Source organism: Bacillus paramobilis (assembly GCF_038096195.1).
Taxonomy (GTDB): Bacteria; Bacillota; Bacilli; order Bacillales; family Bacillaceae_G; genus Bacillus_A; species Bacillus_A mobilis.
In genome coordinates, this window is the sequence record NZ_CP151108.1 from 115,343 (window position 1) to 173,013 (window position 57,671).

Here is a 57,671-nt window from a genome sequence, read left to right on the forward strand (position 1 = left end):
TATGAGTGTGTTTATTTCAAGTCACTTGCTAAGCGAAGTACAAATGATATGCGATCGGGTTGCGATTATTCATAAAGGAAAAATGATAACAGTTGCCAAGGTTGAAGAGTTAATTAAAACAGCAAGTGATCGTGTAGAATGGATTGTTACACCAATTTCTAAGGCGAAAGATATGCTAGAAGATGCTGAGGAAGTAAGAGAAGTAAGTATAGAAGGTCATCGATTATTATGCCGCATGGATATCACATCTATAAGTAATTGGAATAAATATTTTGTAGAAAACGGGATAGATGTGCATAGTGTTAAAGAGCTTGTATTTACGCTAGAAGATTTATTTATTGAACTCACAAGGGGTGAGCAGCATGCGTGAATTTGCGAATCTAGTTTTAAATGAATCGGAGAAAATTTATCGTAAGAAACGTATTTTTGTTGTCATGCTTATTTTAGCAATTTTAATCCCGCTTTTTGTGTATGCGCAGTATCGTGAAGTAGAAACGACACAAAAAAGGCTAGGTACAACGGATTGGAAAGTTTCGCTGCAACAACAAATTGTTGATTCTCAAAACCGCTTGAACAATTCTAGACTACCAGAAGAATGGCGGGATTGGCTGAAGGTAAGAGTGGAGCAGCAACAATATTATTTAGATCATGATATTAACCCGATGGCACCGGGCGCACCAACTTTTGTAAGGGCGTTTATTGAGCAAGGAATTACATTGTTTATTCCGCTTCTTGTCATGATTGTCGCTATTGACATTGTTTCAGGAGAAAGAAGTGATGGAACGATGAAAATGTTGCTCACGCGGCCGATTCGGCGCTGGAAAATACTCCTTAGTAAGTACGTGACGATGTTATTTTTCATTTCACTCATACTGCTTCTTGTAGGTGTATTTGCTTACGGATTATCCGGGCTTGTATTTGGATACTCGGGATGGAATTTACCGGTTTTAACAGGGTTTGTTATTGATAAAGAGAACCTAAATACAAACTTCGTACATCTTATTCCGCAGTGGCAATACATCTTGATGGCGTATGGATTAGCTTGGTTTGTTGCTATCGTTGTCGGAACTATATCATTTATGGTTTCCGTTTTAATTCGCAATACGCCGGCTGGAATGGGTGTTATGTTAGCCGCGTTAATTGCAGGAGGCATTTTAAGTTCATTCGCAACATCTTGGGAAGGTGCGAAATATATTTTTAGTGTGAACTTATCGTTAACAGATTATTTATCAGGGAAATTGCCTGCATTACAAGGTTTATCGATGGGGTTTTCTTTAATGAATTTAACGGTTTGGGCGGTCGTATCTCTTATTATTTCATTTGTAGTGTTTACAAAGCAGGATATGGTGAATTAATTGGACAGGAAGTGAAGTCATGGAAAATGTTTTGAAGAATGATTGGGGACCATTATTGGCGTCAGAATTTGAGAAAGAATATTATCGTACGTTAGCTGTTTTTTTGAAAGAAGAGTACAGTACGCATGTTGTTTATCCGAAGGTAGAAGATATATTTAATGCTCTTCAGTATACAAGTTATGAAAATACAAAGGTCGTTATTTTAGGACAAGATCCATATCATGGACCGAATCAAGCGCATGGTTTAAGCTTTTCTGTACAACCTGGTATTAAAACACCACCATCATTGTTAAATATGTATAAAGAGCTTCGAGATGAATATGGATATGAAATTCCGAATAATGGTTATTTAGTAAAATGGGCAGAGCAAGGAGTGCTACTATTAAATACTGTATTAACAGTTCGACAAGGTGAAGCAAATTCTCATAAAGGAAAAGGATGGGAGCACTTCACGGATCGCGTAATTGAGCTATTAAATGAACGTGAAAAACCGGTTATTTTCATATTGTGGGGACGTCATGCACAGGCGAAGAAAAAGTTAATTACGAATACGAAGCACCACATTATCGAATCTGTACATCCAAGCCCATTGTCAGCAAGACGTGGTTTCTTTGGTAGTAAGCCATACTCTAAAGTAAATACGATTTTAGCAAATATGGGCGAGAGAGAAATTGATTGGGAAATTCCAAATTTGTAAAGTGAAACTTTAATCAGTGGGAGTTTTACTGCCCGTTAATGCGGGGTAAATAAAAAAGGTAGTTAACAGTCGTTAACTACCTTTTTACTATTGTTGTTCGTTCTTTAATTTTGCATCTAGTACAAACGTACCGAATGGGATAATTGATGAAACAAATGCCCCAAGTGCCCATAAAATTGATTTACGGTGTACGATTGTTACTTGAATTACTGCAAAGATGAATAGAATAAATAAAACGCCATGAGCCATGCCTGTGATTTTAACAGCTGTTGCAAATCCTGCGAAATATTTTAATGGCATTGCTACAAATAATAGTAGTAGGAAAGAAATCCCCTCAATGAGTCCGATTGCTCTTAATCGTCCGATTGGTGTAGATAACATGTAAAGTAGCCTCCTTTAACGTATGCTTGTTTATAGTAAATTTGTATTCTTTTTCAAAATAAAATAGTCTAGTTTGTTTCATTATATACAAAAAGAAACTTTACACTACGAGAATAGTGCAAAGTTCAAAATATAGTCACAAAAGCAGGACAATTTAAATAAAAACCTATTTGAAGTGTTTGACTTCAAATAGGTTTTATGAGTGAAAATATTAAACAAGCGCTTCTCTTTTTAATACGAACTTCTCTACAACCTTTGCAACGCCATCATTCATATTTGTATCTGTTACGTAGTTTGCAATTTCTTTAATATCATCTGGTGCATTGCCCATTGCAACACCAAGGCCAGCGAATTCGATCATCGCCTGGTCATTATAGCTATCGCCCATTGCGATAACTTCTTCACGCTTAATGCCTAGCGTTTGAATTAATTGATTTAAGCTTGTTCCTTTTGTAACACCAGCTTCAGTAAATTCTAAGAAGAATGGTTTTGAACGCATAACGCTTAATTGGCCTTCTAGTTGTTTTTGTAGTTTTGATTCTACCATTTGTAAATGTTCTGGATTTTCTACCATTAATACTTTTACAACTGGTTGTTGTACAGCTTCTTTCAGGTTATTTACTTCTATGATTGGCATACCCGTAATTTGACCTTCAATTTCTGTATAAGAGTTGTTTTTCTCGGTGATAATATCGTCACCAATGTATGTGTGAATCCATACATTTTCTTCTTTACTAATATCGTATAGACTGTGAACGATTTCAGGGGATAACGTACTACTGAATAACTCTTCATCTGTTTTACAGTTAATAATTTTTGCACCGTTAAATGAAAGAATAAAGCTACCGTACTCCTCTAAATGTAATTCTTTTGCGATTGCACGCATTGCGAATGTTGGACGTCCAGAAGCAAGTACAACCTTTACACCTTGCTCTTGTGCAGTCATTAGAGCCTCTTTTGTACGAGGTGAAATGGTATGGTCGTCACGTAATAAAGTATCATCTAAATCTAAAACAATCATTTTATAAATCATATTGAAAATTCCCTTCTTTATTTAAATAGAAATACATGTTCATGAAGATATTAAGGAATAATAGTAAGACATCGAACTTCTTCGGAAAGAAATAGATAAATTACCATGAGCGTATTGCCCATGATAATTTATCGTAACAACTCTAAAGGTAGAGTGCAATAATGGAAGTTTTCCAATTTACGATAGTTGTTTTTCTGTAGAACGAGAAAATAGTATTTCGAGCAAAATTGCCATTACAGATCCAAGAACGAGACCGTTACTTAAAAATGATGCTAGAAATGGTGGGAGCGTAGAAAATGCTCCAGCTGGAACGAACATAACTCCGACTCCTGTAAAGATGGAAAGACCCGCTACTTTAAATAATCGTTCTTTATCTTGTACTGTGTCGTATTCACGGAAAGCTAGACCAATCATACTTGCAAATACAGGATAGATAGCAGCATAACCAACTGCAACTGGGATTGCTGCAAAGAATGAAGTGATTTTTGGGAATATACTAACGGCAATAATAAAGCTCGATCCTAACATAAATGGGAGTCGCTTATAAATATTAGTCGTTGCAATAAACCCTGCTGATCCAGAAATGGCGACAGGTCCAATAGCTGAGAATAGACCACCTAGTAATTGATTGATTCCTGTTATAATGCCGGCTTGTTTGAAACGATCTGGTGCGGCACCTTCTTCATACTTAGAGACAATCTTTTGCACAACACGAATACTTGCTAACATATTTGTTAGAAGTAATAGTGTAACGAAAACTACCGTAATTGCCATGTTCCATTCAATGCGAGGCATTCCGAAAACAAATAGGGATGGAAAACGGATTACATCTGTCACAGGCGTTACTGGATTAGATAATCCGAAGCATGCAAATAATATCCAGCCGCAGACAATACTGAAAAGAACGGAATATTGTCCAATAATAGGTAGCTTCATAATGAAAAAGGATAGTAAAATAACAATGAGTGAAAGAATAAATACGTCAGCTTGTACTTCTGTATGTTGTCCGTCAAGGCCAAACATTCCCTTTAAGAAGGAACCACTAAGTTGTGCGACAAGAAGAAATAAATATGTTCCAATGACTGTCGGTGTAAAATAGCGAACTAGCTTATCGATGAGTCCGAAAACACTAAGAATAATACAAATGATACCACTTAATAGGAAGGCGTATTGAAGGACTTTAAGCGTTTCATTGCTTGATCCAAATAATACGACACCTAAACTTGCATAAAGGGAGAAAATCCCCCACCAAAGGCCTGCAGGACCTTCTTGAATAGGAAGTTTATGTCCAAAAATAGCTTGCAGTAGACCAGCGAAGCCAAGAACAAATAATGTTCTTTGTACGAATGCAATAGCTTCAGCTCCATCGAGGCCATAACTAGTTGCGACGCTAATTGGTACAATAAGGCTCCCAGCTAAAATAAATAGCGCCCATTGTAAGGCGGAAAGAAATGTTTTCATTATATCAACCTCTTTCATAGATTCCGTATCTAGTATATATGTATTTCATTTCCACTGGCAAAGATTGTAGATAGAGAAAAGAGTTGAAACACGATATGAATGCACGTAAGCAATTATGGATAGCAGTTATATGCATGACTTTTGTTGTAATTCTAGGAACATTAGGATTTATGACAATTGAAGAGATTAGTTTGTTTCAAGCATTTTGGATGACGATGATTACCGTATTAACTGTTGGATATGGAGACGCCGTTCCTGTAACACAGGCAGGGAAAGTTTTTGCGCTTCTTATCATACCTGTTGGCGTCGGTATTGTTACGTATGCAATTGGTGTAGTGGCAGCTATGATTATTGAAGGGAATTTATTTCATGCAGTACGGAGGAAGAAGATGGATAAACAAATAGCGCAGTTACAAAATCATATTATTGTATGTGGTTGTGGTAGAGTAGGGCTTCAAGTTGTACATGAATTGCAAGAAAAGAAAATTCCATTTGTCGTCGTGGATAAAGATGAAAGCATATTAGAGAAGGAAAAACTTTTGTATGTACACGGAGATGCAACGGAAGACCAAGTGTTACATCATGCTGGAATTTCGAAGGCAGCGGGTTTAGTTGCTATCGTTGCAAATGATGCTGAAAATGTATTTATTACATTAACGGCAAGAGGATTAAACGATGCAATTAAAATTGTGGCAAGAGCAGAAAAACCAGAAACTGAAGACAAACTAAAGAGGGCTGGGGCAAATAAGGTGATTAATCCATCTAGCATGGCAGGAATTCATATTGCAAAAGGTATTGCGAATCCGCTAACAGTTCATTATATTGATACAGTACTGTATGGCGTGGAGCAGTCATTTGTAATTGAAGAAATCGCAGTCGGCGAGGGTTCTATTTTAGCTAGTAAATCGTTACTAGAGAGTGATGTGAGAAATCAATTTGATGTAACAATTTTAGCGATTTTGAGAAATGGGAATGTTATACATAATCCAACGGGGCAGGAAAAACTACAAGAACATGATATGATAATAGTGTTTGGTTCAGTAGAGAAGCTGGGACAATTTGAGAAAGAACTACAAAGTACGAGGTGATAAGGAATGCAAATATCGAGCGATAAGATTTTAAATAAAATGGCGAATGAAATTGCAAAGGCAAAAAGTAGTGAAGGGCAAAAATCAAAAGATCATTTATTAGTTGTGCGCGCTTTATGTGATTTACTATTAGATGAACAGGCTGAATCTCCTACGTATAGAGAGCCGCAAATTCAATCGCAAGTAATTGGAACGCAGCCTATAACGACAGTTCAACCGGTTATGCCAGTTTCTGGAGAACCTGTGTATATAAAAGAAGAAGGTGCAAATGGTAATTCATTATTTGATTTTTAATGATTAAATCGTTTGGCTTATATGAAAAAATTGCTTATGATAAAGGTAAAAAAGGGGAATTAAGATGAAAATTTTCTTTTTACTAGGTTGTATTGCAGCGGGATTATCTGTTGCGTTAGGGGCTTTTGGAGCACACGGTTTAGAAAATAAAGTTTCTGCAAAAATGTTAGAAGTTTGGAAAACTGGTGTTACATATCAAATGTTTCATGCAGGTGGACTATTCGTAGTTGCTTTATTAATGGATAAGATTCAATCATCACTTTTAACTACTGCTGGCTGGCTTATGGTAGCTGGGATTATTATGTTTTCAGGTAGTTTGTATGCATTAAGTACGACAGGTATTAAGTTCTTTGGCCCAATTACACCTCTTGGTGGTGTAGCGTTTATCGTGGCATGGATCTTAGTCGGAACTGCAGTTGTAAAAGGGTTATAAAAAACAAAAGCTGGCATACGCCAGCTTTTTTTATGGTCTTGGAGCATAAGTTGCTTGTTGACTAGGTAAATACATAATTTCTTCTGGGAATTCTACATAATCTAAGTAAATCATTAGTAGTAAATAACGTTTTCCTGATTGTGGCTCACTAATTACGATATGATCACGACCAGCTGCTTCGATAATACCTGTATACGATTGTGTACCGAGTGAGCTACCACGCTCATAAGTCATTACAACTGTGGCTTGCTTGCCCTTGTTCAAACGAAGAATATTTTCAATATACGACTGTTCTAATGGTAACATGCCTTGAGAAACAGCATATTGAGCTTGCGCAGCTTGTTGTTGCATCGCTTGCTGTTGTTGCTGTTGCTGTGGGGTCATTTGTTGCGGTTGTACGTAAGTTCCAGATGGTTGATAGAAACCTGTTCCGTAATACGGGTTTTGTTGCTGTGCCATTCAAAAATCCCTCCTCATTATCAATCCTTAATATACGCCAGGACAATCCTCGCCAGATGGCTGGAAGAAGCAGTGCTTTTTGAAGCGACCAGAGTTTTGTTGATTATACCAAGTTGGTGGACAAGGGCCTTCAGGTCTAAAAAACCACAAGGAAAAGTTAGCAGGCCAAAAACGTTGTCCTTGAATCGTTCGCCTTGCTAATGCGATATCTTGTTCTCTTGCACGCTGATAAAAATACCCTTTTTGCGTTGCCTCAAAACCGCCAGGATTTTGATACACCATTTGACGTAAATTACGTATTTTTTTAAAATCTAAACAATTTCCGCGGACACGATTTACACCTACGTTTCCGACCATTAACATTCCTTGTTGCCCTTCTCCTTCGGCTTCAGCACGCATCAGTCTAGCTAATAACTTTACATCTTCTTCGTTATAAGCAATAACGCCCATTATGTGTCACCTCTCTTTTTGGAATACCTTTTGGAAAGAGGTTATTTCTAGATGAAGTGTGGAACAATTACTAGTTCATACGTATGAGGAAAAGGACTCAGATATGACAACCAAACGAAGTTTTACATTGAGAGAGGAAAATAAAAAAAGCTAGCATGAGCTAGCTTTTCATCATTAAAATACTTTAGACCATAAGTTTGAGAAGAAATCACCGATAGAGCGCATTGTTAATACGAACCAATTTGCTTTTTCAACATCTTCTGTCGTTTTTGCAGTAACTTTCATACTTTTACTACCGTCTAAGAAACCATATTTATCAGTTGATTCTAAAGTAATTGAGCCTACTTTGGCATCTTTCTTAATAGGAGCAACTAAATGGCCATCTTCAGCAAGTGATTTACTTGCTTCCGTCCCAATTTTGTAAGTGGGTTTGCTCCCTTTTTTCGTAATCACCGTTATTTCTTTCTCGGGTGCAACTGTTACTTGATCTTCTTTCCCCTGTACTACAGGGATTGTATTGTTTTTATCAATTTTTAATTTTTGTTTTTCAAAGTTATTAAATCCATATTCAATTAATGCACGAGATTCAGTGAAACGCTCGTCCATTGATTTTGTTTTAATAATAACTGAAATAAGGCGTAATTCACCACGTTTTGCTGTAATAGTGAATCCGTATCCAGCAGTATCAGAACTACCAGTTTTTAAACCGTCTGTTCCTTCATAAGAGAAAGCGGCACCTGGTAACATCCAGTTCCAGTTTTCCATACGAATTGGTTTCGGATGATTATCTGGGAAGTTTCTAAATCTTTGTTTTGTATCCTCTAGCATTTCTGGATACTTTGTAATCATTGCTTTTGAAAGCATACCCATATCGCGAGCTGACATGGAATTTTCTCCATTCGGATCAGTTCCTTCAGGATGTTTTCCCTTTAAGTCAGCGTTGTTTAACCCAGTAGCGTTTACAAATTTATATTTCTTTAACCCTAGTTTTTTTGCATGTTCATTTGCAAGATTTAAGAAGTTTTTCTCACTTCCTGCAAGAAGTTCTGCTAAGGCAATACTAGATCCGTTTGCAGAGAAGATAACGATAGAATGATATAATTCTCTTACAGTATATTGACGTCCCTTTTCGAATGGAACGTTAGAGAATTCATTATTACGTGAAACTTCATAAGCGTAATCAGAAATGTTTACCTTTGTATCCCAAGTGATTTTACCCTCTTTAATTGCTTCTAATACGGCATAAACAACAATTAATTTTGACATACTAGCGATAGCTAGTAATTCATCTGGATTTTGTTCATGCAGTATTTTTCCTGTATCTGCATCAAATAGAAGTGCAGCTGCTGCCTCAATATGTATTTTTTCTTCCGCATGGGATGTTGTTACTCCTAAGGAAGAAATTGACAATAAAAGCGCTAGTAAAATAGACAAGATTTTCTTCATATAGATTATCACCTTCGCATCGTTATTAGCATGTAGCTCGTCCCATTTTAGCATAAATTTGGATATGAAAAGGTTACAATTTCACACGAAATTTGAAAAGAATTTGTCGATTTTTGTTCAAAATTGCAGGGAAAAGGAGGTTTTTGGGGATAAATATAGAGAAGAATAAAAAAAGGAACGAATTTCGTTCCTTTTCACCATTTATATGTGTAAAAATTTCTCTACTTTTTCATCTGGTAAAATGTTTCCAACGAAGAATGTTCCAAATTCACCATAACGAGCACTTACTTCATCGAAGCGCATTTCATATATAAGTTTTTTAAATTGAAGAACATCGTCAGCAAATAATGTTACGCCCCATTCGAAATCGTCGAATCCAACAGATCCTGAAATGACTTGACGTACCTTACCTGCGTATTGACGACCAATTTTGCTATGACTGTACATCATTTTTTTACGCTCTTCCATAGGAAGCATGTACCAGTTGTCATCACCTTGGCGACGCTTGTCCATTGGGTAGAAGCAAATGTGATTTGCTTTTGGTAGTTCTGGATATAAGCGAGCTAAGATTTGTGGATTTTGGTATGGATCTTCATCAGCTGGAAGGTAGTTGCTTAGTTCAACAACAGATACGTAAGAGTATGCAGGAACCATATATTCAGCTAATGTTGTTTTATTCAATTCTGTCTCAATTTCATTTAACTCTTCCATTGTTGGACGTAAAATCATAAGCATAATATCAGCTTTTTGGCCAACAACTGTATACATTGCATGACTGCCTTTTTTTGCAGCAGCTACTTCGTTCCATTTTTCAACGACATTTAAAAATTCAGACACTGCCTGTCCGCGTTCGTCGCTAGATAATGTTTTCCATGCAGCCCAATCAATAGAACGTAAATCATGTAAACAATACCAGCCATCTAACGTTGTTGTTGCTTCACTCATTCTATTCACCTCAGTTAATGATAGTTTTACACGTTAACTATAGCATATATAGTTTTAAAATCATCTATATAAAACCTTGGCGCATAAAATTGTCACATTTAAATTTATGTGAAAATAGGAGAAGATAAGGATTAAAGGGGCTTTATTTCTAGGCTGAATTTTATGAAAATATAATCATTTTCATTTTATCTATTTTTTGGGAGCTATAAGTTTAAAATATAGAGGAAAAGCAGTATTCTTAAAGATAGAGTTTTTTTAACATATGTAGGAGGGTTTATTCGTGAGCAACTTATTTACAACAGTAAAAGAAAAAGTTCAAGGAAAAGGCATTTCTATCGTACTTCCTGAAGGAACTGATGAAAGAATTTTAGGCGCTGCAGGGCGTTTAGCAAAAGAAGAGTTAGTAAAACCAATCTTAGTTGGTAATAAAGAAGAAATTAGCGCAAAAGCTGCTAGCTTGAATTTAACATTAGCAGGCGTTGATATTTATGACCCAGCTACATACGAAGAAATGGATGCGATGGTAGCATCTTTCGTTGAACGCCGTAAAGGTAAAGCAACTGAAGAAGACGCTCGCAAAATCCTTAAAGACGAAAACTACTTCGGTACAATGCTTGTATACATGGGCAAAGCACACGGTTTAGTAAGTGGTGCAGCTCACTCTACAGCTGATACAGTTCGTCCAGCACTTCAAATCATTAAAACAAAACCAGGCGTTACAAAAACTTCGGGCGTATTCATTATGGTACGTGAAGAAGAGAAATATGTATTCGCTGATTGCGCAATTAACATTGCACCAAACAGCCAAGACTTAGCTGAAATTGGTATCGAGAGTGCGAAAACTGCTGAACTATTCGGTATTGATCCACGCGTTGCTATGTTAAGCTTCTCTACAAAAGGTTCTGCGAAATCTCCAGAAACAGAAAAAGTTGTAGAAGCAACTCGCATTGCAAAAGAAATGGCTCCAGAATTAACTTTAGATGGAGAATTCCAATTCGATGCTGCATTCGTACCATCTGTAGCTGAGAAAAAAGCTCCAGGTTCTACAATTAAAGGTGATGCTAACGTATTCGTATTCCCAAGCTTAGAAGCTGGTAATATTGGCTACAAAATCGCTCAACGTTTAGGTAACTTCGAAGCAGTAGGACCAATCTTACAAGGTTTAAACATGCCTGTAAATGATCTATCTCGTGGATGTAACGAAGAAGAAGTGTACAAGTTAGCTTTAATTACAGCTGCTCAAGCACTTTAATTCTATAATGAATTGAAATAAAGACCGTCGCTATAATAGCGACGGTCTTTATTTTTCTAAGCCAAGTGCTTTATTATTACGATCAATAATACGTTGTAAATTCGTCTCATATAAAGGTATTTCATCTATTGTTAATTGAGATGGTGTTAACTTTGGAGCGAATTGCTGTAATGTTTTTAAAAGGCGCATCATTAAATCTTGTACTGTAATGGTTTCGCCAAGTAATTCTGAAAGTGAAGCCATCGTACTCGGTACAATTTCAGGATACGTAAAGCGTGTTTCTTCTCCTTGAATGGCTAGATTGTAGAAATCACGAACGAGTGCGGCACGTTCAGAGCCACTCCCTGTAGCGCATAGATAAATTTGGACAGCGACGCCGCCGCGAATACGGCGCTGTGAAATACCAGCAAATTTTTGATCGCGAATACTTAAATCGTAGCTACCAGGACAGTAAGAACCAACGATTTCTTTTGCCTCGATTGTAACATCGTAATCCTTTAACATTTCCTGAATTAAATGCCACATTGTATCGTATCCAAGATCAATATCGATGCCTTTTTCCGTCTCTTGGAATAAAAGTGATACGTTTAAAACACCTTCATCCAGTACGACTGCAAGTCCGCCAGAATTACGGACGATAACATTGAAGTTGTTTTCTTTTAAAAAGGAAATGCCTTCTTCTAAGTGTGGTAGGCGTGAATCTTGAATGCCAAGAACAATTGTATTGTGATGAACCCAAGAACGCATTGTTGCAGCTGATTGACCGTTTCCAATGCTTGTGCATAATGTGTCATCCATTGCGAATGACTGCAATGCATGGAATGTTGGACCCAAACTAGACTGATCTACAATACGCCACTCTGGCTGAGATAAAATGGAACGGGAATTGCTCATATAACTAACCCCTTATCTTTAAAATGACAATCTCTATTATAGCAAAAAATAATGAAAGTAGTTTTTAAGAGGGAATCTTACTGAATTGTAAGGTTATCGTAAGGAAAGTGAATTGGTTAAACGAGCTGCGACAGTTAAACTAAGAGATGCAATGATGATTTTAGGAGGAATACAGATGAAAAAAGTTAAATTAGGACTCGTAGCGATTATGTCGGCTGCCGTATTTAGTGGCTGTTCTATTATGGATATGATTGCACCACAAGCAAAGGGCGTTGTTATGTATGGAGATGAAACAGGCGTTCAAAAAACAATGGATCAATATAAAGATAAAATTGAATCTCAAAATAAATTTGAAGCAAAACTAGGTACTGTTAATGAGAAAAAGGTTTTAATTATGAATAAAACAACAGCTGAAAAGATGGTAAAAGAAAACATGCTGAAAAAAGTAGTGAAAGAAGATGTAGAACCAATTAAAGCATTGCCGGCTATTTCTGATGAAGCTGGAATTGTATTTGCTAAAGAGGAACAAAAAGATGTAGTAATTGATGGAAAGAAAATGAAGTATGAAGGTAATGTAGTAATTGGTGATGCGCGTAAATATACAGATATGTATGCGGTTGTTAGTGATACGGAATATGCAAAAATAAGTGAACCGGTAAAAACGATTGGATTAGCAGCTTTTAAAGAAAATCCAAAGGAAAAAATTTTCCCAGATATAAAGAGAGGTTCTAACGTAGAAGAAGTGCATATGGTTGAAGTGAAATAACAAAAAAGGATGCATGCAATGCATCCTTTTTATTCTGCAATTTTTTCTAAATTACCGTTTCGATCCATTCGGAAAGATGTTTGAGAACGTTCCTCGTCATCCATAACTGCCAACTTACGAGCGCGGTTCATAATATTCATAAGTGTTTCGTAATCTTCTTGTACAGTATGAGATTGTTTTTCTAATTTTTCTAGTTTCTTTTCTAGTTCTTCATTTCGAAGGATTTGTGATTTGATTTCTTGTTTCAATCTCGTATTCTCGTTTTCAAGGGCTGTCACTTTTATATTGGAAGATCCGACTGTTTGTAAAAAATAAATAACATCTTGCATTGTCATAGAGCCCTTTGCAGCAGGAACCGTAGATTCTTGATATGGAATAGCTTCTTTATATTGTACAATTGCTTCCTCTTGTACAAATTCTTCATAATCAGTTATCGCCTCTGAAGCTGGTGGTGTATAAAGTAAACGTTTTTTCGCTTGTTCACCGCTTGCAGCACGCATTTTATCTTTACGATGTTTTTTTGCTAGTTGAAGAGCTTGTTCATAACTATAGCGAACAACAGCATTCCAACGGAAACCACAGGCAGCCGATGTACGATTTAATTGATCTCCTACTTCTTCAAATGCATTTAATTGAGTACTTCCTTCTCGAACGTGACGAAGTACAGTTTCAGCAAGTAATAAATCATCCTCATCTGTCCAAGCATCTTGTCTTACTTTCATAGATTTAACTCCCTTTCTTTTTATGAACTTCCTATTTTTATAATGGGCAAAAAAAGGAGCTTTTATACAAAGCTTTTAAAAATATGGTAGATTTCGATGAAAGGAAAAAATTTTGCCAAGAATGACGGAAGCTTCTGTAGGAGAACATATAAAAATGTAGCATTATATGAGGAAAGAGCGTCGCAAGGAAACTTGCAACGAGCTTCAAAGAGCGGTAAAATACCATTTAGTGTTTATTTTTAAATGTACTTGAGAAAAGTTTAAAATAGAGGAAGTGTTATATAATGGGAAACGAATTTCGTGTGTGTGATGATTGTCAGGCAACGAACGTTAAAACGTTAATTCCGAAGTTAAAAAAGGTAGATTCATGTGCAAAAATTGAGGTGGCATGTCAGTCTTACTGTGGTCCTGGTCGTAAAAAATCATTTGCATTTGTAAATAACCGTCCAGTTGCGGCTCCAACAGAAGACGAATTAATTGTAAAAATTGAAGCAAAGTTAAATAAGTAAGGAAAAGAAGAGTGAACAGATTACTCTTCTTTTTTTATGCCCATAAAGAGGAAGGATTTATTCTGTGAAAGCTTAATTGGTGATAATAATATTTAATGCCAGATAGATATTATCTATTTATTAAGGTCTCAACCTATATGAATTTGTATTTCAAAATAATAGTTGACAGTCTTTGGAAGCGATAGGTAGAATAGAAGGTGTCTGATTCTGAGAATCATTATCAGGAGAATAACAATTCATTTAATTTTTTTATTACTATTTGAGAATAAATTTCATTTCATTAAATTAAATATATGTTGTTGGTTAGGATGGTTGAGGGATGGAAGCGAGCGCAAGGAGTATAGAACAGCAAGATGTGGATGTTAAAGAGATTAAGAGCAGGCCGCTCGTTGCTTCTATTATTTTAGTAGCAGGTACAATTTTGTTAGCTTTAAGCATGGCATTGTCTATTTCGTTTGGTGCTGCAGATATTAGTTTAAAGACTGTATGGCAAGCTGTGTTTCAGTTTGACGGTTCTATTACGCATCATAACGTAATTCAAGAACTTCGCATGCCTAGAGCAATAGGGGGCGTAGTTGCAGGTGCCTTTTTAGCGGTATCAGGTGCAATTATGCAAGGTATGACGCGAAATCCACTTGCTTCTCCATCGTTAATGGGGATTACAGATGGGGCTGTATTTGGAATTGCGATTATGTATGCATTCTTCCCTAATTCACCGTATTTAATGTTCGTTATCGCATCTTTTATTGGTGCTGCGTTTGGAGCGAGCATTGTATATGGAATTGGATCTTCTTCACCAGGTGGATTAACACCTGTGAAATTAGCTTTAGCCGGTGCAGCAATTAGTGCTTTATTAGGGGCCATTTCATCTGGAATTGCGCTATATTTCAACCTTGCCCAAGAGGTGAGTATGTGGAATGCAGGCGGAGTTGCTGGCGTGAAATGGGAAAGTATTAATATGTTAGTACCGATTGGTCTAGTTTGTCTCTTAATTGCAATTATGATGTCGAGGTATATTACAATTTTAAGCTTCGGTGAAGAAATTGCGATTGGACTTGGTCAAAATACGACATTAATTAAATTTATCGGGACAGTACTTGTTCTTGTGCTAACAGGTTCTGCAGTTTCTATGGCAGGATCGGTTGGATTTGTTGGTCTTGTAATCCCACATATGACTCGTTTCCTTGTAGGCTCAGACTATAGATGGGTTATTCCATGTTCTGCGGTCTTAGGCGGACTGTTAATTGAATGTGCAGATATGTTATCTCGCGTTATTAATCCGCCGTTTGAAACGCCAATTGGAGCAATTACAGCGCTAATTGGTGTTCCATTCTTCCTCTACTTAGCACGTAACGAAGGGAGAGGGAAAATGTGAGGACAAGTGTCTTAACAAAAAAGAACGTTTCTATTTTAACAATTTTAGTAGGATTAATCGTTACTGTATTTTTAGTAAGTTTAAATACAGGGACATTTAAAATACCACCAATGGATGTATTAAGGTCATTGGTTGGACTTGGGGCTGAAGATCAGTCTGTTATTTTATTTGAATTCCGTATGCCACGTATGGTTATTGCTATATTAGTCGGATCTGCTTTAGCCATGTCAGGTGCGATTTTGCAAGGGTTATCACGAAATCCACTTGCTGATCCAGGTATTATCGGTATTAACGCTGGAGCGGGATTAACAGTTGTTATATTCGTTTACTTTTTCTTCGGGAAAGTTGGGACTGGTACATTTTTATCTGTATTTATCCTTCCATTCTTCGCGTTAGTTGGTGCGATATTAGCAGCAGTTATTATTTATTTACTAGCATGGAAAGACGGCGTTTCATCAACGAGATTAATACTTGTCGGTATCGCTGTTGCAGCCGGGTTTGGTGCTGTTAGTTTAATTTTTTCTATGAAGATGACATCTAACGATTTCCGTTTTGCTACGATTTGGTTAGCAGGAAGTTTGTGGGGCACAGATTGGAAGTTCGTGCTAAGTGTACTTCCATGGATGGTTATTTTCTTACCACTTGCAATTAGTAAGGCACACATATTAAATGTAATGAACCTAGGCGACTCCACAGCTGTTGGCCTTGGTTTAAATGTAGAAAAAGAAAGACGTAAATTATTATTTATTGCAGTTTGTTTAGCTGGTGCATCTGTCGCTGTTGCCGGAGGGATTGGCTTTATCGGTTTAATGGCTCCGCATTTGGCGAGGCGCCTTGTTGGTGGTAAACATCAAATTATGCTTCCTACCGCTGCACTAATAGGGACATTTTTACTTTTATTCGCAGACGTAATTTCAAGAAGCGTGTTAACAACTTCAGAAATACCGGTCGGTCTTGTTATTTCTGTAATTGGTGCACCATATTTCATATACTTACTTATGAGGACAAAATAAAGGGAGGCTTTTTGTATGGCAACTTTAGCAGTTGATGCGGTATCTGTTGGCTATAATGAAGGGTTAATTATTGATGGATTAACAGTTGAAATTCCGGAAGGGAAGATTACAACAATTATTGGACCAAATGGTTGTGGGAAGTCCACATTATTAAAAACGGCTTCTCGTATTTTGAAGGCGAAAAAAGGTACTGTTTACCTTGACGGAAAAGCAATTGAGAAACAACCAACGAAAGAAATCGCAAAGAAAATGGCGATTTTACCACAAACTGCAGAAGTGCCAACAGGTCTTACTGTGTTTGAACTCGTTTCATACGGACGTTTTCCTCATCAAAAAGGATTTGGAACATTGAAAGAAGAGGATTATCGCTACATTCATTGGGCACTTGAAGTGACGGGAATGACAGAATTCGCAAATCGTCCAGCAGAGGCGTTATCAGGTGGACAACGTCAACGCGTATGGATTGCGATGGCTCTTGCACAAGGAACAGAATTACTTGTATTAGATGAACCGACAACGTACTTAGATATGGCACATCAATTAGAAGTATTAAACTTATTGAAAAAGTTAAATGAAGAAGAGGGTAGAACGATTGTTATGGTTATCCATGACTTAAACCATGCTTCTCGTTTCTCAGATCATATGATTGCATTAAAAGCAGGTAAGTTAATGAAGCAAGGAACGCCAGATGAAGTGATGACGAGTGAAACACTTCGTAACGTATTTGAGATTGAAGCTCAAATCGTTCCATGTCCAGTAAACTGTAAACCAATTTGTTTAACATACGATTTAATGATGATTAATAATCAATTACGTAAAAAAGCATAAGTAGAACCCCCTCTTAGAGAGGGGGACTTCTAATGGACGTTGAGCTTCTTATATATGAATGGGAAGTTGAACGCCCGTTAGAATGGGTTATTAACAACAATTAATAAATATATATTGATTGATTGTTATCCTCGTTTCTTATAGTTCATTGTAACTTATAAGAGAAATACAGCTAGAAGGAGTGGGAACATGAAGAATTTTAAAATGGCACTATTAGCAATGGTACTAGTCGTTACTTCTGTACTATTTGCAGCTTGTTCTAACAAAGAAGAAGAGAAGAAAGCAGATGCGAAGGATGCGAAAACTGAAGAGCGCACTGTACAACACGCAAAAGGGGAAATTAAAATCCCTGCAAATCCAAAGAAAATTGCTGACCTTAGTGGTTCAACAGAAGAATTATTAATTTTTGGTATGAAACCAATTATTACTGCTAATACATCTCAAGAAAAAATTGATGCACATATTGAAAAGAAATTAAAAGACGTAAAACCAGTTGGCTCTGCTTGGGGCGATAAAATTAACATCGAAGCAGTAGCTGCTGCAAAACCAGACTTAATTCTTGTAAACAATCGTCAAGAAAAGATCTATGATCAATTATCTAAAATTGCACCAACAGTTATGTTGAAAACTCCATTAGACCAATGGCGTCCAAAATTCGAAGAAGTAGGTCAAATCTTCGGTAAAGAGAAAGAAACAAAAGAATGGTTCAAACAGTATGAAGAAAAAGCAAGTAAATTACATGACAAAATCGTTGCGAAAACTGGCGATGCAACATTCATGAAAATGGCTGCATATCCAAACGCTTTCCGTGTATACGGTGACTACGGTTACGGTAGCGTAATCTTTAATGACTTGAAATTACCAGCAGTTAAAGGTACACCAACGGATAAACCATTGGTACAAGTACAAAAAGAAGCTTTAATCGATTACAACCCAGATTACCTATTTGTATTTACAACTGGTGACGGTTCTCAGCGTCTAAAAGAATTCCAAGAAGAATCCATTTGGAAAAACATGAACGCTGTTAAAAATAACCACGTATTTACAATTAAAAACGAAGACTTAAACAAAGGTTACTTCCCTCTAGGTAAAGAAATGATCTTAGATGAAGTTGCTGAATTCGTTTTAGGTAAATAATGTATAAAAAGAAATCACTTTTACTTCGGTAAAAGTGATTTTTTCTTTATATAAGGGCAATTAATATAGTCTTTCATTTCTTTCTGTTTCCTATTTCGTTTATAATATATAGTAAGAATGCAGTAAAGAAAGGGGGATGTCGGAAGGTGGTATATTTAAACGACAAACTCAGCGAAACAAAAGTGTTTAAAGACCCGGTACATAAATATGTGCATGTGCGCGATCGTGTTATTTGGGATTTAATCGGAACGAAAGAATTTCAACGCTTGCGCCGTATTAAGCAGCTTGGAACGACATTTTTTACATTTCACGGTGCAGAGCATAGTCGCTTTACTCATTCGTTAGGTGTATATGAAATTATTCGTCGTATGATTGATGATGTGTTTGATGGCAGACCGAACTGGAATGCTGAAGATAGATTGTTATGTTTATGTGCGTCCTTACTTCATGATGTCGGTCACGGCCCATTTTCTCACTCGTTTGAAAAGGTATTTTCATTAGATCATGAGAAATTTACGCAAAAAATTATCGTTGGAGACACGGAAATTAACCGTGTATTAAGCCGCGTGGATAAAGACTTTCCGCAAAAGGTGGCCGATGTAATCGCAAAAACATCTACTAATAAATTAGCGATTAGTATGATTTCCAGTCAAATTGATGCAGATCGTATGGACTATTTATTAAGAGATGCGTATTTCACTGGCGTAAAGTATGGAAACTTTGATATGGAACGTATACTACGTGTCATGCGTCCGTATGGGAATCAAGTAGTCATTAAAAATAGTGGTATGCATGCTGTTGAGCATTATATTATGAGTCGTTATCAAATGTATTGGCAAGTATATTTCCACCCCGTAACGCGCAGTGCCGAAGTTATTTTAACGAAGATTTTACACCGTGCAAAATCATTGCACGAGAAGTATTACACATTTAAAAATCATCCGGTTCATTTCTATTCTTTATTTGAAGAAGAAGTAACAGTAGAGGATTATTTAAAGTTAGACGAGAACGTTATGTATTATTACTTCCAAGTATGGCAAGACGAGGAAGATCCAATTTTAAGTGATTTATGCCGCCGTTTTATGAATCGAAACCTATTTAAATATGTAGAGTTTACAGATAAGCACGGTTTAGATAATTGGATGGAATTAAGTAGCTTATTCAAAAAGATTGGACTTGATCCAGAATACTATTTAGTAGTTGATTCAACATCAGACTTACCGTATGACTTTTACCGTGCTGGTGAGGAAGAAGAGCGTCTGCCAATCTTACTTCTTATGCCAAATGGAGAGCTTAGAGAGCTTTCACGTGAATCGGATATTGTTGAGGCAATTACTGGTAAGAAGAGAAGGGATCAAAAACTATTCTACCCGCATGATTTAATCTATGAAGATGGAAGAAAAGGAAAATATAAAGAGAGAATCATCGAGTTACTAGAAGGAAAAAAATAAGAAGCAGCTAAGAGCTGCTTCTTATGAAAGAACTTGAAATTATTTGTCGCTTAAGCGTTTTCCGCCAACTGCATAATGGTTTTTAGACATTTCTTCGATGAAAACAACGATGTTTTCTTCAGGAGCACCAGTTGTTTCGCTTACTGCTGCTGTTACTTTCTCAGCAAGAGCTTTCTTTTGTTCCTCTGTGCGTCCTTCTAGCATTTTCACTGTTACGTATGGCATATATAATCGCTCCTTTTATGTAAGTTACACTCTTATTATAGCGGATTATAGGGAAGAACAATCGAAAAAACAAATATTTTCTTTTTTTGACATATTGAAGAGGAGATGAAGCATGGATCAGTTATTTAGATATCCGTTGCACCAAATTCCGTTGGTAGCAATGGCCATTATTATTGCATTATCAGTGCATGAATTTGCGCATGCATATGTTGCATATAAATTTGGAGACGATACAGCAAAGAAGCAAGGCCGTTTAACATTATCACCGATGGCGCACTTAGATCCTATTGGGATGATCGCTGTATTAATTCTTGGTTTTGGTTGGGCAAGACCTGTTCCTGTTAACCCATATAACTTTAAAAGGCCACGTCTTGCAGGAATATTAGTTTCAATTGCAGGCCCAATTAGTAACTTAATTCTAAGTGCAATTGGTTTAATTATTTGGTATAGCCTATTAACATTTGGTGTATTAGATTCAATTCCATTTGCAGTAGCAGATACATTGGCTCAATTCTTCCGAATTTTTATTATGCTTAATATCGTGTTACTTGTATTTAACTTATTGCCAATTCCGCCACTTGATGGGTATCGAGTTGTGGAAGATCTAGCACCAACAAATATTCGTGCGAAAATGACACAGTATGAAAAGTATGGAGCAATAGCGCTATTAATTCTTGTTATTACACCGCTTAGCAATTATACAATTCAACCTATTTTTAATGTTGTCATTCCATATGTATTTGTATTTTTAGACAGTATCATTTCGCCTATTTTTGGTCTTTTATAATCATTAAGTGAGGAGGAATTTACATATGACAGAGAAAAAGAAAAAAATCGGTTTTAATATCGTGAAAAATGATTCAACAGATGGACATGGTGGTTTTGGTGTTGGAGCATTAAGTCTAGAAAATATTTCACCCGTATTTGTAGATGTACTAGAGAAAACAGCATTTGTTGATATCGGTGCAATGCATGCACGTAGTACAGTCGAAAAAGGTATTAAGTTTTTAACAAATAAAGATGAAGTTCCAAACGGAAAACCATTTTGGCTTGTATGGGTAACGATTGAAAGAACTGCGACAGGTGCTTATTATGCAGGTGTAACAGCTTGTGAAATGACAGTTGACCGTGAAATTCGCCGCGGATATAAATCACTTCCAGAGCACGTAAACAAAATGGATAAATCAATGAAGCGTCACATTATGGTTGACCATATGGATGAATCATCTAAAAAAGTACTTGGTACGTTCTTGAAAGAACATAATGAAGCGATTTGGAACGAATCTAGTGAAGAATTGCGCCGCGCATTATTAAGTGAATAAAAAATAGCTGACGGATGCCCGTCAGCTATTTTTTTTACCAAGGAAGATATTTTTTCCACCAACTTGTTTTTTTCTTTTCCTCAGTTGTCTTTTCAAATTCTTCTTTATCATCAACATGATCCATACAATATTCAGTTGGTTCTGTACCTTTTGCAAAATACATTTTAACTGAAATTGGACAGTTCTTTGTAGCGATTTTTCCGTTTTCAGGGTTAATATCGACTGCAACGACGTCACTTGGTTGTTTAAAATCTTTTTTAGGTTGTCCATCTAATCCTTTTTCCATCGTATCGGTCCATATTCTTTTTGCATATCCTTGTTCTGCTACATTTGAAATCGATTTAGGTTGATCGTATCCAACCCATACACCCGTTACGATTTGTGGGGTAAATCCAATCATCCAACTATCTGTTTCAGTAGAACCAGATTTTCCGGCATATGTTCTTGATAGTTTTGATAACATCGATTGACCAGTTACAGCAGCATAACTGCTTAGTTTTTTATTAAACATACCCGTCATCATTTCTTCCATCACAAACGTTTTGCTCTTATCAAGAACTTGCTTACTTTCTAAATGAGCATCGTATAACATATTTCCTTCATGGTCCATAATGCGGCGAATAAACACTGGTTTTACTTCTTTTCCACCGTTTGCGAACATGCTATAAGCGTTAACCATTTCAATTGGTTTTACAGGAGATGTACCGAGAGCAAGAGACGGAACATCTTTTAATGCGGTAGTAATACCGAATTGCTTCGCTGTTTTTGTAAGAATATCTTCGCCTAAAAATAAATTGGTCTTCACGGCATATACGTTATCAGAGACCGCAAGAGCTTGCGCCATTGTTACAAAATCGTCTGCATAATAGTCTTTATAGTTTTTCGGTTTATACTTTGAAACACCGTCACCTAAAGTGAACACGGTGTATTCGCTTTTTAAGCGCGTAGCAGGGGTGAATCCTCGTTCTAATGCCGCGTAATACAGGAATGGCTTAAACGTAGATCCAGGCTGGCGAGCGGCTTGTGTAGCCCTGTTAAATTGACTTGTATTATAATCAGTTCCACCAACAAGGGCAGCTACTTCACCTGTTTTTGGATTCATAGAGACGAGCGCAGTTTGTATGTTTGTTGTGTCAGGTATATGATCTTTTACAGCTTGCTCTGCGACCGATTGTAATTTAGGGTCTAGCGTTGTATAAATACGTAAACCACCTTTTTGTAAGGCTTGTTCATCCAATCCGATATCACGAAGAAGAGAAGCTTGTACAGCATCTTGGAAATAAGGCGCGATCTCTGCCACTTTTTTCGTATCTAATGAGGCAAAGGTTAATGGCTCTTTCTTCGCTGCCGCAGCTTGTTTCTTCGTAATATAACCTTGTTCTACCATTTCGTCTAATATGAGAGATTGTCGTCCCTTAGCACGATCCTCTTTTAAAAAGGGAGAGTAGATACTAGGGCCTTTCGGAATACCTGCGAGCATACTAGCTTCCGCTAATGTTAATTCTTTTGCTGTTTTATCGAAATATAGACGAGACGCAGCTTCGATTCCGTAAGCACCATGCCCGTAATAAATTGTATTTAAATATCCTTCTAAAATATGATTTTTATTATAGTTCACTTCAAGGCGAATTGTGTACATCGCTTCTAATAGTTTACGTTTCCATGTTTTATCATGATCTAAGTATAGGTTACGAGCATACTGTTGTGTAATCGTACTAGCACCTTGGACTTTTGCCATTGCCTTTAAATCGGCAACAATAGCACCAGCAATACGTTTCATATCAAAGCCATGATGTTTGTAGAATCGTTGATCTTCGATAGATAGTGTCGCCTCTTTTATATAAGGAGAGATTTCATTGAGAGATACATTGTAACGTTTTTGCATTTCATTACTTTGTCCGATAACACTGTCATCGTTAGCGTAAAAGACACTCGTTTGCGGGACAGCAACAGGAGGAGGTCCCATAATTTTTGCAACTATAATAATAACAAAAAAGGAAAAAACGAAAAAAAGAACAGAAGAAAACATTACGGTGAAGAAAAGACGTTTATATTTTTTAAGTTTCGGATTCATAGTTTGATCCATCTTTTTCAGCCCCTCAATACTAATACAAACATTATTGTATTAGTATTGAGGGTTTTCGGTTATTTTAAACAATGAAATTTCGAAAACAAAAAGCTCCTTCAATTAAGAAAGGAGCTCAAAGGCACGTGCTGGCCAATCGGTAATAATGACATCTACGCCATAGTCAATCATAGTTTGTAAATCTTTGTATTCATTAATTGTATAAGGGCGGAAAGCATACCCTTGATTTTGTGCAAATTGGACAAATTCTTTTGTTAATAATTGAAAGTTTGGGTGTAAACCAGTTGCGTTTCTATTTTTTGCTTCAGCAATCGGATCAGCAAGTGGTGTATCATATAAAATTGCTCTTGGAATTTCAGGAGCTATTTCTGCTAGTAATGAAACAGAATCGTGGTTAAACGATGAGAATACAATTTGATTAGATAGATGATATTCACGAACGAGAGCGACAACTTTTTCTTCAATGTTTGGATAGTGAATGACATCTGTTTTTAACTCAATGTTGAGCTGTAACTTTGTTGTAGATAGCCAAATGAATACCTCGCGTAACGTTGGGATTTTTGCTTCATGGAAAGAAGGGTCTTTATGGCTGCCGGCATCTAAAGCCTGTAATTCCGCTACCGTTTTTTCAGAAACAAGACCTATGCCATTTGTTGTACGATCTACTGTTTCATCATGAATCACGGCAAGTTCACCATCTTTTGATAGGTGGACATCAAGTTCAATTCCATGAGCACCAATACGTTCTGCTTCTTGGAAGGCAATCATTGTATTTTCTGGATGTGTTCCTTTTACCCCGCGATGAGCGAAAATAAGTGGTTTATTCATACGGAAATCTCCTTATCGTTTCTTTTCTTTCATTATGAAACTGCTTTTGGAAAAATACAATTGAATAGGATAAACATTTACAAAAGTCTAACAGTTGCACAAAAGTTAACGTTAACGTAAAATGTAATAATCGAGTGAAGGGAGGAATAAACATGTATAAAATTGATGAAGTCACAAAGCAAGTTGGTTTAACAAAACGTACACTTCGTTATTATGAGGAAATTGGTTTAATTCATCCCCCTGAACGTAGTGAGGGGAACATTCGCCTGTATACAGACGAGGACATCGCCAGAATTAAAAGGATTGTGGAAGCGAAAGAAGTGCTAGGGATTACGCTTCAAGAAATGCAACATTTCTTATCATTAAAAGAAAGAATGGAGCAAAGAAGAAATAGTGAGAATCCTCGTGACCGCGAAGTGATTCAAGAAATTAAAGAGATGCTTGAAAAACAAGTGCAAACGCTAGACGAGAAAATGGAGCAAATGCAACGTGTAAAGGCAGAACTTGAAGATAGCTTACATCGTGCAGTGACATTTTTAGATAGCACAAAAGGAGAATGATCAAAATGGAGAGCAAACAAAAACTAGGGAGATTGATTACAGTGGTGGCTACCTTCCTTGCCTTTTCGGGTATAGGGGTAGTCGATCCAATCTTACCAAGCATTGCTGAGCAAATTGGTGCATCTCATTGGCAAGTAGAGATGTTATTTACAGCATATATTTTAACGATGGCAATTATGATGTTACCAGCTGGAGTATTCGCCTCGAGATTTGGTGATAAAAGAATGATGACGATTGGTCTTGCAATTGTGACTGTATTTGCGTTTATATGCGGTATATCGCAAACGATTGCCCAATTATCTCTTTTCCGCGCAGGGTGGGGATTAGGAAATGCAATGTTCTTCGCAACGGCGATGACACTATTGATTGCATTAAGTAAAGAAGTTCATGAAGCAGTAGGATTATATGAAGCAGCTATCGGTTTAGGGATGGCAGGCGGACCGTTATTAGGCGGGATATTAGGTGGACATTCTTGGCGTTACCCATTTTTTGCGACGAGTATTTTAATTTTCTTAGCATTTATTTTAGTTTTCTTTTTTGTAAAAGAACCGGAGCGAAAAGTTAAGCGTAAAGCGGCAGGCGTGGGAGAATTACTTAACCTGGTGAAATATAAACCGTTTATGCAAGGTGCAATTTCAGGAATGTTATACTACTACGGATTTTTCGTTGTATTAGCATATTCACCACTTATTATGCATTTATCTGCTATTCAATTAGGATTCGTATTTTGCGGATGGGGATTAGCGTTAGCTTACGGTTCTGCAATTTTGGCTCACAAGTTAGAAGGGAAATATGAGCCAAAAGCATTGTTGAAAGGTAGTTTACTCGTATTTGCGCTTTTCTTAATCGCACTATTCTTTGTGAAAATTATGTGGTTACAAATTGTATTAATTGTTCTATCAGGATTAGCATCTGGATTAAATAATGCATTATTTACAAGTTATGTAATGGATATTTCACCTTATGAAAGATCTGTTACATCAGGTGTTTATAACTTCGTTCGTTGGTTAGGTGGCGCAATTGCTCCAATCTTATCAGGAATCATCGGTCACACTGTTTCACCACAAAGTCCGTTTTTAGTCGGTGGAATTGTTGTATTAGTTGGTTGCGTAATGATTTTAATTCCGGTTCGAAATCCGGTAGAAGTAGAGACAAAAGCCCTTTCTTAAGAAAGGGTTTTCTTTCCTATTACAGGGTAATCCTTTTTCATATATATGTTAGAACCCTCTGACTAAAATATATTTTCGGTATTTTTGTACTTTTAGCTATACTTTTTGGATGTTTTGTTTTATTTTTGTTAGGGGACATTAATGATGTCCCTATTATAAATTTGCATTGAGAGGCGTGATTGTACGATGGAACTATGGTTCACTGAAAAACAAACAAAACATTTTGGGATTACGGCGCGTATTAACCGCACATTACATACGGAGCAAACAGAATTCCAAAAACTTGATATGGTTGAAACAGAAGAGTTCGGAAACATGCTTATTTTAGACGGCATGGTTATGACAACAGAAAAAGATGAGTTCGTTTATCATGAAATGGTAGCGCACGTACCTTTATTTACACATCCAAACCCTGAAAACGTATTAGTTGTAGGTGGTGGCGATGGTGGTGTTATTCGTGAAGTGTTAAAACACCCAAGCGTAAAGAAAGCAACTCTTGTTGAAATCGATGGAAAAGTAATTGAGTACTCTAAACAATACTTACCATCAATTGCAGGCGCATTAGATAATGAGCGTGTAGAAGTAAAAGTAGGAGACGGTTTCCTACACATCGCAGAAAGCGAAAATGAATATGATGTAATTATGGTAGATTCTACTGAGCCAGTAGGACCAGCAGTAAACTTATTTACAAAAGGTTTCTACGCTGGAATCTCTAAAGCGTTAAAAGAAGACGGTATTTTCGTTGCACAAACGGACAACCCTTGGTTCACACCAGAACTAATTACAACTGTGTTTAAAGACGTAAAAGAGATCTTCCCAATTACTCGTTTATACACAGCGAATATTCCAACTTACCCAAGTGGTCTGTGGACGTTCACAATTGGATCTAAAAAACATGATCCATTAGAAGTAAGTGAAGAGCGTTTCCACGAAATCGAAACGAAATACTACACAAAAGAATTACACAATGCAGCATTCGCATTACCGAAATTTGTTGGCGATTTAATTAAGTAAGGGAATCGTATTGAACAAATAAAGTGTAAGTTGCTCATTTAAGGTGTTTGTCCAGAAGACTTGAACATGCTAGCTACGTACACTCCTGTAAAGAAAATCGTCTTCTTGTTATGAAACAGAAGACACCGGTAAATCGAGAAAGAGGAGCAATGCGCTCCAAATTTGAGAAATAATGAAAGGTTGGGATACCTTAAGTTCCACATAAGGAGGAAAAGAGTATGCGTTTTGATGAAGCTTATTCAGGTAAAGTATTTATTAAAAGTCATCCAAGTTTTGAAGAGTCAGAGGCAGTTATTTACGGGATGCCAATGGATTGGACAGTAAGCTACCGTCCAGGTTCTCGTTTTGGCCCTGCACGTATTCGTGAAGTATCAATCGGTCTTGAAGAATATAGCCCATATTTAGATCGTGAACTAGAAGAGGTAAAATATTTTGATGCGGGTGATATTCCATTACCATTTGGAAATCCACAGCGTAGCATAGACATGATTGAAGAGTATGTATCAAAACTTTTAGATGCCGATAAGTTTCCACTAGGTCTCGGCGGTGAGCACTTAGTGTCTTGGCCAATTTTTAAGGCAATGGCAAAAAAATATCCGGATTTAGCAATCATCCATATGGATGCCCATACTGATTTACGTGAATCGTATGAAGGGGAGCCTTTATCCCACTCTACACCTATTCGTAAAGTGTGCGATTTAATTGGTCCGGAAAACGTATATTCTTTCGGTATTCGTTCTGGAATGAAGGAAGAATTCGAATGGGCAAAAGAAGTAGGTATGAACTTATATAAATTTGACGTATTAGAACCGTTAAAAGAAGTATTACCGAAACTTGCAGGACGCCCAGTTTATGTCACAATCGACATTGACGTATTAGACCCAGCTCACGCTCCAGGAACAGGAACGTTAGAAGCTGGAGGTATCACATCTAAAGAATTATTAGATTCCATCGTGGCAATTGCAAATTCAAATATAAATGTAGTTGGAGCAGACTTAGTAGAAGTAGCTCCTGTCTACGACCATAGTGACCAAACACCAGTCGCAGCAAGCAAATTCGTGCGGGAAATGCTGCTCGGTTGGGTAAAATAAAAGCGGAAGCGGCTCGCTCAGAATGTGAGGGGGATGGAGCTTCAGACGTAGAGGCGTTTTTTGCCTCGAAGGAAGAAGCGAAGCCACCGATCATTCTAGCCGCTGCAGCTAGATAAAGTAAAAGTGAAGCCGACTGTTTAGACCCAGTGACTAAGGTTCTTTCCTGCAAAAGGTGCTTTTTACCTTTTGGCAGGGAAGGTTCTTAGACGCAAGGGTCTAGGAGACGTAACTGGATAGAAGTAAAAGCGGAAGCGGCTTGCTCAGAATCGCAGGTCATGGAATGCTCGACAGAGAGTGTGAAATGGCTGGAGATTCTAGCTGCCATAGCTGCATAAAAAAAAGAGCCTCCTATATGAATAGGGGACTCTTTTTTTATGCAACTTTCTCTTCTGAAGTAATGCCGCGAATTTCATCAGCAGAACGAATTGGATATTTGCGGAATATGATTGATCCGATATATCCAACAATCGTGGTAACGATTCCACATAATACAGCAGCAATTGTTACTTTTACAACGTCATTAAATCCGAATAAGACAAGAAGTCCTGGGATTGGTGATGCTGTTCCTGGTGCATTATTAACGAGCTGGAACAGAGATGTAATAATACCAGCAAGTGCACCGCCAACGAAGTTTGTCGCATAAATTGGAATTGGATTTGCTGAAACAACATCGGCTTGTGTTAAAGGCTCGATTGCTACAGCGATTGTGTCTTTCTTTGAGCAAATTTTTAGTCGCTTAAAGAAAATAAAGTTCATCGGGGCTGAGGCTGCTACGGCAAGACTACCAATTGCCATTGGTAAACCTGTTAATCCAAGCATTGCAGTTAGTGCCATAGAACTTAATGGAGAGGTAGAAATAACTGTTATTAATCCACCAAGCATAATACCCATAATGATTGGACTTTCTGTAGTTGCAACTGAAATCATAGAACCAATTTTACCGAGTGTTGCGTTCACGAGCGGATCCATAAGCATGGCCATTCCGCGCGAAATTGGTGCAGCAATAAATAAAATTGCTAAAAATTCTACACCAGCTGGTAATTTCTTTTCGAGAAATTTCACGACGAAAGCGCAAATGTATCCAGCGAAAAATCCTGGTAAAATACCGAATCCACTAGTAGCGATACCGATTAAAACAGCATATACGGGTGAAACACCGATTGCTAGTGCGACTAAAATTGCCGCTGCGACACCGCTCATACTACCAGAAGCTTCTCCTACTGATTGTAAAAAGTCATTATGAAACATTTCTCCACCGATATAACGGTGAAATGCTTCAATAAGAAAACTTGCGATTGCTGCATTAGCTAAAGCACCCATTGCTTTCATGCCGTAAGGAGCACGGTAACTAAAAAGTGTAAATAGACAAAGTACAACAAGTAATAGTGCTAAACCTTGCAAGATAGCCATTTGAAAACTGTCTCCTTTGATTTTTGTAATAAAAATTCGTATCATTCAATAATAATATAAAAGTTTGTTAAACGGAAAAATTTTTTGATGGGAATTTGCTATAAAGGGAAAAACTCTTACAATAATGTAAGGAAAGTGTAAGGCGTTTCGATAGAGTATAGTATGTTGTTTTTCGTATAATACATGTATAGACATAAGATTAGTGAGAAAGAAGTGCAAACAGGAGGCGCATTTATGAAATTGGTAATTAAAGTTTTAGCTGTGTTCGCCATTATTTTGGGGGGAACAGCATATTATTTAAACACAAAAACAGAAGGTGTACATGCTTTTGTAGACAACTTCTTTTCAAATAAAGAAATACAAGATTATTATGCGGTTGTAGATAAAGGTGAGAAAAAAGATGGTGAATACTTGTATACATTTAAAGGGTATACAGAAGACGGAAAGCTACAAGTTGTGAAAAGAATGATGAACCGTGAATTGCATACGGGGGCATTTGTAAAAATTTATGCAAAAGGTATGCAAGGAAAAGGATGGGCTGAAATCTCAAAAGAATCAATTCCGCAAAAAGCGTTGGAAAAAATAGAAAAACCATAAAAGGAGCGACTTATTCGCTCCTTTTTTAGTGCGTTAAAATGGTGATAGATGTCTTTTCTTTGTTAGAAATGATTTTTGCACGTCCACCAATTGGGAAAGTGAAAATCGGGGTTGTATGCCCGAAACTTGCGTTTGCAATGATAGGGATATGTGCAAGTTCAGGTTTTGAAGCGATCATTTCTTGAATGTCTTCTATCGTACATTCTGCACCTTTTTGCATCTTTCCTATAACGATGCCCTTTACGCACTCAAAATCTGGCTGCTGCATAAGGGAATGTAAATAACGATCAAAAGTTTTAAGGGTAGCTGTTCCAGTTAAACTATCCTCTTCAAGAAATAAAATTTTATCCTGTAAATTTGGCATATACGGTGTACCTTGTAGTAAATTCAATGTGCTCATATTACCACCGATAATCTCTCCAGTTGCTTCGCCTTCGTGAATTGAAACATATCCTTCATTTTTAATGAATTCTCGATTTTCCTGATCAATGTACCAAGAATCATCGCTCCATGTTTCAGATGGCAGGACTTCAATAGGCTCATTAGAAGTTAAGCATTTTAAAAAGTAATCCTTCGTATACTCGAGTCCTTTCTCCATTCCAAATGAAGAGAAATGGGGTCCTGAATATGTAACGAGTCCTGTTTTTGCGTAGATGGCATTATTTAAAGCGGTAATATCAGAATAGCCACAGAAAAATTTCGGATTTTCTCGAATTAAATTATAATTGAGATGTTTCAATAAACCATTAGAGTTGTATCCGCCAAGTGTCGTTAAAATGGCTTTTACATTCGGGTCTTTAAATGCTTCGTGGAGGTCTTGAATGCGTGAAGAAATGGAAGAGGAAGCAAATCGATCGATCTCATCAGCATATGTTGAGAATGTAACTTGAAAGCCCATGTCAGTTAATCTTTTTATAGCAAGCTCTTGGTTCGTATTTGAGACAATACTTAAACTACAAGATGGTGAAATAACTCTAATTTCATCACCTTTTTTCAATTTTGTTGGTAGCACATAATTCACCTCTTTAAATGAAAGAATATTTAGATTTAAAAAATATTTTATCATATGAAATAAGGTGAAGGTGAATTATTTTTTGAAAAGGAGTTTTCCTGATTTTTCAGCAGACAGACAGAGGTTTTTTTTGATATGATAGGAAAAGTGATTTATTATATACATTATTTAATATCTATAACATGTGAAGGGTGTGCAAGACGTGGAGAAACAACTTGCAGGCTTGCCGGTACACGTTCATTTCGTAACAGAAATCCGTGAAGGGGCGAGGAAGGAAACCGTTGCTTTTGAAGCAAATGGTCAATACTATGTAAAAGGTCAAGGTACATATGTAACATTCCAAGAGCCGAACGAACAAGGCGAAGTGAAAACAATTATTAAAATTCAAGATGAACAAGTTCTTATTATGCGTTCAGGTGCTGTTTCAATGCGTCAGACGCATGTGAAAGGTGAATGGACAACTGGTACGTATACGAGTGAACTTGGCACGTTTGCATTGCAAACGAAAACTGATAACGTTCTTTTTAAATGGTCGGATGAAAAGAAAAAAGGACAACTTTTCTTAACGTACGCATTGCTTCTAAGTGAACAAGAAGCTGGCAGATATACAATTACACTTAATTTGAAGGAGGCAAAATAATGAATTCTTTAGAACAAGTAAAAGGATTAATTAAAGAAGAAATTCAAGCTGCTGTATTAAAGGCGGAATTAGCGACAGAAGAACAGATTCCAAACGTTGTATTAGAATCCCCAAAAGATAAAACAAATGGTGATTTCTCTACAAATATGGCAATGCAACTTGCACGCGTTGCGAAAAAAGCACCTCGTATGATTGCAGAAGAATTAGTTGCAAACTTCGATAAAGCAAAAGCTTCTATTGAAAAAATTGAAATCGCAGGTCCTGGTTTCATTAACTTCTATATGGATAATAGCTACTTAACAGACTTAATCCCAACAATCGTTAACGCTGGCGAAGCTTATGGTGAAACGAATACTGGTAAAGGTGAAAAAGTACAAATTGAGTTCGTATCTGCGAACCCAACAGGTGACCTTCACTTAGGACATGCACGTGGTGCGGCAGTAGGTGACACTCTATGTAACGTATTAGCAAAAGCAGGTTACGATGTATCTCGTGAGTACTACATTAATGACGCTGGTAACCAAATTCATAACTTAGCTCTTTCTGTTGAAGCTCGTTACATGCAAGCTTTAGGCCTAGAGAAAGAAATGCCAGAAGACGGATACCATGGTGCGGACATCATTGGAATCGGTAAGCTTTTAGCTGAAGAATTTGGTGATCGTTATGCAAAAGCTGATGCAGAAGAAAGCTATGAGTTTTATCGTTCATACGGTTTAAAATATGAGTTAGCAAAACTTCAAAAAGACTTAGAAAGCTTCCGTGTTAAATTCGATGTATGGTTCTCAGAAACATCATTATACAAAAACGGAAAAATCGATGCTGCACTTGCAGTATTAAAAGAGCGTGATGAGATCTTTGAAGAAGGCGGTGCAACTTGGTTCCGTTCTATGACTTACGGTGACGACAAAAACCGTGTATTAATTAAAAACGACGGTTCTTACACATACTTAACGCCAGATATCGCTTACCACCGTGATAAATTAGAGCGTGGTTTCGATAAGTTAATCAATATTTGGGGTGCTGACCACCACGGTTACATTCCTCGTATGAAAGCTGCTATTCAAGCACTTGGTTACGATAAAGAAACACTTGAAGTAGAAATCATCCAAATGGTACAACTGTACCAAAATGGTGAAAAAATGAAGATGAGTAAGCGTACAGGTAAAGCAGTTACACTTCGTGAGCTTATGGAAGAAGTAGGCGTGGACGCAATGCGTTACTTCTTCGCAATGCGTAGTGGTGATTCTCATTTAGACTTTGATATGGACTTAGCTGTATCAAAATCTAATGAAAACCCAGTATACTATGCACAATATGCTCATGCTCGCGTATGCAGTATCCTTCGTCAAGGTGAAGAGTTAGGATTAGCTACAGGCGGAGACGTGAATTACAAGCTTGTTACTTCTGAGAAAGAAGTGGAGTTACTGAAAAAACTTGGTGAATTCCCAGCTGTAGTTGCGGATGCAGCGCAAAAACGTCTGCCACACCGCATTACAAGCTATGCATTTGAATTAGCAGCAGCATTACACAGCTTCTACAATGCAGAAAAAGTATTAAACCAAGATAACTTAGAATTAAGTAAAGCTCGCTACGAGTTAATGAAAGCAGTACGCACTACACTTCAAAACGCATTAGCAATCGTAGGAGTATCTGCACCAGAAAAAATGTAATAAAGAAAAGCGGAGCCGACTGTTTAGTCCCGAAGGCTAAGGTTCTTTCCCACAGAAGATGCATTTTATCTTCTCGTGGGGAAGATTCTTAGACGGAAGGGGCTAGGAGGCAGAGCTAGACATAAAGAAAAGCGGAAGCGGCTCGTTCAGAATAAGAGCCGCTTTTTCGCTTTTAGTAAAAGGCAATCACACGATGTTGTGATTGCCTTTTTATATGGAGATAATAAAAAAATAAAATTTTATCAAACAAAAGGAGAATTTGCGTCGTCTTATATAAATGACAGGAGGTTTAAGATGGAAGGAAAGGTAGAAGAATTAATTGATATATATAAGCAGCAAATATATTCCTTATGCTATAAATTAGCAAAGACGAAAGAAGATGCGGAAGATATTTTTCAAGAGACTTGGATAAAAGTTTTTTCCTCTAGGCACCAGCTTTCTTGCGTGGAAAATTATAAAAAATGGATTACTACAATTTGTGTTCGTACGTTTTATGACTTTTATCGTAAGAAGAAAAGGTGGAAAGATCGCGTATTGGATTTGTTTCATAAAGAGGGTGATGGAGAAATCGATTTCGCAGATGAAGTGAATATATCAGAAGAATTTATTCGAAAAGTGGAAGCGGGAATGATACGGGAAGTTATACAGTTATTGAATGAAAAATATAAAACCGTGCTCGTACTCTACTATTATGAACAATACTCTTATAAAGAAATGAGCGAAATATTAAATATACCGATTGGTACGGTGAAATACCGCCTTAATTATGCGAAGAAGCAAATGCGGGAACATTTGGAGGGGTTCGTTTATGACGGAAGATAAGTTTGATCAGAAGATAAAAAGTAGCTTAGCGGGAGAAATGGTTCCTAGCGCAGAGCTGTTAAATAAAACAAAAGATGGTGTACGAAAAGCTCGGAAATTAGAGAAAAGATGGTTTGTTTGTATACATGTTACTTGGATTGTCTTATTAACAATTATGGTAGAACAGTTTGTTGTTCATTTAGATAATAAAAAAACTATCATAATAGCACTTGTTATAGTGATGCACTTATACATTCCTATATATATTGTCATACAGTCATTTTTAAAGAAGGAGTATAAATTACATGATAGAGTTCACTAATCCATTTGTAGTATTTAAGATAGCTGGGATTACAATGCTTTTGACTTTTATAGCACTTTTAGTATGTGTAGCATCATGGGTGTATACAGATGCAAAAACGCGTGGAATAAGTAAGTGGTGGAGTGTTATAGCGATTGTATTGCCATTTTTTATTGGAGTTTTGTTATATATGATACGAAGAAGTAACAAGAAAATAGAAGGAGAACATACAATGAAGGCTATGAAAAAACAAAAGATAACATTAGTTGTCATATTTGCAAGTGCGATGTTTGTATTGCTGAGCGGCTTTGCTTTCGTTCAAACGTTAGATGATATGTGGAAAGCGGGTGAAATATATTTAGAAAGTGAGAAGCAAGGAGAGACAAGTTATGAAGCAAAATTCTCATCATGGGATATTGCTGGGAAAGATATTGAAATTCAGTACGAGAAGGATACAGAAGTGACATTTTCTTATGAGACAGACGCAAAACATGGGGATTTATGCTTTAGCTTGTTTGAAAGGCAAGGAGAAGGTATAAGAGAGTTAAAAGAGATCTGTGAATCGAAAAAAGGTATTTTCAAAGCTACATTAAAGGCAAATGAAAAGTATGTTTTTAATATAAGTGGTGTAATGGTGAAAGATGGATTTGTGAAAGTGAATTGGGAAGCAAAATAAAGAGCCTTGAGAAAGGCCCTTTATTTTATTGGATAGTATAAGTAACAGAAAAGCTAACAGGACTATAGTAAACGAAAGGTGCATGAAATTGAACGTACATATTTCCATCTGTTTTTGCAGTGAAAATTCTGCCGTACCCATCAGAATAACGCCCGATAAGGTTATGATTTGAGTCATAAACACTGTAACTAGGAGTTTTGCTATTAGGTTGAATTGTTAACTCTTGTCCCTTTTGAAGGAAAACAGGTTCTTGTTCAGAACTACTTCCAGTTTGCAAGGAATAAAATTTTGTAAAGCTTTGTTCTTGAACGGCAGCAGCGACCTTTGTTTCGGGAATAAACGCGGTAGCACCAGTAATTCCTGCTAAAGTTAACGCACCGGCTAAAATCATTTTTTTCATAGTAGAAAAAGCCTCCTTATTAGTTGTAATCATTTTTGTTACAGTTAATATTGTATATGATAATGAATAGGAGGAAATATGCTTTTATGCATATATGTATTTTCTCAATAAAATGTCACCCACTTTAAAGTGGGTGATTTTTACTATAACTAATTGTTTTTTCTTTTGGACTGACAAAACAAGACGGATAAAGACAGTATTATATGTTTTTTTATTTTAATAATTTATATTGAGAAATAGAAAAGTAAAACCTGAATTATTTGCATATTTTTAATGAGGATACAGATGTTATTACTTTTAAAAGAAAGGTGGGTTTTTCTGAAAAACATAAATATATAATGCTTTGTAAATTAAGGAGAATTCTATGAGGGTGGTGAATCTTAGCCAGAATATGATATGTAAAATAGGATAATCGATTAACCTAAAGACGCCTTATAATAATGAAGTGAAAATGGGGAAAAACAATTAACTATTGATTTTTGGTAACAATTCTAGAATAATAGACTATGGAAAAAATTTGTTGTTTTTTGGGGGAATTACGAAAAAAGGCATGTCTGTATTATTTATTGATGAAAAGCTAATAGGGAATGTTGTAATTGCTTTAAATCATGTTATTACAATCAAGGTAAGTGTACTTAAATTTATAATCTACCTAACAACTTAGTAGGTAATCTTCAAAACTTCTTATTTATTTAAAGAGTTAGGGATTTTGTGCTAATCAACTTGGTTTTTTAGATTCGATAAAAATAATGAGGCGATATACACCTCTTATTTTTGATTTAACATCATTTATACTTATATATTAATACATAAATATATATAAGTATATATAAATATTTTATTATTTGTAAAGAAATTAAAAATTTTTAGCGAATAGATAATATGTAGATTTATTTTAATTTTTTAGCATAGCTCTAGAATCAGATCCATCAGGAGAAACCCTTTTTCTCGACACCCATTTATATACTCCAAAAATGAAAAAACTGATTCCCGTATTTCTGCAAAATTCACCTGAAATCAGTTGAAAATCAAAAACGTTTTTAGTTACCCCAAAACTTGTTCCACTTTATTCAGATTTGGAGAATATTTCTTTTATCTTCATAGACAAACAATACTTCGTTCGTAATATTTTAACTCGCTCCACATTTATAAGCTTTTTTGCTGGTATGCTGAATGCGACTATGATCCGTAATTTTCGTTATTTTTTCAGGACGATAAGTATGGAAGTTGATAGGATGCATATTTGCTGTGAAGTAGTTAGTCTATATTTGCCCGCACTAAAATCTTTTACACATAGAATAATCATTTTATAATCCCTAAGGCACAAAAAGAAAAATGGTTGTCATGAGTTTCGTCTGGAATGCATTTTAAATCATTTTTTCCTGATTTTAAATGTATACCAGTATCTGTCGTTTATATGTATTTATTATTTAAACTTCTTTATCAAAGTTTATCTATGTTCCTATTAAAAAATATAGGTCAAAAGTACATAATTGTAGGCGTGTTGAAAATGTTAGATAGAATTATAAAAAATCAAATTTCAAGTTGTTAAGTAGTAGTGAAGGAGGGAAGGAATTATAGTAGCTATTAAAAATACGCAGGTGAAATAGTTGGATAACAGAATTTTCGTCATAACATGTTTGTACCAGAAACTATTTATATTTTAAATTATGAGGAGGCTAACATAAAGTATGTATTTAAAGAAAATAACTTCGATTTTTTCGATTATAATGATTTTTATGTTTACTATAGGTCAAAGTCTTTTGCCTATAGTGGCTAATGCACAAGAATTAAATAACACAGGGATTGTAGATAGCTTTACGTTCGATAAAGAAAAATTAGGTTACTACGAACGAATGGGAATAAAAGTGGAGTTTAGTGAAAAACCTGGAAATAGGATAAAGCCTGGGGACACACTAACGTTAACGTTACCTCCAGAATTACAAGGATTTAGTGACACGATTCAGTTAGATGATTATGGTACTTGTAAAGTAAATGCAGGTACTGTGGTATGTACATTTAATGACAAGGTGGAATCAGAGAAAGATATTCAAGGCCATTTTTATTTTACAGTTCAATCCACTTATGCGGAAATAGATCAAGAGAATAAGGTTGAGACAAATTTAGGTACAATTTTAGATAAGCAATCTGTCACAGTTACTGGTCCAAGCGGTGGCGGTGGTACAGATCCTGGAAAGGGACCTTTTTCCTACAAAGCCGGTGAGATCCGACCAGAAAACACTAATGAAGTGAACTGGTATTTAATTGTAAACTATAACAAAGAAGTCTTAAGTAATAATATTGATTTGACTGATACCTTGCAGGGAGGCCAAACGCTTAATAAGGATAGCTTCTATTTTGATTATGATAACGGTAATCCCGAAGACCGTAAAACTTTATCATTAGAAAAATTCGTAGCTGAAGGTTATGGAAAGATTCAGTTTAATAGTGACGAAACCTCTTTTAGCGTTGAGATTAATAAGGATAAAGCAAGTGGTAACACAGTTACAATTGGTTATAAAGCTAATATAACTGAAAGCGGAAAGAACCAAAAGGACCTTGAGAATAAGTATACGATTAAATACCAAGTTAAAGATGAGGATTTAATTACCAATTCGGATAGTTCCGTAGTTGAAAATATAATATCTGGTGGCGGAGCTGGAGGTAATAAGACTACATCAGTTTCGGGAACGAAGAAATGGAATGATAACAATGCAACAGATCGTCCAACAACAATCAAAGTAGACCTATTACAAAATGATAAAGTGGTAGACACGAAAGAAGTAACAGTAGAAAAAGATTGGAAGTATGAATTCAAAGAGTTAGCAGTGTTCGATAAAAATGGAGCAGCATACGAGTATAAAGTGAAAGAACAACCGGTACCAGGATATGAATCCAAAGTAGAAGGTTATGACATTACAAATACAAAAGTAGTAAAAACGACAAACATTTCAGGAACAAAGAAATGGGAAGACTACAATAATAAATTCAACAAACGTCCAGGAAGTATCACAGTACAATTGCTTCAAGGTGATAAAGTGATACAAGATACAAAGGTGGAAGCAGATAAAGAAGGTAATTGGAACTACAGCTTCAAAGATCTACCGAAGTATGATGAAAAAGGAAATGAAATCAAGTACACAGTAAGTGAAGTGAAAGTAGACGGCTACGAGACAAAAGTAGAAGGAACAACAATCACGAACACGTACAAAAATACAGACAAAACCGAAGTAAATGGTAAGAAAGTCTGGGAAGACTACAACAATAAATTTGGTACACGCCCAGAAAGCATCAAGGTTGAATTGCATCAAGATGATAAAGTGATACAAGACACGACAGTGAAAGCTGATGAAAAAGGAAACTGGAATTTCAGCTTCAAAGATCTACCGAAGTATGATGAAAAAGGAAATGAAATCAAGTACACAGTAAGTGAAGTGAAAGTAGACGGCTACGAGACAAAAGTAGAAGGAACAACAATCACGAATACTTATAAGAATACGGATAAAACAGAAGTAAGTGGTAAGAAAGTCTGGGAAGACTACAACAACAAATTCAACACGCGTCCAGGAAGTATCACAGTACAATTGCTTCAAGGTGATAAAGTGATACAAGATACAAAGGTGGAAGCAGATAAAGAAGGTAATTGGAACTACAGCTTCAAAGATCTACCGAAGTATGATGGACAAGGAAACGAAATCAAATACACAGTAAGTGAAGTGAAAGTAGACCGCTACGAGACAAAAGTAGAAGGAACAACAATCACGAATACTTATAAGAATACGGATAAAACAGAAGTAAGTGGCAAGAAAGTCTGGGAAGACTACAACAATAAATTTGGTACACGCCCAGAAAGCATCAAGGTTGAATTGCATCAAGATGATAAAGTGATACAAGACACGACAGTGAAAGCTGATGAAAAAGGAAACTGGAATTTCAGCTTCAAAGATCTACCGAAGTATGATGGACAAGGAAACGAAATCAAATACACAGTAAGTGAAGTGAAAGTTGAAGGCTACGAGACAAAAGTAGAAGGAACAACAATCACGAACACGTACAAAAATACAGACAAAACCGAAGTAAATGGTAAGAAAGTCTGGGAAGACTACAACAACAAATTCAACACGCGTCCAGGAAGTATCACAGTACAATTGCTTCAAGGTGATAAAGTGATACAAGATACAAAGGTGGAAGCAGATAAAGAAGGTAATTGGAACTACAGCTTCAAAGATCTACCGAAGTATGATGGACAAGGAAACGAAATCAAATACACAGTAAGTGAAGTGAAAGTAGACCGCTACGAGACAAAAGTAGAAGGAACAACAATCACGAATACTTATAAGAATACGGATAAAACAGAAGTAAGTGGCAAGAAAGTCTGGGAAGACTACAACAATAAATTTGGTACACGCCCAGAAAGCATCAAGGTTGAATTGCATCAAGATGATAAAGTGATACAAGACACGACAGTGAAAGCTGATGAAAAAGGAAACTGGAATTTCAGCTTCAAAGATCTACCGAAGTATGATGGACAAGGAAACGAAATCAAATACACAGTAAGTGAAGTGAAAGTTGAAGGCTACGAGACAAAAGTAGAAGGAACAACAATCACGAACACGTACAAAAATACAGACAAAACCGAAGTAAATGGTAAGAAAGTCTGGGAAGACTACAACAACAAATTCAACACGCGTCCAGGAAGTATCACAGTACAATTGCTTCAAGGTGATAAAGTGATACAAGATACAAAGGTGGAAGCAGATAAAGAAGGTAATTGGAACTACAGCTTCAAAGATCTACCGAAGTATGATGGACAAGGAAACGAAATCAAATACACAGTAAGTGAAGTGAAAGTAGACCGCTACGAGACAAAAGTAGAAGGAACAACAATCACGAATACTTATAAGAATACGGATAAAACAGAAGTAAGTGGCAAGAAAGTCTGGGAAGACTACAACAATAAATTTGGTACACGCCCAGAAAGCATCAAGGTTGAATTGCATCAAGATGATAAAGTGATACAAGACACGACAGTGAAAGCTGATGAAAAAGGAAACTGGAATTTCAGCTTCAAAGATCTACCGAAGTATGATGGACAAGGAAACGAAATCAAATACACAGTAAGTGAAGTGAAAGTTGAAGGCTACGAGACAAAAGTAGAAGGAACAACAATCACGAACACGTACAAAAATACAGACAAAACCGAAGTAAATGGTAAGAAAGTCTGGGAAGACTACAACAACAAATTCAACACGCGTCCAGGAAGTATCACAGTACAATTGCTTCAAGGTGATAAAGTGATACAAGATACAAAGGTGGAAGCAGATAAAGAAGGTAATTGGAACTACAGCTTCAAAGATCTACCGAAGTATGATGGACAAGGAAACGAAATCAAATACACAGTAAGTGAAGTGAAAGTAGACCGCTACGAGACAAAAGTAGAAGGAACAACAATCACGAATACTTATAAGAATACGGATAAAACAGAAGTAAGTGGCAAGAAAGTCTGGGAAGACTACAACAATAAATTTGGTACACGCCCAGAAAGCATCAAGGTTGAATTGCATCAAGATGATAAAGTGATACAAGACACGACAGTGAAAGCTGATGAAAAAGGAAACTGGAATTTCAGCTTCAAAGATCTACCGAAGTATGATGGACAAGGAAACGAAATCAAATACACAGTAAGTGAAGTGAAAGTTGAAGGCTACGAGACAAAAGTAGAAGGAACAACAATCACGAACACGTACAAAAATACAGACAAAACCGAAGTAAATGGTAAGAAAGTCTGGGAAGACTACAACAACAAATTCAACACGCGTCCAGGAAGTATCACAGTACAATTGCTTCAAGGTGATAAAGTGATACAAGATACAAAGGTGGAAGCAGATAAAGAAGGTAATTGGAACTACAGCTTCAAAGATCTACCGAAGTATGATGGACAAGGAAACGAAATCAAATACACAGTAAGTGAAGTGAAAGTAGACGGCTACGAGACAAAAGTAGAAGGAACAACAATCACGAACACGTACAAAAATACAGACAAAACCGAAGTAAATGGTAAGAAAGTCTGGGAAGACTACAACAATAAATTTGGTACACGCCCAGAAAGCATCAAGGTTGAATTGCATCAAGATGATAAAGTGATACAAGACACGACAGTGAAAGCTGATGAAAAAGGAAACTGGAATTTCAGCTTCAAAGATCTACCGAAGTATGATGAAAAAGGAAATGAAATCAAGTACACAGTAAGTGAAGTGAAAGTAGACGGCTACGAGACAAAAGTAGAAGGAACAACAATCACGAATACTTATAAGAATACGGATAAAACAGAAGTAAGTGGTAAGAAAGTCTGGGAAGACTACAACAACAAATTCAACACGCGTCCAGGAAGTATCACAGTACAATTGCTTCAAGGTGATAAAGTGATACAAGATACAAAGGTGGAAGCAGATAAAGAAGGTAATTGGAACTACAGCTTCAAAGATCTACCGAAGTATGATGGACAAGGAAACGAAATCAAATACACAGTAAGTGAAGTGAAAGTAGACGGCTACGAGACAAAAGTAGAAGGAACAACAATCACGAACACGTACAAAAATACAGACAAAACCGAAGTAAATGGTAAGAAAGTCTGGGAAGACTACAACAATAAATTTGGTACACGCCCAGAAAGCATCAAGGTTGAATTGCATCAAGATGATAAAGTGATACAAGACACGACAGTGAAAGCTGATGAAAAAGGAAACTGGAATTTCAGCTTCAAAGATCTACCGAAGTATGATGAAAAAGGAAATGAAATCAAGTACACAGTAAGTGAAGTGAAAGTAGACGGCTACGAGACAAAAGTAGAAGGAACAACAATCACGAATACTTATAAGAATACGGATAAAACAGAAGTAAGTGGTAAGAAAGTCTGGGAAGACTACAACAACAAATTCAACACGCGTCCAGGAAGTATCACAGTACAATTGCTTCAAGGTGATAAAGTGATACAAGATACAAAGGTGGAAGCAGATAAAGAAGGTAATTGGAACTACAGCTTTAAAGATCTACCGAAGTATGATGGACAAGGAAACGAAATCAAATACACAGTAAGTGAAGTGAAAGTAGACGGCTACGAGACAAAAGTAGAAGGAACAACAATCACGAATACTTATAAGAATACGGATAAAACAGAAGTAAGTGGTAAGAAAGTCTGGGAAGACTACAACAACAAATTCAACACGCGTCCAGGAAGTATCACAGTACAATTGCTTCAAGGTGATAAAGTGATACAAGATACAAAGGTGGAAGCAGATAAAGAAGGTAATTGGAACTACAGCTTCAAAGATCTACCGAAGTATGATGAAAAAGGAAATGAAATCAAGTACACAGTAAGTGAAGTGAAAGTAGACGGCTACGAGACAAAAGTAGAAGGAACAACAATCACGAATACTTATAAGAATACGGATAAAACAGAAGTAAGTGGTAAGAAAGTCTGGGAAGACTACAACAATAAATTTGGTACACGCCCAGAAAGCATCAAGGTTGAATTGCATCAAGATGATAAAGTGATACAAGACACGACAGTGAAAGCTGATGAAAAAGGAAACTGGAATTTCAGCTTCAAAGATCTACCGAAGTATGATGGACAAGGAAACGAAATCAAATACACAGTAAGTGAAGTGAAAGTTGAAGGCTACGAGACAAAAGTAGAAGGAACAACAATCACGAACACGTACAAAAATACAGACAAAACCGAAGTAAATGGTAAGAAAGTCTGGGAAGACTACAACAACAAATTCAACACGCGTCCAGGAAGTATCACAGTACAATTGCTTCAAGGTGATAAAGTGATACAAGATACAAAGGTGGAAGCAGATAAAGAAGGTAATTGGAACTACAGCTTCAAAGATCTACCGAAGTATGATGGACAAGGAAACGAAATCAAATACACAGTAAGTGAAGTGAAAGTAGACCGCTACGAGACAAAAGTAGAAGGAACAACAATCACGAATACTTATAAGAATACGGATAAAACAGAAGTAAGTGGCAAGAAAGTCTGGGAAGACTACAACAATAAATTTGGTACACGCCCAGAAAGCATCAAGGTTGAATTGCATCAAGATGATAAAGTGATACAAGACACGACAGTGAAAGCTGATGAAAAAGGAAACTGGAATTTCAGCTTCAAAGATCTACCGAAGTATGATGGACAAGGAAACGAAATCAAATACACAGTAAGTGAAGTGAAAGTTGAAGGCTACGAGACAAAAGTAGAAGGAACAACAATCACGAACACGTACAAAAATACAGACAAAACCGAAGTAAATGGTAAGAAAGTCTGGGAAGACTACAACAACAAATTCAACACGCGTCCAGGAAGTATCACAGTACAATTGCTTCAAGGTGATAAAGTGATACAAGATACAAAGGTGGAAGCAGATAAAGAAGGTAATTGGAACTACAGCTTCAAAGATCTACCGAAGTATGATGGACAAGGAAACGAAATCAAATACACAGTAAGTGAAGTGAAAGTAGACGGCTACGAGACAAAAGTAGAAGGAACAACAATCACGAACACGTACAAAAATACAGACAAAACCGAAGTAAATGGTAAGAAAGTCTGGGAAGACTACAACAATAAATTTGGTACACGCCCAGAAAGCATCAAGGTTGAATTGCATCAAGATGATAAAGTGATACAAGACACGACAGTGAAAGCTGATGAAAAAGGAAACTGGAATTTCAGCTTCAAAGATCTACCGAAGTATGATGAAAAAGGAAATGAAATCAAGTACACAGTAAGTGAAGTGAAAGTAGACGGCTACGAGACAAAAGTAGAAGGAACAACAATCACGAATACTTATAAGAATACGGATAAAACAGAAGTAAGTGGTAAGAAAGTCTGGGAAGACTACAACAACAAATTCAACACGCGTCCAGGAAGTATCACAGTACAATTGCTTCAAGGTGATAAAGTGATACAAGATACAAAGGTGGAAGCAGATAAAGAAGGTAATTGGAACTACAGCTTCAAAGATCTACCGAAGTATGATGGACAAGGAAACGAAATCAAATACACAGTAAGTGAAGTGAAAGTAGACGGCTACGAGACAAAAGTAGAAGGAACAACAATCACGAACACGTACAAAAATACAGACAAAACCGAAGTAAATGGTAAGAAAGTCTGGGAAGACTACAACAATAAATTTGGTACACGCCCAGAAAGCATCAAGGTTGAATTGCATCAAGATGATAAAGTGATACAAGACACGACAGTGAAAGCTGATGAAAAAGGAAACTGGAATTTCAGCTTCAAAGATCTACCGAAGTATGATGAAAAAGGAAATGAAATCAAGTACACAGTAAGTGAAGTGAAAGTAGACGGCTACGAGACAAAAGTAGAAGGAACAACAATCACGAATACTTATAAGAATACGGATAAAACAGAAGTAAGTGGTAAGAAAGTCTGGGAAGACTACAACAACAAATTCAACACGCGTCCAGGAAGTATCACAGTACAATTGCTTCAAGGTGATAAAGTGATACAAGATACAAAGGTGGAAGCAGATAAAGAAGGTAATTGGAACTACAGCTTTAAAGATCTACCGAAGTATGATGGACAAGGAAACGAAATCAAATACACAGTAAGTGAAGTGAAAGTAGACGGCTACGAGACAAAAGTAGAAGGAACAACAATCACGAACACGTACAAAAATACAGACAAAACCGAAGTAAATGGTAAGAAAGTCTGGGAAGACTACAACAATAAATTTGGTACACGCCCAGAAAGCATCAAGGTTGAATTGCATCAAGATGATAAAGTGATACAAGACACGACAGTGAAAGCTGATGAAAAAGGAAACTGGAATTTCAGCTTCAAAGATCTACCGAAGTATGATGAAAAAGGAAATGAAATCAAGTACACAGTAAGTGAAGTGAAAGTAGACGGCTACGAGACAAAAGTAGAAGGAACAACAATCACGAATACTTATAAGAATACGGATAAAACAGAAGTAAGTGGTAAGAAAGTCTGGGAAGACTACAACAACAAATTCAACACGCGTCCAGGAAGTATCACAGTACAATTGCTTCAAGGTGATAAAGTGATACAAGATACAAAGGTGGAAGCAGATAAAGAAGGTAATTGGAACTACAGCTTCAAAGATCTACCGAAGTATGATGAAAAAGGAAATGAAATCAAGTACACAGTAAGTGAAGTGAAAGTAGACGGCTACGAGACAAAAGTAGAAGGAACAACAATCACGAATACTTATAAGAATACGGATAAAACAGAAGTAAGTGGTAAGAAAGTCTGGGAAGACTACAACAACAAATTTGGTACACGCCCAGAAAGCATCAAGGTTGAATTGCATCAAGATGATAAAGTGATACAAGACACGACAGTGAAAGCTGATGAAAAAGGAAACTGGAATTTCAGCTTCAAAGATCTACCGAAGTATGATGAAAAAGGAAATGAAATCAAGTACACAGTAAGTGAAGTGAAAGTAGACGGCTACGAGACAAAAGTAGAAGGAACAACAATCACGAATACTTATAAGAATACGGATAAAACAGAAGTAAGTGGTAAGAAAGTCTGGGAAGACTACAACAACAAATTCAACACGCGTCCAGGAAGTATCACAGTACAATTGCTTCAAGGTGATAAAGTGATACAAGATACAAAGGTGGAAGCAGATAAAGAAGGTAATTGGAACTACAGCTTTAAAGATCTACCGAAGTATGATGAAAAAGGAAATGAAATCAAGTACACAGTAAGTGAAGTGAAAGTTGAAGGCTACGAGACAAAAGTAGAAGGAACGACAATCACGAATACTTATAAGAATACGGACAAAACCGAAGTAAGTGGTAAGAAAGTCTGGGATGATAACAATGCAATAGATCGTCCACTATCCATCAAAGTAGACTTATTACAAAACGGAAAAGTTATTGACACGAAAGAAGTAAGCATGGCAACAAACTGGAAGTACACGTTCGAAAAGCTCCAAGCATACGATGCAAACGGAGTGGCGTATAAGTATGAAGTGAAAGAACAACCAGTAGCGGGATACAACTCCGAAGTAAATGGTTATAACATCACAAATACAAAAATCAAGGACGAACAACATACAGATCCAAAAGATCCAAGCACAGATCCGAAAGATCCAAGCACAGATCCAAAAGATCCAAGCACAGATCCGAAAGACCCAAGTACAGATCCGAAAGACCCAAGTACAGATCCGAAAGATCCAAGCACAGATAAAAATAGCGATTCACAGGTCCCACCTACTACAGAAAAGGATAAACCAACATTACTTCCTAACACAGGAGGAACATCAACAGAAATGATTTCTATTTTTGGAGGTATGCTATTGTTCCTTTTAGGTGGAAGTCTAATCGCTCGTCGACGAATAAAGTAATAAAAGCTTTAGATCATTGATTACACCGTAATCTTAGTAGGACAAATAAAAAAATTACTATTAATATTGCTCCCTTCAGGCAAGTATTCAAAAACACTTCATGATAAAGTGAATGGAAGAATGCTACCTGAAGGGTATTTTTATAGAAAAAGAGAAATAGTTTCAAGATAGGCTCTATGAAGGCTATTATCCAATAAAATCAAGCTTAGAATACGGTGCCTCATGTAATTTAGGATTAACGTTTTGTTCCATTCAGTTCTTGTTGAATGCATTGTCACTTTTATAGTTAATTTAGAAAAAATATTCCGTAAAGCTGTTTTCTTCTGTAGTCGCAGCCATGTTTATTTCAGGAATAAAAATATTAGTTCCTGAAATAAACATTAAATTTAACGCAACTGTCGGAGTAATTTTTTCATGATAGAAAATCTTATTTGTTAGATGTAAAATTTTTGTTTTACATGCTAATATCATTTAATGGTATATTTGAATGATTATAGTACAATTTGTATTATAAGAGATAAGTCGTATTAATATACATGCAATTATGCATATATTAGAATTTTGAATAGTGTAATATTGTTATGTAATAAAAAACTACCGATTAATCGGTAGTCTAAAATAGTATTAAGCAGCTTTCTGTTCTGTTTGAGTAACAGGTTTTTGAAGAGAATTATAAACACCAGTTCCGATAACCTCTAATGCCATTTTCATACGTTCAGGTGAAATATTCTCAAATACGTTATCTTGAGGTGTGTGATATACCTTTTCGATATGATAGATTAATGGATTCCAACTATCGACACCCATCCAAATGAATAGGGCGGCAGGAATACCAACTTCAGCAAATGGCACGTGATCACTAGAGCCGAATTTCCCTTGCAGTACGAGGTCATTATTTAATTGTTTACCTGCTTGTAAGGCTGCGTCTGTTACAAGGTTTGGAGAACCGTTAGGCGTCATAGCATATAAATTCTTTGCTTTATCGTAATTTGTTGCAACCATGTCTGCATTAAAGACACCTAAAATTCGATCGCGTTCTTTTTGAGCCAGACTATTAACGTAATAATCGGAGCCAAGTAAGCCAGTCTCTTCAGAACCAAAAGCAATAAAACGAATTTCTTTATCAGTTTCTACATTTTGAAAAGCACGTGCTAACTCTAATACTAACCCTGTACCAGAAGCATTGTCGTTTGCTCCAGGTGCTCCAACTACGCTATCATAGTGCGAACTTACAACGACGGCTTTTTCATTACCTGTACTATTTTTTGGTTTCTTTTTAGCGATGATATTTAGTGATGTTAAGTTAGATTCATGTCTCGCCTTTAGAGAAAGAATTGTTGTCCCTTTTTTAGCGATTTCCTCTTTAAATGCATTTCCTTGCGCATAAGCAAGACCAAAGACAGGGATAGACTGCTTTTTCGTTAGGCGGGGATTAAAGGTTTGTCCATAATTTCCGCGTCCGCCAATTAAACTGTATAAAAGGACACCTTTTGCTCCTTTGCTAACAGCATTTTCAACTTGTTTATTATAGTCTGCAACTGTTGTTCCTCTTTCAAATAGAACAATTTTTCCGTTTACTTCATTTGGGATATCCTCTAATTTTGTCCCACCTTGAACAAAGATAAGAGGAGCTGTAACAGCTTCTGTAGAAATTAGTGCGTTAGAGGCAGCACCAGCTTGCCAATTACGCTTTGTGGATAATGGTGATTCAATAAATCCAACGTATTGATCAGGCACTTGAAATGGTTGATATTCTACTTCATAGCCCATTGATTTAAGTTGCATACCAACGTAGCGAGAAGCCCATTCTTCTGATTTTGTCCCACCAGGGCGAGGACCAATTGTTTCGGATAAGAAACGAATGTGTTCGATGGCGCGGCTTGCATCAACTTGTTTTGTGATAGGTGAAGTCTGTGTGATTTCTGACGTGGAATCAGCTTTGGCTTGTCCGATAGGAGCTAAGCTAACAGCGAGTGACACAGCAAGCAAAGAGCTTACTATTTTTTGTTTCAAAGATTTTTTCATTTTTTCCTCTCCTATTCTTCTATTCTCTCTGCCTGACAAAAGAAGACGGATAACGACTTCATTTTACCGTTACCTTCATTTGTTTTCAATATTCTGACATTGAGAAATAAAAAAACGCTATATGCATATTTGCATATTTTTGATGGAGATATGTATGCTATCATTTTAAATGAAGGTTCGCTTTCTGCTTGGAAAGCTCCTACATTGCATGAATCTAGTGTACCCAAACTTTAGATTATGTAGAGAAAAGAATCCTATAGGGTTTCTTTTCTCATGTTTGAATCATGTGATGATAAATATGTTTCCGCATTTCATAATTATCATCAGTGATATATGTAAGGCATCCATATGAAAATACGAGGCTGTTCAAAGGTTTTCCGTACTTTTGGACAGCCTCACCCCGTTAAAAGGACGATACTTTATGTATCGTCCTTTTTCAGGCTGTGGAGAAAATCTTTTCTACAGCCTAAAAAAGAACCGCTTCCTACTAAGAAGCGGTTCCTTTTTTATATTTCTGTTAAGATTATCGGTTCGCCGCGTGTTACGACAACTGTATGTTCACATTGTGCAACAAGGCTTTTATCAGGTGTAACGAATGTCCAACCATCGTCACCGCGCTCGATAATGTGGTCAGCTTTCATAGAAATGAATGGTTCTACAGCGATAACAAGACCGTCTTTTAGAAGCGCATTATCCATTGGGTCAAAGTAGCTTAAAATGTGGTTTGGTGCTTCATGTAAGCTAAGACCAATACCGTGACCAGTTAAGTTTTGAATTACATTGTATCCATTTTTATGTGCAAAGTTTGAAACGGCACGACCAATTTGGTTTTGTTTTGAACCAGCTTTTACCTTTTTCATTGCCGCCCAAAATGCATCAACAGCTGCTTGGCAAAGCTTTTCTTTTGCTTCATCTTCTCCAAGTACAAATGAAATACCTGTATCTGCATAATAGCCATCAAGTGCAGCAGATACGTCGACATTTACTAAGTCGCCTTCTTTTAATACGCGATCTCCTGGAATACCGTGAGCAACTTCTTCGTTTACACTGATGCAAGTTACACCTGGGAAATCATATTCTTTTTCAGGTGCAGAAATAGCACCATGCTCATCTAATACTTTTTTACCGATCAAATCAAGCTCTTTCGTTGTCATACCTGGCTTCGCTTCTTTTTTCATTTCTTCACGTGCAAGCGCAACGATGCGGCCGATTTTTCGTAAGCCTTCTAAATCTTGTTCATTACGAATAATCATGAAAACCACTGTCCTTCCTCGAATATATATCTTACCCGATTGTATCATGTTTATTTTCGTCCTGCTACTCGCTTGCGGTATGTGGGCTGATTCCTCTCATAAGGAATACATGACAATTGTCATATCGATGTCATGACGCATCATACTGTTTCCTAAGTTTTCCAACACGTACAATGTAAATATAAGAAACAGCGGGGGTGGAGAGATGGAAAAGATTATAGAAGTAAATGATGTTTCTAAAACATTTAAACATAAAAGGGCAGTAAATAACGTTTCATTTCATGTGAATAAAGGAGAAATCGTAGCACTACTTGGACCGAATGGTGCAGGGAAAACGACGACGATGTCAATGATGCTTGGATTAAAGGATCCGACAGAAGGAACGGTTTCTATATTTGGAAAGAGTCCCAAGCATAGAGACGTTCGTAATAGCCTCGGTGCGATGCTACAAGAAGTAAGTGTCATTGATAGTATTACAGTGGAAGAGGCAATTGAGTTATTCCGTAGTTATTATAAGAATCCGGTAGCGAAAGAAACGTTACTACAGTTATCAAATTTAGAATCGGAGCGAAAGCAAAGATGTGAGAAATTATCAGGTGGGCAAAAAAGAAGGTTAAACTTTGCACTCGCACTTGCAGGAAATCCTGATTTGTTATTTTTAGATGAGCCGACAGTTGGAATGGATATTACGTCTCGAAGAACGTTTTGGGAAACAATTCGAAAGTTAGCAAGTGAAGGGAAAACAATTATTTTAACGACGCACTATTTAGAAGAAGCGGATGCATTGGCGAATCGTATTTTATTGTTTGCGAATGGAAAGATTATCGCAGATGGTACACCAGATGAGATGAAAGCGACGATTTCGCGAAAAACAATTAAGTTTTATTCGAAGGAAAGTATTCCTGCAAAATTACTAAAAGAATTACCAAATGTAACAGAGGTACAGTCAAACGAAGGGCACTTCACTTTAACAACCGAAGATACAGATGCAACTTTAAAAGCGATTTATCAAAAGAACTTACCTGTAACAAATATTTCAGTTGAACGTGGAAGTCTTGATGAAGCATTTGAACAGTTTGTTGCAAATCAGAAGGAGGAAATCGCATGAGAGCGTTTTTGATGCAATGTAAGATGGAGATATTACGTACGTTTCGCAATAAATTATTTATCTTTTTCTCATTATTAATGCCTGTTATGTTTTACTATATTTTCACAAATGTTGTTCAAGTTCCACAGAACGGGAATGAATGGAAAGCACACTATTTAATTTCTATGACTTCGTTCAGTATTATTGGAACAGCGCTTTTCAGCTTTGGTGTACGTCTTTCTGAGGAAAGACAAAAAGGTTGGGCGCAACTTTTGAGAATTACACCTTTGCCAGAAGGGGCATATATTTCCGCAAAAATTGTTTCGCAAACAGTAGTAAACGTGTTTTCAATCGTAGTTATTTTTATGGCAGGTATTTTAATTAATGATGTTCAGTTAACGTTCGGTCAATGGATTAGCGCTGGTTTATGGCTATTACTAGGTGTAACACCGTTTTTAGCACTTGGATCGATAGTCGGTTCTATTAAAAAGGTTGATGCAGCAGCTGGTTTAGCCAATATTTTAAATATGTGTTTAGCGATTCTTGGTGGTCTATGGATGCCAATCGAAGTATTCCCGAAAATATTAAGATCTATCGGTGAATGGACACCAACATATCACTTCGGAAGCGGTGCATGGGATATTGTAGCTGGAAAATCAATTGGATGGGAAAATATCGCGGTATTAGGAGGTTATTTCCTTATATTTGTTGTAGTATCAATATATATAAGAAAAAGACAGGAAGCGGTATAAATGATAGAGAAGAAGAGGATTGAGATTTTTCCGAAACATATGGGTTTCTTCCCGTATATGTGGTTTGTGTATTTATTATTTCCAATCTACCATTTAGCACAAGCGTCAGGATGGAAGCTTGTACTAGGAAGCGGTATGTTGATACTTTTTATTATCACATACCGTCAGCTATATTTTGTTCAGAAGACGTTTATTTTATGGGCATGCATTCAAATGGTACTCATTTTTTTATTTGCTTTATTTTATAATCCTTTCATGATATTCTTTGGCTTTTTCACGGCAAGTGCGATGGGATTTACGCCAAATAAGAAAGTGTTTCGAGTGCTATTATGTTTGTTAGTTATAATGCTTGGGGCATTTTTATTTATAAATATGAATCAACTAACAACTACAAGTTTAGTAAATATCGTTCCGATGTTTATTTTAATGCTCCTTACGCCATTTGGTATGCGCAACTTTAATCAGAAAAAGATGTTAAGAAGTCAATTAAACGAAGCGAATGAGCAAATTAAAGACTTAGTAAAACGGGAAGAACGTCAGCGAATTGCAAGGGATCTTCATGATACGTTAGGACATACGTTATCACTCATTACTTTAAAAAGTCAGCTCGTGGAGAAGTTAATTGTTAAAAATCCGGAGCGTGCAAGTGCGGAAGCAAAGGAAATTACGCAAACATCTCGTACCGCTTTAAAGCAGTTAAGGGAATTAATTTCTGATATGCGTATGATTACAGTAGAAGAAGAGCTGGAGCAAATAAGAGCAATTTTACAAGCGGCTAATATTGGATTAGAGATAAAACAAGAAACGAGTGCGAGTTCGTTATCACCCATTGAACAAAATATTTTAGGAATGTGTTTACGCGAGGCTGTGACGAATGTTGTAAAGCATAGTAAGGCAACATGTTGCACAGTTTCTGTACTGGAATCACAAGGTGAATTAATTTTGACAGTAGAAGATAACGGAATCGGTTTAGCAGATCAAAACCACGATGGAAATGGTATTCGTGGTATGAAGGAGCGCATCGCTCTTATTGATGGGTTTGTTGAACTAGGTACGATCAATCCAGGGACACTATTAACGGTAAAAGTTCCAGTTGTTATTCGAACAGGAAAAGATGAGGTGAGGGCATGATTCGAATTATTATTGCAGAAGATCAGCGGATGCTTCGTGGTGCATTAGGGGCCTTACTTGATCTAGAAGATGATATTGAAGTAATTGGGCAAGCTGCGAACGGGGAAGAAGCGCTAAAACTAATTGAATCGCTACAACCTGATGTAAGTATTATGGATATTGAAATGCCAATTCAAAGCGGATTAGATGTTGCAGAAACGTTAAAGAAAGAAAAATCAGCATGTAAGGTAATGATTTTAACAACATTTGCACGCCCTGGATATTTTGAACGAGCTATGAAAGCTGGCGTGCACGGATATTTATTAAAAGATAGCCCAAGTGAAGATTTAGCTGCATCGATTCGTAATGTAATGAAAGGAAAGCGAGAGATCTCTCAAGATTTAATGTTCGGCTTATGGCAGGAGCAAAATCCGTTATCAGATCGCGAAAAAGAAGTATTGCTACTTGCGAAAGAAGGAAAGACGGCAAATGAAATTGCGAAGGCACTTTATCTTTCACCCGGCACAGTGCGTAATTACATTTCTGAAGTATTAACGAAGCTCGATGCGAAAAATAGAATTGAGGCAATTACAATTGCGGAAGAAAAGGGATGGATATGAAAAGAAGTTTACCTATGAATGGTAAACTTCTTTTTTCTTATAAACAACGGTTTCACTAGAGAATTTCGTCTCAGTTGAATCACTTGGAATTTGAAGTGTAGTACGTAATGTAGATTTTACTTCATTTTTCGACAAAAAATTTGTTATAGTTAGATTAGGTCATTAGTCTGAAATTTGGACGATTCTTCCATCAGTAGTTGTAATTACTCCATTTTTATCTACTTTTACAATGAAATCTTGACTATATACTTTATAGTTTTTGTAAGTTTGTGCAAGGCGAACTTCGGTTTGGTTTTCTTTTGTTTTTTTTATTTGTAAGTTAGGAATCTACATTCATTTCAGTTGTCATTCACTCTTGTTAAGCTTTCGCCTCGTTTATCTCACCTTTTAAGTGTTTTTCGCCTTATTTTTTTGTATCATTTTGAGGTTGTGTAATTTTTTAAGCGTTAAACTAGGCTAAGCAATAATTTCAACTTTTACTTCTTTTCTATCTAGTTCTTGGGTGTGAATAGCTTCTGCTAATAAAGGAAAAAGAAGATCGAATATACCGAAGGCACGGGCAAGTTCTCTATAAATTATCCATAAAACTCTTAATCTATTATTGTATGTGAGTTGATTTGTATGAGGAATTTGCCGAATTTTATATATATTATGCATTATTTCATATCAAAAATTTTCGAATTCACATTATTGTAGTGGTATGACAACTTAACAAAATAGATTGTTATAATGGGATGGTGAGTAAGTATGCACGCAGAAAAATTAGGAAGTGAAATTAAGAAAATTAGGGTAATGAGGGGATTAACACAAAAACAGTTATCCGAGAACATATGTCATCAATCGGAAGTGAGCCGAATTGAATCGGGCGCAGTATACCCAAGTATGGATATATTGCAAGGTATTGCAGCAAAGTTACAAGTTCCCATTATTCATTTTTATGAGGTACTCATTTATTCGGATATTGAGAGAAAAAAACAGTTTAAAGATCAAGTCATTATGCTGTGTAAGCAAAAAAAATATAAAGAGATTTATAATAGAGTATGGAATGAGCTGAAAAAGGAAGAATATCATCCCGAATTCCAGCAGTTTCTTCAATGGCAATATCATGTAGCAGCTTACATATTGAAGAAAATCGATTACGAATATTGTATTTTAGAATTAAAAAAATTATTAAACCAACAATTAGCTGGAATAGATGTATACCAAAATCTCTATATAGAGAATGCAATTGCAAATATTTATGCCGAAAATAATTATTTTAAGAAAAGTATTGAGTTATTTGAAGATATATTAAAACAATTAGAGTCATTGCATGATAATGAAGAATTTGACGTGAAGGTAAGATATAATCATGCAAAAGCATTATACTTAGACGAGCAATATGAAGGGTCACTTTATCAAGTAAATAAAGCGATTGAAATATCATGCCGAATTAATAGTATGGCATTAATTGGACAGTTATATTATCAAAGAGGCGAGTGCCTAGGAAAATTGGGATATGATGAGGCAGAGATTGAGGATGCGTATAAAAAGGCAAGTTTCTTTTTTGATATATTAGAAATGCATGCATATAAAGAAGCGCTCGCGGATAAAATCAGCAAATAGATACCCTAAAAAATGGATATGCATAATTGCATAGGATATGGATAAAATTTCATGATATATTAAAATAAAAAATGTGGGTGATGGAATATGAAGAAGCTACTTATTGGTAGTCTATTAACGTTAGCGATCGCATGGGGTATTTCATTAGGTGATACAGCATTAGAGAAAAGCCAAGTAATTTCTCATAATGATCAAGAGGTACAATTAGCAGGAGATCTACCTTTTGAATATTAAAAAACAACCGTCTTACTTAGACGGTTGTTTTTTTGTGGAGTAACCTCCAAACGTCTTTACTAGAAACAGGTTTGCTAATAAAGAATCCTTGAATGTGGTCACAGTTTTGTTCATGTAAAAATTTCCATTGTTCTTCCGTCTCTACACCTTCTGCAATAACTTCTAAATGTAGTTCTTTTGATAGTGTAATGATAGAAGAGATGATCGCTTCCTCTAAAGGGCTATTTGAAATGCCACAAATAAACTCCCGAGCGATTTTTAATGTGTTGATTGGATATTTTGTTAAATAAGCTAAAGAACTATAACCAGTTCCAAAGTCATCGATTGAAATTTGAATACCGAGATTTTGAAGCTGTTCTAGTTTGGAAATGACAGATTGATTTTGATTAATAGCGATACTTTCTGTAATTTCGATATCCAGTGCTTCAGGTTTGAGTTCGGTTTCTTCTAATACTTTTGAAATAGTAGGGATTAAATTTGCATGGTTAAATTGAACAACAGATAAATTCACACCAACTTTCAAGTGAGAAAAACCTTGATTATGCCATCTTTTTGCCTCTAAGCAAGCGGTACGTAAAATCCAATTTCCAAGTTCAATAATAAATCCAGTTTCCTCAGCTAGAGGAATGAATTGGGCAGGAGATACGATGCCGAGTTTTGGATGCTTCCAGCGAATTAATGCTTCAAAACCGATAATTTGTTTTGTTGTTGTATTTACTTGTGGCTGGTATTCAAGGAAAAATTCATTTTGTTGTAATGCTTTTGCAAGTTCACCTTCTAAGAATTGAATTTCACTTTGGGCGATACTCATTTCTTTTGAGAAGAAAACAAATCTGTTTTTTCCATTTGCTTTCGCGCGATACATAGCCATATCAGCATTTTTCATTAATTCTGTTACATCTGTTCCATAATCAGGGTACATGGCAATTCCGATACTTGGTGTAATAGATAGTTCTTCTTCTTTAATGAAGAATGGTTTATTTAAAATGGTTAAAATCTGTTCAGCTATAAAAGCCGCACTTTTCTCTGAGTACATATCTGGTAATAGAATTGTAAACTCATCTCCGCCTTGGCGAGCAACGACATCCTTTGAACGCAAGCAACTGCGTAATCTTTTTGCTACTTCAATTAATAATAGATCTCCGACATCGTGACCAAGTCTATCGTTTATTTTTTTGAATCGATCTAAATCAAGGAACATGACGGCAACATCATTCGCGTTAGTTTGAGCTGTATTTAAAATGTTTTTTAAATCTTTTTCAAACTTTCGGCGATTTGGTAATCCAGTAAGTGCATCATGAAAGGCTAAATGTTCTACTTGTTTTTGCTTTTCATATAAAGTTGTAATATCACGTGCTATGCCGAACATCCCAACAACTTCTTTGTTTATGAAAGTAGGGATGAGTGTAATATGGAGGTAATAGTAATAGCCTTCTTTTTCTTTTGTGCGAATTTCTAAAGTTTGTGGTCTACCTTCTTTTGTCATTTGTAAAGCTTTTCTTAGTAGATCATGGTCTTTTGAGTCAATAAAGTGTAGAAGAGAATAGCTTTCTACTTCACAATAGTAGGCAGTAAATAAGCTTTCACAAGCTGTATTAGATTTTTGGAAAATACCATCCATATTTAAAGAGAAAACGGCATCAGGATGATCTTCGAATAACGATTTATAGCGTTGTTCACTCTTTGATAACGCAGATGCACCCTCTTCTACTTTGCCTTCTAGTTGTGTAGTCAACTGTTCATATGTATCGATTAGTGCTTGATTATCTTTCCACATATAAAGTTGTCTTAG

Annotated in this window: 51 protein-coding genes and 1 pseudogene (2 of these 52 running past the window's edge); 33 read left to right on the top strand and 19 right to left on the bottom strand. The window is 36.4% G+C overall.

Annotated elements, in window-relative coordinates; genetic code table 11:
- The 3 genes in view from AABL52_RS00535 to AABL52_RS00545 are tightly spaced (at most 19 nt apart) and all read left to right on the top strand, a layout consistent with a single transcriptional unit that may run on beyond the window.
- Positions 1–370: the final stretch of an ABC transporter ATP-binding protein gene (locus AABL52_RS00535; RefSeq protein WP_000207735.1), read on the top strand. The gene continues 548 nt to the left of window position 1, outside the view; 370 of the gene's 918 nt are visible here — the last part of the coding sequence; its start codon lies beyond the left edge, outside the window; its stop codon occupies positions 368–370.
- Complete coding sequence (locus AABL52_RS00540) at positions 363–1,355, top strand: ABC transporter permease subunit (RefSeq protein WP_016085408.1); 993 nt, start codon at positions 363–365, stop codon at positions 1,353–1,355. The genes AABL52_RS00535 and AABL52_RS00540 overlap by 8 nt, the downstream gene beginning before the upstream one ends.
- 19 nt (positions 1,356–1,374) lie before the next feature.
- Positions 1,375–2,052: a uracil-DNA glycosylase gene (locus tag AABL52_RS00545; RefSeq protein ID WP_341518742.1), complete on the top strand. Its 678-nt coding sequence runs from the start codon at positions 1,375–1,377 to the stop codon at positions 2,050–2,052.
- A gap of 87 nt (positions 2,053–2,139) precedes the next feature.
- Here the strand turns inward: AABL52_RS00545 and AABL52_RS00550 are convergent, their stop codons facing one another.
- The 3 genes from AABL52_RS00550 to AABL52_RS00560 all read right to left on the bottom strand — a co-directional run bounded on the left by AABL52_RS00550 (position 2,140) and on the right by AABL52_RS00560 (position 4,927).
- Entirely contained in the window at positions 2,140–2,433 is a 294-nt protein-coding gene (locus tag AABL52_RS00550) for a DUF3817 domain-containing protein (RefSeq protein WP_016085410.1), read from the bottom strand.
- A 211-nt stretch (positions 2,434–2,644) separates the two neighbouring features.
- Positions 2,645–3,466, bottom strand: coding sequence for a Cof-type HAD-IIB family hydrolase (locus tag AABL52_RS00555; RefSeq protein ID WP_341518743.1), 822 nt, complete (start codon positions 3,464–3,466; stop codon positions 2,645–2,647).
- Positions 3,467–3,643: 177 nt separating this feature from the next.
- Positions 3,644–4,927 (bottom strand): purine/pyrimidine permease, encoded by a 1,284-nt coding sequence (locus tag AABL52_RS00560; RefSeq protein WP_016085412.1) that lies wholly within the window; start codon positions 4,925–4,927, stop codon positions 3,644–3,646.
- A 95-nt stretch (positions 4,928–5,022) separates the two neighbouring features.
- Here AABL52_RS00560 and AABL52_RS00565 point away from each other — a divergent pair, with 95 nt between their 5' ends.
- The 3 genes from AABL52_RS00565 (at position 5,023) to AABL52_RS00575 (ending at position 6,742) form a co-directional block, all read left to right on the top strand.
- Positions 5,023–6,015, top strand: a complete 993-nt coding sequence (locus tag AABL52_RS00565; protein WP_341519679.1) for a potassium channel family protein — start codon at positions 5,023–5,025, stop codon at positions 6,013–6,015.
- A 6-nt stretch (positions 6,016–6,021) separates the two neighbouring features.
- Positions 6,022–6,309, top strand: coding sequence for a YwdI family protein (locus tag AABL52_RS00570; protein ID WP_016085414.1), 288 nt, complete (start codon positions 6,022–6,024; stop codon positions 6,307–6,309).
- 64 nt (positions 6,310–6,373) lie between these two features.
- Positions 6,374–6,742, top strand: a complete 369-nt coding sequence (locus AABL52_RS00575; RefSeq protein ID WP_000688322.1) for a DUF423 domain-containing protein — start codon at positions 6,374–6,376, stop codon at positions 6,740–6,742.
- Positions 6,743–6,772: 30 nt separating this feature from the next.
- Here the strand turns inward: AABL52_RS00575 and gerQ are convergent, their stop codons facing one another.
- The 4 genes from gerQ to hemQ all read right to left on the bottom strand — a co-directional run bounded on the left by gerQ (position 6,773) and on the right by hemQ (position 10,042).
- Complete coding sequence (gene gerQ, locus AABL52_RS00580) at positions 6,773–7,201, bottom strand: spore coat protein GerQ (protein ID WP_016085415.1); 429 nt, start codon at positions 7,199–7,201, stop codon at positions 6,773–6,775.
- A gap of 27 nt (positions 7,202–7,228) precedes the next feature.
- Positions 7,229–7,651, bottom strand: coding sequence for a cell wall hydrolase CwlJ (gene cwlJ / locus AABL52_RS00585; protein WP_000538163.1), 423 nt, complete (start codon positions 7,649–7,651; stop codon positions 7,229–7,231).
- A 174-nt stretch (positions 7,652–7,825) separates the two neighbouring features.
- Positions 7,826–9,097, bottom strand: coding sequence for a serine hydrolase (locus tag AABL52_RS00590; protein ID WP_098405338.1), 1,272 nt, complete (start codon positions 9,095–9,097; stop codon positions 7,826–7,828).
- 201 nt (positions 9,098–9,298) lie between these two features.
- Positions 9,299–10,042, bottom strand: a complete 744-nt coding sequence (hemQ, locus tag AABL52_RS00595; RefSeq protein ID WP_016085417.1) for a hydrogen peroxide-dependent heme synthase — start codon at positions 10,040–10,042, stop codon at positions 9,299–9,301.
- A gap of 280 nt (positions 10,043–10,322) precedes the next feature.
- On the opposite strand from hemQ, the gene pta reads away from it, so the two are divergent.
- Positions 10,323–11,294 (top strand): phosphate acetyltransferase, encoded by a 972-nt coding sequence (gene pta / locus AABL52_RS00600; RefSeq protein ID WP_341518744.1) that lies wholly within the window; start codon positions 10,323–10,325, stop codon positions 11,292–11,294.
- 48 nt (positions 11,295–11,342) lie between these two features.
- Here the strand turns inward: pta and AABL52_RS00605 are convergent, their stop codons facing one another.
- On the bottom strand, positions 11,343–12,188 hold the full coding sequence (locus tag AABL52_RS00605; protein WP_000071956.1) for a lipoate--protein ligase family protein: 846 nt from the start codon (positions 12,186–12,188) through the stop codon (positions 11,343–11,345).
- Between the two features lie 175 nt (positions 12,189–12,363).
- Here AABL52_RS00605 and AABL52_RS00610 point away from each other — a divergent pair, with 175 nt between their 5' ends.
- Complete coding sequence (locus AABL52_RS00610; RefSeq protein ID WP_341518745.1) at positions 12,364–12,954, top strand: lipoprotein BA_5634 family protein; 591 nt, start codon at positions 12,364–12,366, stop codon at positions 12,952–12,954.
- Positions 12,955–12,983: 29 nt separating this feature from the next.
- Here the strand turns inward: AABL52_RS00610 and AABL52_RS00615 are convergent, their stop codons facing one another.
- Positions 12,984–13,676 carry an RsfA family transcriptional regulator gene (locus tag AABL52_RS00615; protein ID WP_000868363.1) on the bottom strand — a complete coding sequence of 231 codons (693 nt, stop codon included), beginning with the start codon at positions 13,674–13,676 and terminating at the stop codon, positions 12,984–12,986.
- 284 nt (positions 13,677–13,960) lie between these two features.
- Between AABL52_RS00615 and AABL52_RS00620 the strand changes: the two genes are divergently transcribed.
- From AABL52_RS00620 to AABL52_RS00645, 6 genes are all read left to right on the top strand, one after another.
- Positions 13,961–14,185 carry a DUF1450 domain-containing protein gene (locus AABL52_RS00620; RefSeq protein WP_073517724.1) on the top strand — a complete coding sequence of 75 codons (225 nt, stop codon included), beginning with the start codon at positions 13,961–13,963 and terminating at the stop codon, positions 14,183–14,185.
- Positions 14,186–14,504: 319 nt separating this feature from the next.
- Positions 14,505–15,560 carry a FecCD family ABC transporter permease gene (locus AABL52_RS00625; RefSeq protein ID WP_341518746.1) on the top strand — a complete coding sequence of 352 codons (1,056 nt, stop codon included), beginning with the start codon at positions 14,505–14,507 and terminating at the stop codon, positions 15,558–15,560.
- Positions 15,557–16,573 (top strand): FecCD family ABC transporter permease, encoded by a 1,017-nt coding sequence (locus tag AABL52_RS00630; RefSeq protein ID WP_341518747.1) that lies wholly within the window; start codon positions 15,557–15,559, stop codon positions 16,571–16,573. The genes AABL52_RS00625 and AABL52_RS00630 overlap by 4 nt, the downstream gene beginning before the upstream one ends.
- A gap of 15 nt (positions 16,574–16,588) precedes the next feature.
- Entirely contained in the window at positions 16,589–17,401 is an 813-nt protein-coding gene (locus AABL52_RS00635; protein WP_000212061.1) for an ABC transporter ATP-binding protein, read from the top strand.
- Positions 17,402–17,590: 189 nt separating this feature from the next.
- Positions 17,591–18,538 carry an ABC transporter substrate-binding protein gene (locus AABL52_RS00640; protein ID WP_000787719.1) on the top strand — a complete coding sequence of 316 codons (948 nt, stop codon included), beginning with the start codon at positions 17,591–17,593 and terminating at the stop codon, positions 18,536–18,538.
- A gap of 146 nt (positions 18,539–18,684) precedes the next feature.
- Complete coding sequence (locus tag AABL52_RS00645; protein WP_000262748.1) at positions 18,685–19,989, top strand: HD domain-containing protein; 1,305 nt, start codon at positions 18,685–18,687, stop codon at positions 19,987–19,989.
- 39 nt (positions 19,990–20,028) lie between these two features.
- On the opposite strand, the gene AABL52_RS00650 is transcribed toward AABL52_RS00645, so the two are convergent.
- Positions 20,029–20,214, bottom strand: a complete 186-nt coding sequence (locus AABL52_RS00650) for a 2-hydroxymuconate tautomerase (protein ID WP_001147171.1) — start codon at positions 20,212–20,214, stop codon at positions 20,029–20,031.
- Positions 20,215–20,326: 112 nt separating this feature from the next.
- On the opposite strand from AABL52_RS00650, the gene AABL52_RS00655 reads away from it, so the two are divergent.
- Positions 20,327–21,001 (top strand): site-2 protease family protein, encoded by a 675-nt coding sequence (locus tag AABL52_RS00655; RefSeq protein WP_000372449.1) that lies wholly within the window; start codon positions 20,327–20,329, stop codon positions 20,999–21,001.
- A gap of 25 nt (positions 21,002–21,026) precedes the next feature.
- Positions 21,027–21,536 carry a YwhD family protein gene (locus AABL52_RS00660; RefSeq protein WP_000136683.1) on the top strand — a complete coding sequence of 170 codons (510 nt, stop codon included), beginning with the start codon at positions 21,027–21,029 and terminating at the stop codon, positions 21,534–21,536.
- Between the two features lie 34 nt (positions 21,537–21,570).
- On the opposite strand, the gene AABL52_RS00665 is transcribed toward AABL52_RS00660, so the two are convergent.
- Both AABL52_RS00665 and AABL52_RS00670 read right to left on the bottom strand, forming a co-directional pair.
- Positions 21,571–23,622, bottom strand: a complete 2,052-nt coding sequence (locus AABL52_RS00665) for a transglycosylase domain-containing protein (RefSeq protein WP_341518748.1) — start codon at positions 23,620–23,622, stop codon at positions 21,571–21,573.
- 102 nt (positions 23,623–23,724) lie between these two features.
- Entirely contained in the window at positions 23,725–24,450 is a 726-nt protein-coding gene (locus AABL52_RS00670; RefSeq protein WP_341518749.1) for a glycerophosphodiester phosphodiesterase, read from the bottom strand.
- A 152-nt stretch (positions 24,451–24,602) separates the two neighbouring features.
- On the opposite strand from AABL52_RS00670, the gene AABL52_RS00675 reads away from it, so the two are divergent.
- The 4 genes from AABL52_RS00675 to speB all read left to right on the top strand — a co-directional run bounded on the left by AABL52_RS00675 (position 24,603) and on the right by speB (position 28,284).
- Positions 24,603–25,010 carry a MerR family transcriptional regulator gene (locus AABL52_RS00675; RefSeq protein ID WP_000276565.1) on the top strand — a complete coding sequence of 136 codons (408 nt, stop codon included), beginning with the start codon at positions 24,603–24,605 and terminating at the stop codon, positions 25,008–25,010.
- Between the two features lie 5 nt (positions 25,011–25,015).
- Complete coding sequence (locus AABL52_RS00680; RefSeq protein ID WP_097845588.1) at positions 25,016–26,179, top strand: MFS transporter; 1,164 nt, start codon at positions 25,016–25,018, stop codon at positions 26,177–26,179.
- 186 nt (positions 26,180–26,365) lie between these two features.
- Positions 26,366–27,193 (top strand): polyamine aminopropyltransferase, encoded by an 828-nt coding sequence (gene speE / locus AABL52_RS00685; RefSeq protein WP_000424696.1) that lies wholly within the window; start codon positions 26,366–26,368, stop codon positions 27,191–27,193.
- A gap of 218 nt (positions 27,194–27,411) precedes the next feature.
- Positions 27,412–28,284, top strand: coding sequence for an agmatinase (gene speB, locus AABL52_RS00690; RefSeq protein WP_001209823.1), 873 nt, complete (start codon positions 27,412–27,414; stop codon positions 28,282–28,284).
- Positions 28,285–28,656: 372 nt separating this feature from the next.
- On the opposite strand, the gene AABL52_RS00695 is transcribed toward speB, so the two are convergent.
- Complete coding sequence (locus tag AABL52_RS00695; RefSeq protein WP_000996305.1) at positions 28,657–29,694, bottom strand: PTS sugar transporter subunit IIC; 1,038 nt, start codon at positions 29,692–29,694, stop codon at positions 28,657–28,659.
- A 234-nt stretch (positions 29,695–29,928) separates the two neighbouring features.
- Here AABL52_RS00695 and AABL52_RS00700 point away from each other — a divergent pair, with 234 nt between their 5' ends.
- A complete protein-coding gene (locus tag AABL52_RS00700; RefSeq protein ID WP_000779930.1) occupies positions 29,929–30,291 on the top strand; it encodes a YxeA family protein in 363 nt (120 codons plus the stop codon).
- Positions 30,292–30,316: 25 nt separating this feature from the next.
- Here AABL52_RS00700 and AABL52_RS00705 read toward each other — a convergent pair whose 3' ends face one another.
- Positions 30,317–31,303, bottom strand: a complete 987-nt coding sequence (locus AABL52_RS00705; RefSeq protein WP_341518750.1) for a S66 family peptidase — start codon at positions 31,301–31,303, stop codon at positions 30,317–30,319.
- A gap of 202 nt (positions 31,304–31,505) precedes the next feature.
- On the opposite strand from AABL52_RS00705, the gene AABL52_RS00710 reads away from it, so the two are divergent.
- The 5 genes from AABL52_RS00710 to AABL52_RS00730 all read left to right on the top strand — a co-directional run bounded on the left by AABL52_RS00710 (position 31,506) and on the right by AABL52_RS00730 (position 35,391).
- Entirely contained in the window at positions 31,506–31,943 is a 438-nt protein-coding gene (locus tag AABL52_RS00710) for a DUF1934 domain-containing protein (protein ID WP_000414868.1), read from the top strand.
- On the top strand, positions 31,943–33,613 hold the full coding sequence (argS, locus tag AABL52_RS00715; RefSeq protein ID WP_001086441.1) for an arginine--tRNA ligase: 1,671 nt from the start codon (positions 31,943–31,945) through the stop codon (positions 33,611–33,613). Before AABL52_RS00710 ends, argS begins: the two co-directional genes overlap by 1 nt.
- 294 nt (positions 33,614–33,907) lie before the next feature.
- Positions 33,908–34,435 (top strand): RNA polymerase sigma factor, encoded by a 528-nt coding sequence (locus AABL52_RS00720; RefSeq protein ID WP_341518751.1) that lies wholly within the window; start codon positions 33,908–33,910, stop codon positions 34,433–34,435.
- Positions 34,422–34,736, top strand: coding sequence for a hypothetical protein (locus AABL52_RS00725; RefSeq protein ID WP_000133817.1), 315 nt, complete (start codon positions 34,422–34,424; stop codon positions 34,734–34,736). The genes AABL52_RS00720 and AABL52_RS00725 overlap by 14 nt, the downstream gene beginning before the upstream one ends.
- On the top strand, positions 34,720–35,391 hold the full coding sequence (locus AABL52_RS00730) for an anti-sigma factor (protein WP_341518752.1): 672 nt from the start codon (positions 34,720–34,722) through the stop codon (positions 35,389–35,391). The genes AABL52_RS00725 and AABL52_RS00730 overlap by 17 nt, the downstream gene beginning before the upstream one ends.
- A 25-nt stretch (positions 35,392–35,416) precedes the next feature.
- Here the strand turns inward: AABL52_RS00730 and AABL52_RS00735 are convergent, their stop codons facing one another.
- The gene (locus AABL52_RS00735; protein ID WP_000738226.1) at positions 35,417–35,791 is read right to left on the bottom strand and encodes a hypothetical protein; all 375 of its coding nucleotides are present in this window, start codon (positions 35,789–35,791) and stop codon (positions 35,417–35,419) included.
- A 1,691-nt stretch (positions 35,792–37,482) separates the two neighbouring features.
- On the opposite strand from AABL52_RS00735, the gene AABL52_RS00740 reads away from it, so the two are divergent.
- The gene (locus AABL52_RS00740) at positions 37,483–47,193 is read left to right on the top strand and encodes a Cna B-type domain-containing protein (protein ID WP_341518753.1); all 9,711 of its coding nucleotides are present in this window, start codon (positions 37,483–37,485) and stop codon (positions 47,191–47,193) included.
- 624 nt (positions 47,194–47,817) lie between these two features.
- Here the strand turns inward: AABL52_RS00740 and AABL52_RS00745 are convergent.
- The gene (locus tag AABL52_RS00745; RefSeq protein ID WP_097844668.1) at positions 47,818–49,218 is read right to left on the bottom strand and encodes a M28 family metallopeptidase; all 1,401 of its coding nucleotides are present in this window, start codon (positions 49,216–49,218) and stop codon (positions 47,818–47,820) included.
- A 506-nt stretch (positions 49,219–49,724) separates the two neighbouring features.
- Positions 49,725–50,519: a type I methionyl aminopeptidase gene (gene map / locus AABL52_RS00750; RefSeq protein WP_002096176.1), complete on the bottom strand. Its 795-nt coding sequence runs from the start codon at positions 50,517–50,519 to the stop codon at positions 49,725–49,727.
- 157 nt (positions 50,520–50,676) lie between these two features.
- Between map and AABL52_RS00755 the strand changes: the two genes are divergently transcribed.
- Genes AABL52_RS00755 through AABL52_RS00770 form a run of 4 tightly spaced genes read left to right on the top strand, consistent with a single transcriptional unit; the run spans position 50,677 to position 54,040 of the window.
- Positions 50,677–51,579, top strand: coding sequence for an ABC transporter ATP-binding protein (locus tag AABL52_RS00755; RefSeq protein ID WP_341518754.1), 903 nt, complete (start codon positions 50,677–50,679; stop codon positions 51,577–51,579).
- Complete coding sequence (locus AABL52_RS00760) at positions 51,576–52,310, top strand: ABC transporter permease (RefSeq protein ID WP_097840442.1); 735 nt, start codon at positions 51,576–51,578, stop codon at positions 52,308–52,310. The genes AABL52_RS00755 and AABL52_RS00760 overlap by 4 nt, the downstream gene beginning before the upstream one ends.
- Positions 52,311–53,441, top strand: a complete 1,131-nt coding sequence (locus tag AABL52_RS00765) for a sensor histidine kinase (protein ID WP_000570613.1) — start codon at positions 52,311–52,313, stop codon at positions 53,439–53,441.
- Positions 53,438–54,040: a response regulator transcription factor gene (locus AABL52_RS00770; protein ID WP_000619264.1), complete on the top strand. Its 603-nt coding sequence runs from the start codon at positions 53,438–53,440 to the stop codon at positions 54,038–54,040. The genes AABL52_RS00765 and AABL52_RS00770 overlap by 4 nt, the downstream gene beginning before the upstream one ends.
- 15 nt (positions 54,041–54,055) lie before the next feature.
- Here the strand turns inward: AABL52_RS00770 and AABL52_RS27085 are convergent.
- Positions 54,056–54,619: pseudogene (locus AABL52_RS27085) on the bottom strand (M4 family metallopeptidase); the annotation flags it as partial.
- 168 nt (positions 54,620–54,787) lie between these two features.
- Between AABL52_RS27085 and plcR the strand changes: the two are divergent.
- Together plcR and AABL52_RS00785 are read left to right on the top strand one after the other, a co-directional pair.
- Positions 54,788–55,645 carry a transcriptional regulator PlcR gene (plcR, locus tag AABL52_RS00780; RefSeq protein ID WP_098239536.1) on the top strand — a complete coding sequence of 286 codons (858 nt, stop codon included), beginning with the start codon at positions 54,788–54,790 and terminating at the stop codon, positions 55,643–55,645.
- A gap of 87 nt (positions 55,646–55,732) precedes the next feature.
- A complete protein-coding gene (locus AABL52_RS00785) occupies positions 55,733–55,879 on the top strand; it encodes a quorum-sensing peptide PapR (protein WP_000734721.1) in 147 nt (48 codons plus the stop codon).
- Positions 55,880–55,895: 16 nt separating this feature from the next.
- Here AABL52_RS00785 and AABL52_RS00790 read toward each other — a convergent pair whose 3' ends face one another.
- Positions 55,896–57,671, bottom strand: partial view of a DUF4084 domain-containing protein gene (locus AABL52_RS00790; protein ID WP_340421440.1) — the 3' portion only. It continues 903 nt past the right edge of the window; the window shows 1,776 of its 2,679 coding nt (coding positions 904–2,679); its start codon lies off the right edge, out of view; it ends in the stop codon at positions 55,896–55,898.

Bases quoted from the DNA above. Each gene is read 5' to 3' on its own strand.
- AABL52_RS00670 (WP_341518749.1), bottom strand. From the start codon at position 24,450: ATGAATAAACCACTTATTTTCGCTCATCGCGGGGTAAAAGGAACACAT.
- AABL52_RS00665 (WP_341518748.1), bottom strand. From the start codon at position 23,622: ATGGATCAAACTATGAATCCGAAACTTAAAAAATATAAACGTCTTTTC.
- plcR (WP_098239536.1), top strand. From the start codon at position 54,788: ATGCACGCAGAAAAATTAGGAAGTGAAATTAAGAAAATTAGGGTAATG.
- AABL52_RS00610 (WP_341518745.1), top strand. From the start codon at position 12,364: ATGAAAAAAGTTAAATTAGGACTCGTAGCGATTATGTCGGCTGCCGTA.
- AABL52_RS00560 (WP_016085412.1), bottom strand. From the start codon at position 4,927: ATGAAAACATTTCTTTCCGCCTTACAATGGGCGCTATTTATTTTAGCT.
- AABL52_RS00740 (WP_341518753.1), top strand. From the start codon at position 37,483: ATGTATTTAAAGAAAATAACTTCGATTTTTTCGATTATAATGATTTTT.
- argS (WP_001086441.1), top strand. From the start codon at position 31,943: ATGAATTCTTTAGAACAAGTAAAAGGATTAATTAAAGAAGAAATTCAA.
- AABL52_RS00755 (WP_341518754.1), top strand. From the start codon at position 50,677: ATGGAAAAGATTATAGAAGTAAATGATGTTTCTAAAACATTTAAACAT.
- AABL52_RS00590 (WP_098405338.1), bottom strand. From the start codon at position 9,097: ATGAAGAAAATCTTGTCTATTTTACTAGCGCTTTTATTGTCAATTTCT.
- AABL52_RS00545 (WP_341518742.1), top strand. From the start codon at position 1,375: ATGGAAAATGTTTTGAAGAATGATTGGGGACCATTATTGGCGTCAGAA.
- AABL52_RS00555 (WP_341518743.1), bottom strand. From the start codon at position 3,466: ATGATTTATAAAATGATTGTTTTAGATTTAGATGATACTTTATTACGT.
- AABL52_RS00640 (WP_000787719.1), top strand. From the start codon at position 17,591: ATGAAGAATTTTAAAATGGCACTATTAGCAATGGTACTAGTCGTTACT.
- AABL52_RS00760 (WP_097840442.1), top strand. From the start codon at position 51,576: ATGAGAGCGTTTTTGATGCAATGTAAGATGGAGATATTACGTACGTTT.
- AABL52_RS00745 (WP_097844668.1), bottom strand. From the start codon at position 49,218: ATGAAAAAATCTTTGAAACAAAAAATAGTAAGCTCTTTGCTTGCTGTG.
- AABL52_RS00695 (WP_000996305.1), bottom strand. From the start codon at position 29,694: ATGGCTATCTTGCAAGGTTTAGCACTATTACTTGTTGTACTTTGTCTA.
- AABL52_RS00550 (WP_016085410.1), bottom strand. From the start codon at position 2,433: ATGTTATCTACACCAATCGGACGATTAAGAGCAATCGGACTCATTGAG.
- AABL52_RS00655 (WP_000372449.1), top strand. From the start codon at position 20,327: ATGGATCAGTTATTTAGATATCCGTTGCACCAAATTCCGTTGGTAGCA.
- AABL52_RS00660 (WP_000136683.1), top strand. From the start codon at position 21,027: ATGACAGAGAAAAAGAAAAAAATCGGTTTTAATATCGTGAAAAATGAT.
- speB (WP_001209823.1), top strand. From the start codon at position 27,412: ATGCGTTTTGATGAAGCTTATTCAGGTAAAGTATTTATTAAAAGTCAT.
- AABL52_RS00785 (WP_000734721.1), top strand. From the start codon at position 55,733: ATGAAGAAGCTACTTATTGGTAGTCTATTAACGTTAGCGATCGCATGG.
- AABL52_RS00720 (WP_341518751.1), top strand. From the start codon at position 33,908: ATGGAAGGAAAGGTAGAAGAATTAATTGATATATATAAGCAGCAAATA.
- AABL52_RS00675 (WP_000276565.1), top strand. From the start codon at position 24,603: ATGTATAAAATTGATGAAGTCACAAAGCAAGTTGGTTTAACAAAACGT.
- AABL52_RS00605 (WP_000071956.1), bottom strand. From the start codon at position 12,188: ATGAGCAATTCCCGTTCCATTTTATCTCAGCCAGAGTGGCGTATTGTA.
- AABL52_RS00700 (WP_000779930.1), top strand. From the start codon at position 29,929: ATGAAATTGGTAATTAAAGTTTTAGCTGTGTTCGCCATTATTTTGGGG.
- AABL52_RS00770 (WP_000619264.1), top strand. From the start codon at position 53,438: ATGATTCGAATTATTATTGCAGAAGATCAGCGGATGCTTCGTGGTGCA.
- AABL52_RS00765 (WP_000570613.1), top strand. From the start codon at position 52,311: ATGATAGAGAAGAAGAGGATTGAGATTTTTCCGAAACATATGGGTTTC.
- AABL52_RS00650 (WP_001147171.1), bottom strand. From the start codon at position 20,214: ATGCCATACGTAACAGTGAAAATGCTAGAAGGACGCACAGAGGAACAA.
- AABL52_RS00725 (WP_000133817.1), top strand. From the start codon at position 34,422: ATGACGGAAGATAAGTTTGATCAGAAGATAAAAAGTAGCTTAGCGGGA.
- AABL52_RS00540 (WP_016085408.1), top strand. From the start codon at position 363: ATGCGTGAATTTGCGAATCTAGTTTTAAATGAATCGGAGAAAATTTAT.
- AABL52_RS00635 (WP_000212061.1), top strand. From the start codon at position 16,589: ATGGCAACTTTAGCAGTTGATGCGGTATCTGTTGGCTATAATGAAGGG.
- cwlJ (WP_000538163.1), bottom strand. From the start codon at position 7,651: ATGGGCGTTATTGCTTATAACGAAGAAGATGTAAAGTTATTAGCTAGA.
- gerQ (WP_016085415.1), bottom strand. From the start codon at position 7,201: ATGGCACAGCAACAAAACCCGTATTACGGAACAGGTTTCTATCAACCA.
- AABL52_RS00565 (WP_341519679.1), top strand. From the start codon at position 5,023: ATGAATGCACGTAAGCAATTATGGATAGCAGTTATATGCATGACTTTT.
- AABL52_RS00735 (WP_000738226.1), bottom strand. From the start codon at position 35,791: ATGAAAAAAATGATTTTAGCCGGTGCGTTAACTTTAGCAGGAATTACT.
- AABL52_RS00615 (WP_000868363.1), bottom strand. From the start codon at position 13,676: ATGAAAGTAAGACAAGATGCTTGGACAGATGAGGATGATTTATTACTT.
- hemQ (WP_016085417.1), bottom strand. From the start codon at position 10,042: ATGAGTGAAGCAACAACAACGTTAGATGGCTGGTATTGTTTACATGAT.
- AABL52_RS00575 (WP_000688322.1), top strand. From the start codon at position 6,374: ATGAAAATTTTCTTTTTACTAGGTTGTATTGCAGCGGGATTATCTGTT.
- AABL52_RS00680 (WP_097845588.1), top strand. From the start codon at position 25,016: ATGGAGAGCAAACAAAAACTAGGGAGATTGATTACAGTGGTGGCTACC.
- AABL52_RS00625 (WP_341518746.1), top strand. From the start codon at position 14,505: ATGGAAGCGAGCGCAAGGAGTATAGAACAGCAAGATGTGGATGTTAAA.
- AABL52_RS00730 (WP_341518752.1), top strand. From the start codon at position 34,720: ATGATAGAGTTCACTAATCCATTTGTAGTATTTAAGATAGCTGGGATT.
- speE (WP_000424696.1), top strand. From the start codon at position 26,366: ATGGAACTATGGTTCACTGAAAAACAAACAAAACATTTTGGGATTACG.
- AABL52_RS00570 (WP_016085414.1), top strand. From the start codon at position 6,022: ATGCAAATATCGAGCGATAAGATTTTAAATAAAATGGCGAATGAAATT.
- map (WP_002096176.1), bottom strand. From the start codon at position 50,519: ATGATACAATCGGGTAAGATATATATTCGAGGAAGGACAGTGGTTTTC.
- AABL52_RS00620 (WP_073517724.1), top strand. From the start codon at position 13,961: ATGGGAAACGAATTTCGTGTGTGTGATGATTGTCAGGCAACGAACGTT.